The sequence below is a fragment of the Propionimicrobium sp. BV2F7 genome (genome assembly GCF_000510445.1).
In the GTDB taxonomy this organism is placed as follows: domain Bacteria; phylum Actinomycetota; class Actinomycetes; order Propionibacteriales; family Propionibacteriaceae; genus Propionimicrobium; species Propionimicrobium lymphophilum.
On sequence record NZ_AZIS01000005.1, the window covers coordinates 230,687 to 288,239 of the forward strand.

General features: G+C 57.9%; 50 protein-coding genes and 1 riboswitch (2 of these 51 cut by a window edge). Of the genes, 39 read left to right on the top strand and 11 right to left on the bottom strand.

Features of this window, described 5'->3' with window-relative positions; translation table 11 throughout:
- From HMPREF1255_RS07480 to HMPREF1255_RS07500, 5 genes are all read left to right on the top strand, one after another.
- Nucleotides 1-854 carry the 3' portion of a DNA polymerase III subunit delta' gene (locus HMPREF1255_RS07480; protein ID WP_024111594.1) on the top strand. It extends 319 nt beyond the left edge of the window, so only the last 854 of its 1,173 coding nucleotides appear in the window; the start codon falls outside the window, past its left edge; the stop codon is at nucleotides 852-854.
- Between the two features lie 97 nt (nucleotides 855-951).
- Nucleotides 952-1,641: a DoxX family protein gene (locus tag HMPREF1255_RS07485; protein ID WP_016456738.1), complete on the top strand. Its 690-nt coding sequence runs from the start codon at nucleotides 952-954 to the stop codon at nucleotides 1,639-1,641.
- Between the two features lie 109 nt (nucleotides 1,642-1,750).
- On the top strand, nucleotides 1,751-2,422 hold the full coding sequence (locus HMPREF1255_RS07490) for a regulatory iron-sulfur-containing complex subunit RicT (RefSeq protein WP_024111465.1): 672 nt from the start codon (nucleotides 1,751-1,753) through the stop codon (nucleotides 2,420-2,422).
- Nucleotides 2,423-4,018, top strand: a complete 1,596-nt coding sequence (locus HMPREF1255_RS07495; RefSeq protein ID WP_024111562.1) for an alpha/beta fold hydrolase — start codon at nucleotides 2,423-2,425, stop codon at nucleotides 4,016-4,018.
- Nucleotides 4,019-4,080: 62 nt separating this feature from the next.
- On the top strand, nucleotides 4,081-5,436 hold the full coding sequence (locus HMPREF1255_RS07500; RefSeq protein WP_024111387.1) for an NAD(P)/FAD-dependent oxidoreductase: 1,356 nt from the start codon (nucleotides 4,081-4,083) through the stop codon (nucleotides 5,434-5,436).
- Here the strand turns inward: HMPREF1255_RS07500 and HMPREF1255_RS07505 are convergent.
- The gene (locus tag HMPREF1255_RS07505) at nucleotides 5,433-6,407 is read right to left on the bottom strand and encodes a hypothetical protein (RefSeq protein ID WP_024111344.1); all 975 of its coding nucleotides are present in this window, start codon (nucleotides 6,405-6,407) and stop codon (nucleotides 5,433-5,435) included. The genes HMPREF1255_RS07500 and HMPREF1255_RS07505 overlap by 4 nt on opposite strands.
- A gap of 115 nt (nucleotides 6,408-6,522) precedes the next feature.
- Between HMPREF1255_RS07505 and HMPREF1255_RS07510 the strand changes: the two genes are divergently transcribed.
- Nucleotides 6,523-7,539, top strand: coding sequence for a hypothetical protein (locus HMPREF1255_RS07510; RefSeq protein ID WP_024111327.1), 1,017 nt, complete (start codon nucleotides 6,523-6,525; stop codon nucleotides 7,537-7,539).
- A 51-nt stretch (nucleotides 7,540-7,590) separates the two neighbouring features.
- On the opposite strand, the gene HMPREF1255_RS07515 is transcribed toward HMPREF1255_RS07510, so the two are convergent.
- A complete protein-coding gene (locus HMPREF1255_RS07515) occupies nucleotides 7,591-8,139 on the bottom strand; it encodes an inorganic diphosphatase (protein WP_016456732.1) in 549 nt (182 codons plus the stop codon).
- Between the two features lie 91 nt (nucleotides 8,140-8,230).
- On the opposite strand from HMPREF1255_RS07515, the gene dacB reads away from it, so the two are divergent.
- The 12 genes from dacB to HMPREF1255_RS07575 all read left to right on the top strand — a co-directional run bounded on the left by dacB (nucleotide 8,231) and on the right by HMPREF1255_RS07575 (nucleotide 20,385).
- Nucleotides 8,231-9,655 (top strand): D-alanyl-D-alanine carboxypeptidase/D-alanyl-D-alanine-endopeptidase, encoded by a 1,425-nt coding sequence (dacB, locus tag HMPREF1255_RS07520; protein ID WP_081717353.1) that lies wholly within the window; start codon nucleotides 8,231-8,233, stop codon nucleotides 9,653-9,655.
- 10 nt (nucleotides 9,656-9,665) lie between these two features.
- Entirely contained in the window at nucleotides 9,666-10,667 is a 1,002-nt protein-coding gene (locus tag HMPREF1255_RS07525; protein WP_024111485.1) for a zinc-dependent metalloprotease, read from the top strand.
- Between the two features lie 2 nt (nucleotides 10,668-10,669).
- The gene (gene tilS, locus HMPREF1255_RS07530; RefSeq protein WP_024111413.1) at nucleotides 10,670-11,644 is read left to right on the top strand and encodes a tRNA lysidine(34) synthetase TilS; all 975 of its coding nucleotides are present in this window, start codon (nucleotides 10,670-10,672) and stop codon (nucleotides 11,642-11,644) included.
- Between the two features lie 5 nt (nucleotides 11,645-11,649).
- Nucleotides 11,650-12,201: a hypoxanthine phosphoribosyltransferase gene (gene hpt / locus HMPREF1255_RS07535; RefSeq protein ID WP_016456728.1), complete on the top strand. Its 552-nt coding sequence runs from the start codon at nucleotides 11,650-11,652 to the stop codon at nucleotides 12,199-12,201.
- Complete coding sequence (locus HMPREF1255_RS07540; protein WP_024111607.1) at nucleotides 12,201-12,794, top strand: hypothetical protein; 594 nt, start codon at nucleotides 12,201-12,203, stop codon at nucleotides 12,792-12,794. Before hpt ends, HMPREF1255_RS07540 begins: the two co-directional genes overlap by 1 nt.
- Nucleotides 12,795-12,863: 69 nt before the next feature.
- Nucleotides 12,864-14,831: an ATP-dependent zinc metalloprotease FtsH gene (gene ftsH / locus HMPREF1255_RS07545; RefSeq protein ID WP_024111337.1), complete on the top strand. Its 1,968-nt coding sequence runs from the start codon at nucleotides 12,864-12,866 to the stop codon at nucleotides 14,829-14,831.
- A gap of 36 nt (nucleotides 14,832-14,867) precedes the next feature.
- Entirely contained in the window at nucleotides 14,868-15,482 is a 615-nt protein-coding gene (gene folE / locus HMPREF1255_RS07550) for a GTP cyclohydrolase I FolE (protein WP_016456725.1), read from the top strand.
- Nucleotides 15,483-15,494: 12 nt separating this feature from the next.
- Nucleotides 15,495-16,316 carry a dihydropteroate synthase gene (gene folP, locus HMPREF1255_RS07555; RefSeq protein WP_024111374.1) on the top strand — a complete coding sequence of 274 codons (822 nt, stop codon included), beginning with the start codon at nucleotides 15,495-15,497 and terminating at the stop codon, nucleotides 16,314-16,316.
- A complete protein-coding gene (gene folB / locus HMPREF1255_RS07560) occupies nucleotides 16,297-16,650 on the top strand; it encodes a dihydroneopterin aldolase (protein ID WP_024111482.1) in 354 nt (117 codons plus the stop codon). The genes folP and folB overlap by 20 nt, the downstream gene beginning before the upstream one ends.
- A gap of 14 nt (nucleotides 16,651-16,664) precedes the next feature.
- Nucleotides 16,665-17,243: a 2-amino-4-hydroxy-6-hydroxymethyldihydropteridine diphosphokinase gene (folK, locus tag HMPREF1255_RS07565; protein ID WP_231477457.1), complete on the top strand. Its 579-nt coding sequence runs from the start codon at nucleotides 16,665-16,667 to the stop codon at nucleotides 17,241-17,243.
- 104 nt (nucleotides 17,244-17,347) lie between these two features.
- Complete coding sequence (locus HMPREF1255_RS07570; protein WP_016456721.1) at nucleotides 17,348-17,683, top strand: Lsr2 family protein; 336 nt, start codon at nucleotides 17,348-17,350, stop codon at nucleotides 17,681-17,683.
- Nucleotides 17,684-17,874: 191 nt separating this feature from the next.
- Complete coding sequence (locus tag HMPREF1255_RS07575; RefSeq protein WP_016456720.1) at nucleotides 17,875-20,385, top strand: ATP-dependent Clp protease ATP-binding subunit; 2,511 nt, start codon at nucleotides 17,875-17,877, stop codon at nucleotides 20,383-20,385.
- Nucleotides 20,386-20,699: 314 nt separating this feature from the next.
- Here the strand turns inward: HMPREF1255_RS07575 and manA are convergent, their stop codons facing one another.
- Entirely contained in the window at nucleotides 20,700-21,890 is a 1,191-nt protein-coding gene (gene manA, locus HMPREF1255_RS07580) for a mannose-6-phosphate isomerase, class I (RefSeq protein ID WP_024111466.1), read from the bottom strand.
- Between the two features lie 236 nt (nucleotides 21,891-22,126).
- Here manA and HMPREF1255_RS07585 point away from each other — a divergent pair, with 236 nt between their 5' ends.
- The 7 genes from HMPREF1255_RS07585 (at nucleotide 22,127) to HMPREF1255_RS07615 (ending at nucleotide 30,210) form a co-directional block, all read left to right on the top strand.
- Nucleotides 22,127-22,414 carry a DUF3263 domain-containing protein gene (locus HMPREF1255_RS07585; RefSeq protein WP_016456718.1) on the top strand — a complete coding sequence of 96 codons (288 nt, stop codon included), beginning with the start codon at nucleotides 22,127-22,129 and terminating at the stop codon, nucleotides 22,412-22,414.
- A 223-nt stretch (nucleotides 22,415-22,637) separates the two neighbouring features.
- A complete protein-coding gene (gene groL / locus HMPREF1255_RS07590) occupies nucleotides 22,638-24,257 on the top strand; it encodes a chaperonin GroEL (protein WP_016456717.1) in 1,620 nt (539 codons plus the stop codon).
- Between the two features lie 369 nt (nucleotides 24,258-24,626).
- Complete coding sequence (locus tag HMPREF1255_RS07595; protein ID WP_024111370.1) at nucleotides 24,627-26,015, top strand: MFS transporter; 1,389 nt, start codon at nucleotides 24,627-24,629, stop codon at nucleotides 26,013-26,015.
- 20 nt (nucleotides 26,016-26,035) lie between these two features.
- Entirely contained in the window at nucleotides 26,036-27,115 is a 1,080-nt protein-coding gene (locus HMPREF1255_RS07600; protein WP_024111290.1) for a LacI family DNA-binding transcriptional regulator, read from the top strand.
- A 27-nt stretch (nucleotides 27,116-27,142) separates the two neighbouring features.
- The gene (locus tag HMPREF1255_RS07605; protein ID WP_024111585.1) at nucleotides 27,143-27,784 is read left to right on the top strand and encodes a hypothetical protein; all 642 of its coding nucleotides are present in this window, start codon (nucleotides 27,143-27,145) and stop codon (nucleotides 27,782-27,784) included.
- Entirely contained in the window at nucleotides 27,781-28,485 is a 705-nt protein-coding gene (locus tag HMPREF1255_RS07610; RefSeq protein ID WP_024111415.1) for an MgtC/SapB family protein, read from the top strand. Before HMPREF1255_RS07605 ends, HMPREF1255_RS07610 begins: the two co-directional genes overlap by 4 nt.
- Nucleotides 28,486-28,566: 81 nt before the next feature.
- On the top strand, nucleotides 28,567-30,210 hold the full coding sequence (locus HMPREF1255_RS07615; RefSeq protein WP_024111608.1) for a phospho-sugar mutase: 1,644 nt from the start codon (nucleotides 28,567-28,569) through the stop codon (nucleotides 30,208-30,210).
- A gap of 67 nt (nucleotides 30,211-30,277) precedes the next feature.
- Here HMPREF1255_RS07615 and HMPREF1255_RS07620 read toward each other — a convergent pair whose 3' ends face one another.
- From HMPREF1255_RS07620 to cysS, 3 genes are all read right to left on the bottom strand, one after another.
- On the bottom strand, nucleotides 30,278-31,717 hold the full coding sequence (locus tag HMPREF1255_RS07620) for a glycine hydroxymethyltransferase (RefSeq protein ID WP_024111407.1): 1,440 nt from the start codon (nucleotides 31,715-31,717) through the stop codon (nucleotides 30,278-30,280).
- Nucleotides 31,718-31,809: 92 nt separating this feature from the next.
- Nucleotides 31,810-32,718, bottom strand: a complete 909-nt coding sequence (gene rlmB, locus HMPREF1255_RS07625; protein ID WP_024111439.1) for a 23S rRNA (guanosine(2251)-2'-O)-methyltransferase RlmB — start codon at nucleotides 32,716-32,718, stop codon at nucleotides 31,810-31,812.
- Between the two features lie 2 nt (nucleotides 32,719-32,720).
- Nucleotides 32,721-34,124 carry a cysteine--tRNA ligase gene (gene cysS / locus HMPREF1255_RS07630; RefSeq protein ID WP_024111381.1) on the bottom strand — a complete coding sequence of 468 codons (1,404 nt, stop codon included), beginning with the start codon at nucleotides 34,122-34,124 and terminating at the stop codon, nucleotides 32,721-32,723.
- A 203-nt stretch (nucleotides 34,125-34,327) separates the two neighbouring features.
- Between cysS and HMPREF1255_RS07635 the strand changes: the two genes are divergently transcribed.
- Nucleotides 34,328-35,803: an NAD-dependent succinate-semialdehyde dehydrogenase gene (locus HMPREF1255_RS07635; RefSeq protein WP_036917512.1), complete on the top strand. Its 1,476-nt coding sequence runs from the start codon at nucleotides 34,328-34,330 to the stop codon at nucleotides 35,801-35,803.
- Between the two features lie 70 nt (nucleotides 35,804-35,873).
- Here HMPREF1255_RS07635 and aroD read toward each other — a convergent pair whose 3' ends face one another.
- Together aroD and HMPREF1255_RS07645 are read right to left on the bottom strand one after the other, a co-directional pair.
- Nucleotides 35,874-36,596 carry a type I 3-dehydroquinate dehydratase gene (aroD, locus tag HMPREF1255_RS07640; RefSeq protein ID WP_024111567.1) on the bottom strand — a complete coding sequence of 241 codons (723 nt, stop codon included), beginning with the start codon at nucleotides 36,594-36,596 and terminating at the stop codon, nucleotides 35,874-35,876.
- A gap of 16 nt (nucleotides 36,597-36,612) precedes the next feature.
- Entirely contained in the window at nucleotides 36,613-37,167 is a 555-nt protein-coding gene (locus HMPREF1255_RS07645) for a hypothetical protein (RefSeq protein ID WP_051395019.1), read from the bottom strand.
- A gap of 82 nt (nucleotides 37,168-37,249) precedes the next feature.
- Here HMPREF1255_RS07645 and HMPREF1255_RS07650 point away from each other — a divergent pair, with 82 nt between their 5' ends.
- Genes HMPREF1255_RS07650 through HMPREF1255_RS07660 form a run of 3 tightly spaced genes read left to right on the top strand, consistent with a single transcriptional unit; the run spans nucleotide 37,250 to nucleotide 42,192 of the window.
- Nucleotides 37,250-38,950, top strand: coding sequence for a phospholipase D-like domain-containing protein (locus tag HMPREF1255_RS07650; protein ID WP_016456709.1), 1,701 nt, complete (start codon nucleotides 37,250-37,252; stop codon nucleotides 38,948-38,950).
- A gap of 60 nt (nucleotides 38,951-39,010) precedes the next feature.
- Nucleotides 39,011-39,697, top strand: coding sequence for an HAD family phosphatase (locus HMPREF1255_RS07655; RefSeq protein ID WP_024111478.1), 687 nt, complete (start codon nucleotides 39,011-39,013; stop codon nucleotides 39,695-39,697).
- Nucleotides 39,694-42,192 (top strand): glycoside hydrolase family 65 protein, encoded by a 2,499-nt coding sequence (locus HMPREF1255_RS07660; RefSeq protein WP_024111554.1) that lies wholly within the window; start codon nucleotides 39,694-39,696, stop codon nucleotides 42,190-42,192. The genes HMPREF1255_RS07655 and HMPREF1255_RS07660 overlap by 4 nt, the downstream gene beginning before the upstream one ends.
- Nucleotides 42,193-42,198: 6 nt before the next feature.
- Here the strand turns inward: HMPREF1255_RS07660 and disA are convergent, their stop codons facing one another.
- The 3 genes from disA to HMPREF1255_RS07675 all read right to left on the bottom strand — a co-directional run bounded on the left by disA (nucleotide 42,199) and on the right by HMPREF1255_RS07675 (nucleotide 45,395).
- Nucleotides 42,199-43,260 carry a DNA integrity scanning diadenylate cyclase DisA gene (disA, locus tag HMPREF1255_RS07665; protein ID WP_024111595.1) on the bottom strand — a complete coding sequence of 354 codons (1,062 nt, stop codon included), beginning with the start codon at nucleotides 43,258-43,260 and terminating at the stop codon, nucleotides 42,199-42,201.
- Nucleotides 43,261-43,309: 49 nt separating this feature from the next.
- Nucleotides 43,310-44,689 (bottom strand): DNA repair protein RadA, encoded by a 1,380-nt coding sequence (radA, locus tag HMPREF1255_RS07670; RefSeq protein WP_024111588.1) that lies wholly within the window; start codon nucleotides 44,687-44,689, stop codon nucleotides 43,310-43,312.
- 67 nt (nucleotides 44,690-44,756) lie between these two features.
- Nucleotides 44,757-45,395, bottom strand: a complete 639-nt coding sequence (locus HMPREF1255_RS07675) for a VOC family protein (RefSeq protein WP_024111347.1) — start codon at nucleotides 45,393-45,395, stop codon at nucleotides 44,757-44,759.
- A 116-nt stretch (nucleotides 45,396-45,511) separates the two neighbouring features.
- Here HMPREF1255_RS07675 and HMPREF1255_RS07680 point away from each other — a divergent pair, with 116 nt between their 5' ends.
- From HMPREF1255_RS07680 to nrdG, 10 genes are all read left to right on the top strand, one after another.
- Entirely contained in the window at nucleotides 45,512-46,312 is an 801-nt protein-coding gene (locus HMPREF1255_RS07680) for a sugar phosphate isomerase/epimerase (RefSeq protein ID WP_024111463.1), read from the top strand.
- Nucleotides 46,309-47,223 carry a proline dehydrogenase family protein gene (locus tag HMPREF1255_RS07685; RefSeq protein WP_024111541.1) on the top strand — a complete coding sequence of 305 codons (915 nt, stop codon included), beginning with the start codon at nucleotides 46,309-46,311 and terminating at the stop codon, nucleotides 47,221-47,223. The genes HMPREF1255_RS07680 and HMPREF1255_RS07685 overlap by 4 nt, the downstream gene beginning before the upstream one ends.
- Before the next feature lie 51 nt (nucleotides 47,224-47,274).
- A complete protein-coding gene (locus HMPREF1255_RS07690) occupies nucleotides 47,275-48,309 on the top strand; it encodes an aspartate-semialdehyde dehydrogenase (protein WP_016456701.1) in 1,035 nt (344 codons plus the stop codon).
- A gap of 122 nt (nucleotides 48,310-48,431) precedes the next feature.
- Nucleotides 48,432-48,533 (top strand): 30S ribosomal protein bS22, encoded by a 102-nt coding sequence (locus HMPREF1255_RS09675; RefSeq protein ID WP_081636672.1) that lies wholly within the window; start codon nucleotides 48,432-48,434, stop codon nucleotides 48,531-48,533.
- 13 nt (nucleotides 48,534-48,546) lie between these two features.
- Nucleotides 48,547-50,133: a uroporphyrinogen-III synthase gene (locus tag HMPREF1255_RS09465; protein ID WP_016456700.1), complete on the top strand. Its 1,587-nt coding sequence runs from the start codon at nucleotides 48,547-48,549 to the stop codon at nucleotides 50,131-50,133.
- A gap of 12 nt (nucleotides 50,134-50,145) precedes the next feature.
- Complete coding sequence (locus HMPREF1255_RS07700; RefSeq protein WP_024111491.1) at nucleotides 50,146-50,796, top strand: histidine phosphatase family protein; 651 nt, start codon at nucleotides 50,146-50,148, stop codon at nucleotides 50,794-50,796.
- A 64-nt stretch (nucleotides 50,797-50,860) separates the two neighbouring features.
- The gene (locus tag HMPREF1255_RS07705) at nucleotides 50,861-52,306 is read left to right on the top strand and encodes an FAD-dependent oxidoreductase (protein ID WP_024111586.1); all 1,446 of its coding nucleotides are present in this window, start codon (nucleotides 50,861-50,863) and stop codon (nucleotides 52,304-52,306) included.
- Between the two features lie 111 nt (nucleotides 52,307-52,417).
- A complete protein-coding gene (typA, locus tag HMPREF1255_RS07710; protein WP_024111507.1) occupies nucleotides 52,418-54,277 on the top strand; it encodes a translational GTPase TypA in 1,860 nt (619 codons plus the stop codon).
- A gap of 173 nt (nucleotides 54,278-54,450) precedes the next feature.
- Nucleotides 54,451-54,664: riboswitch (cobalamin riboswitch) on the top strand.
- A 33-nt stretch (nucleotides 54,665-54,697) separates the two neighbouring features.
- The gene (locus tag HMPREF1255_RS07715; protein WP_024111613.1) at nucleotides 54,698-57,040 is read left to right on the top strand and encodes an anaerobic ribonucleoside triphosphate reductase; all 2,343 of its coding nucleotides are present in this window, start codon (nucleotides 54,698-54,700) and stop codon (nucleotides 57,038-57,040) included.
- 8 nt (nucleotides 57,041-57,048) lie between these two features.
- A protein-coding gene (gene nrdG, locus HMPREF1255_RS07720; protein ID WP_036917693.1) for an anaerobic ribonucleoside-triphosphate reductase activating protein crosses the window boundary here: on the top strand, nucleotides 57,049-57,553 show its 5' portion. Its footprint extends 20 nt past the window's final position; the window shows 505 of its 525 coding nt (coding positions 1-505); it begins with the start codon at nucleotides 57,049-57,051; its stop codon lies off the right edge, out of view.

The following is a 57,553-nucleotide window of genomic DNA, read 5'->3' on the forward strand; positions in this document are numbered from 1 at the left end:
TGTCTCCGACGCTTGGCGCCTACCAGATCATCATTGTCGAGGATGCCGACCGTGTCACCGATAGGGGAGCGGATGCGCTGCTGAAGTCGTTGGAGGAGCCGCCGCCGCGCACTGTCTGGATGCTGTGCGCGCCCACCCCCGACGATGTCATCGTCACGATTCGTTCGCGCTGCCGTCAGGTTCATCTGCGCACGCCGTCGAATTCGGACGTCACGAATCTGTTGATCAGCCGCGACGGTATCGATCCGGAGACCGCGGGCCACGCAGCCAGGGCTGCGCAAGGGCACATCGGGCGCGCCCGTGGGCTGGCAAGGAACGAGAAATCTCGCGAGTCGCGTCGGCGCTGGCTGCAGGTGCCAGCACGCCTCAAAGGGGTCTCCGATTGTCTACAGATAGCCCAGAGCCTGGTCGACGAGGCCACGAAGAACGCCAGCGAGGCCACCGTCAAATTGGACGAGGCAGAAACAGCTGAGCTGCGTCAGGCGCTCGGATTCGGCACCAAGGGCACGCGCCCGAAGAATGCCCAGGCCGCGCTGAAGGATCTGGAGAAGCAACAGAAGATGCGGGCAAAGCGCTTCCAGCGCGATTCTTTGGATAGGGTGCTGACCGAACTTTCGACTTGGTATCGCGATGTCTTATCCATGCAGATCGGCGCCGTCGACATCGACGAGTCCACCGACGGGCTGATCAACAGTTCGATCGCGGATCAGATCAGGGCTGCCGCAGACGCAACCAACCCGAGCTCGACGATTAAAGCTATGTCGGCGATCATCGAGACCAGGCAGGCTCTCGACTTCAACGTCGCCCCGCTTCTCGCTTTCGAGTCGTTAATGTTAAAGCTTTATGAAGGTTGATCGGCGCTCCATTCTCGAATTTGGTGCGATGACTATAGACTTTTACATGAAAGATGAATGACTTCGAGTCGTTTCCCTCAATCCTCTAGGAGCAACCGTGAGCGAGAATGTGAATAGCGGGCTGTCCGGCGCTAGCCCGGCCAAGCCGAGAGATCCCGATGAGCTCCAAACGCCGGTGTCTGAACCCGAACCGATGCCGGAAAACGCCGCACTGGGTAATCCTGCCGCCGCTGCCTCCGACGAGCAGCTGGTCCGTGAGCTTGAAGATCGCGACAAGCTTCTGGGCAACGTCCGCCAGGATCCGGAGCCCGAGGTTGTCGTCGTAGAAAAGGAAGGGAAGAAGGTCACCGATAAGTTCTTCGGCTCGCTCGGTTTATTCCTGCTTCGTATCGTCATGGCCGCGTTGCTGGCCGTCATCGGTTGGCAGGTGCTGGTCGACCAGGGTGGTTACGCTGACGCTTTGACCGGCGCTGGCGTTCCCGCGAACGTTTCTGGATGGCTCGCGCTCGCCGCTGGCATCGGTATGCTGCTGGCCTGCGTCCTGCTGCTGATTGGCTGGGGCACTCGAATCGTCGGTTTGCTGCTGACCGTTGCTGGAGTCGCGGTTTTGGCATTCTTCCGCTTCGGCCCATTCAACCCGATCATGGAGGGCCACACCGGTTTCTACGGAGACCGCGACCTGCTGTTCACCGTCTGCGCGTTCCTGATGTTCATGCTGGGCGCCGGCGGCTGGTCGGTCGATGCCGCTTACCGCAGGTCTCGCGATAAGCGTAAGAACCAGGACTAACGTCTAGGATTATGTAGCCGTCCGCCGCTGGCGGGCGGCTACTTTTATTTAGGGGAGGCTAAAGGTCTTAGCCCTTAAGCGCTTCGGGGTTAGGGCTAGTCTTGAATCCATGAAGATTTTGGGCGTCGAGTTTGAGCGTTACGGTGAGTTGCACTACCTCTCCGTGGCGGGCGACGCCGACGATTTTAGGGTAGGTGACGACGTCCTCTACCCGACTTCGGGAGGGCCGGAGGTGGCCCGCGTGGTTTGGCGGGGCGAATCCGCGGCTGAGGGGTTTCCGGAGTGCCTGGGGCACGCCAGCGCCGAGGACCTGGCAAGGGACGTTCGTAACCGCGAGGACCGCGAGCGCGCCAAGGCCACGGCTATCGATTTGATCGAGCGTCATGGTCTGCCGATGAAGGTGCTGGGCGTCGATCTGATCGATCGCTCCGAGGATTTCGACAGGATGTACGCGATCTACTACACGGCTCCGCGCAGGGTGGATTTTCGCGCGCTCGTCCCGGATCTTGCATACACATTAAACGCGCGCATTGATCTGCGTCAGGTCGGGTCTCGTGACGCAGCTCAGCTGACTGGCGGCGTTGGCCGTTGTGGGCGTCAGCTTTGCTGCGTCTCTTTCCTTCCCGTGCTTGAACCGATCAGCCTGCGCACGCTCGATTCCCGTTCCGCTGCGATGCCGGCAACCGGCGTCTGTGGCCGGCTGCTCTGCTGCCTGCGCTACGAGGATTCCCCGATGTGCGATGCTAGCTCCTGCCCGGTTGCGGAGAACCTGAAGAGTTAGATGCGAAAGCAAATCGCGCTGTTGGCCGCAGGGTTGCTGCTTGCCGGTTGCTCGGCTGCCCCGAAAACTCAAGCCGATGCTACGCCCTCTCCTTCAGTTGCTTTCGATGTCGAGCCGGTCGCTCTCGACGGAAGCGGCCATAAGATGCCCTGGCCGAAGCGGGCTTGGGTAGTGGGCGAGAGTTCGGATCGGATGAAATATGTAGAGTCTCAGGCGCGTCCGCCGGGCGTCGTGGATCCGCCAGCGGGGCAGGGCTATGGCCGCTATTACGTGCAGCGCCTCGATTGGGCGCAGTGCGGCGAGTTCGAGTGCGCGAAGATGCTTGCCCCATTGGATTGGGAGAACCCGGACGGTTTGGCCGTCACGATCGCCTTGAAGCGTTCTGCCATTGACGATCCGCATGGCGTGCTTTTCGTCAATCCCGGCGGGCCGGGCGGCAGCGCGCTGGATTATGTGGACCAGTTCGGCGAGGAGCTGAGGTACGACATAGTCGGCATGGATCCGCGCGGCTCCGGCAAATCGACTCCCGTCGTCTGCTCGACGGGAGAGGAGCTGGACCGCTACCTGGACGTCGATGTCTCGCCCGATGATTCTGGCGAGGTGGCCGCGCTGCTCGACGCGGAGCGGTGGTTCGCCACCGACTGCAGGAAGAACTCCGGTGCGCTGCTGGACCACGTCAGCACCATCGACACTGCCTACGATTTCGACCTGGCCAGGAGGCTTCTCGGCCAGGAAAAATTCAACTTCCTCGGGGTCAGTTACGGCACTTTGTTGGGCGCCACATACGCAGAGCTTTTCCCGGATAGCACCGGAAAGGTCGTGCTGGATTCGGCCGTCAGCCTTGGACCGAGCGAGGAGGTTTCGCAGGCAGTCGGTTTCGAGAGGAACCTAAGCGAATTTGCGCGCTGGTGTGCGTCTAAAACGTCGTGCGAGCTTGGTTCGGACGAGCAGTCCGTGACGAAGAGCATTAAGGGTTTCCTTGATTCGTTGGACTCAAATTCTCTCAGTTCACCGGATGGTCGAACGCTGACCCAGTCGCGGGCCGTCGCTGGGCTGTTGCTTTTCTTCTACACCGGAGAATCGTTCTACGACGCAGCTGGAGAGGCCATTTCGAAGGCGATCGCAGGTGATCCCACGATGATTTTCCAGGCTTCGGACGCCATGACCGGCCGCGAACCTGGCGGCTACTCGTCGCTGATCGCCGCCGCCTCCGGGATTGGCTGCCTAGACCAGCCCGATTCCGGCTTGAAGGGTGCTTTTGCCCAGTGGAGCAAGCAAAAGGCCCAGGCCCCGGTCCTGGGGCACTTGATCGGCCCGGACACGCTCTGTCCGGTTTGGACGAGTGCGCCGCGGCCAAGGATCGCGTTCAGCGGGGATACCGAAACCCCGGTGCTCGTGTTGGCAAACACCGAAGATTCTGCGACTCCCTACGAGCAGTCGGTGCTCGCAAACCGGATATTCAAAGACTCGATTCTGGTGACGAGAAAAGCACCCGGGCACGGGGTTTTCGGTAGCAGCAGGTGTGCAGACCGAATTGTCGCCGACTATTTCAACGAGTCGAAAATTCCTGAAACTAACCTTGAATGTGCTTCCTGAGGGCTATCTGGTGCCGTAAAGCTGGACTCCGTGCCGCCCCCTCCAGATGGTTAGGTAAACTTATGAAGGTGGTTGATTGCATAATTATCGGGGCAGGAATCGCCGGGCTCTTCGCCGCTCGCAAGCTGAAGGAAGCCGGTCGCAGCGTCGTCGTGCTCGAGGCTCGCGAACGCACAGGTGGCCGTATCCAGACCGTGATGGTCAAAGACCACGTCATCGAACATGGCGGTCAGTGGTTGGCGGGCGGTTTCGACATGATGGAGGAACTCGTCGCCGAGTTCGGCTTCGAGGAGATTCCGGCCGATACCGACAACGCAGTTATTCGCGCTGGTGGGCACCAATTCGTCTCAACCAAGGACGACAATCGCACTAAGGCACTCTCACCATTCGAGATCTCCGATCTGGGGCGCGGACTTGTCAGATTTAGCCGACTCGCTGAGTTGCTTGACAAGGACCATGCCTGGGCGCAATCAAACCACAGGTGGCTCGACCAGAGCCTGAAGCGCTGGACCCAGACCAATCTGCGTACTCCCGGCGCCAAGAAGGAATTCCTCTCGCTGGTTAGCCTCGCGATGCGAGAAAAGATCGAGGATCCTAACCTGCGTGATGCCCTCGGCTACTCTCCCGAGAGTATCGACATGGAGTCGATCTTCGCAGTCAACGGTGGCATCAGGCAGGTTCGTTTGCGCGGCGGCATGCAGCAGCTAACAGACAAGCTCGCAGACGAGCTGTCCGATGACGAGCTGTATCTGAACGCCGAGGTGACCAAGGTCGAGTGGAAAAACAATTCGGTGACCTGCTTCCTAGCCGACGGTCGTCAGTTCTCGGCACGCAAACTTTTGAACACCCTGCCGCCGTGGCTGGCGCAGCGGCTGGAATACTCTCCCAGGCTGCCGGCCTGGCGCGACGAGGTTGTGCAGAACACGCTGCCGGGCAACGTCATCAAGGCCCACATCATCTACGACAAGCCTTGGTGGCGCGAGAAGGGCCTTTCTGGCCAGGCTAGTTCCGACAGCGGCGCGGTTCGCGTCACGTTCGACACAACCGATGAGGGGCACGGCGTTGGCGTGATCATGGGATTCTTCACGGGGTCTGAGGCGGACACGTTGTGTAACCGCTCTGTCACTCTCCGCGATCGAATCTTCACGAAGGCACTCTCCGCGATGCTCGGCGAAGAAGCTAAGCAGCAGCACGATTACATCGATCTGCCTTGGGGCAAGGAGAAGTACAGCGAGGGCTGCCACGGCGCCCACTTCTCTCCCGGCATCTGGACTGCCGACGGCGTTCAGCTTGCCGAGCCGGTTGGTCCGATCCACTTCGCAGGCTGTGAGTACGCAGAGAAGTTCAACGGCTACATGGAGGGCGCGGTTCGCTCGGCCCTGGGCGAGGTCGAGAAGATCGATTCGGAACTGGCTTAGCAGCTCGGCCTAACGAATCCCTTAGCCTGGCTCGCAACCGTTTTGGCCAGCGTGGTCAGGGCGTCGCGGGTGGCTTCCTTGTCGCCGGTTTTGTTGTTGACCATTATCGTCACGGCGACGGGTGTGCCGTCTGAAAGATCGATCAGGCCGGTCTGGCGAAGCGAGAAGACGCCGTCTTTAGTGCCGTCGCCGCTCTTACTGAATGACCTGGGGATGGTCTGCAATCCGATCGGGGAATTCGTCGGCTCGTCCATTTTTGCCATGACTGGCACCGTGTGCACCCAATCGCATTGCACTTCGGCCATGAACTCCGATTGATTTTTTAGCGGCCAGAGGACCTGCCTATAGGGATGGCTTTCGGCCCCTTCCTCGGAGGGGATGGCTGTGCCCCAGTCGCCGTAGCGGTGCAGAATTCGCAGGGTTTTGGAGACCGCCTGATCGTGGGTGCCCAGGTAGGCCCACAACGCGTCGTCGCCCGCTGGGGAGCCCTCCACGAAAGATTTCTCGAACATGTACTTTCGATCTTCGGGCTGTTTGGCCTCGTCGAGGATGGCGATTGCGGCGGGTATCGTCGCGGTGGCCCAGGCGGGGCCGCTGACTATGGTGCCTCCGCTCCACGTGTCCTGTGGACGGGTCTCGACGGTGCCGATGGCCGAGATTGCGACGCCGACCTCCATCTCTCCGGATTCCTCGATGGCCGCTATTGCCTTGAGAATTTCGGGTTGGTCGGGGGCTTCGACCATGTTCGGGTTGGGTTCGGGTTCGGCCTCATAGATCTGCGACGGCGTGGTGGTGGGGGACGGCTCTGGGCCGTCACCGGATTTGGATGCGCCGTAGACGGTTGCGAGTAGCAGCATGAGTGCCATGACGAAAACGAGCAGCCAAAGCGGCGCGTTCTTAAACCAGGCGGGCACGCGTAGTTTGCCGAGCCTGGTTTTGCGTGCGTTGTCGAATTTTTTTGCTCTGCTCATCTGTCTCGTAGCCGGTCGGTGGTTCAATGATTATTAATTAAGGTAATCTCAAGTTTCACAGATTATAGAACGAAAAGAGGCCGTAAGGATGTTCTGCTCTCGCTGCGGAAGTCATGTGGGGATCAGCGACGTCGAATGCGCTGTGTGCTCGGCCTCCTTGAACTCTCCTGGCGCGATACGTCTCATCGACCCTAAATTGGACCCGGATTTCGTCCCGCAAATCCTAGATCAGGACGAAGGCTCCGAGGGTGAGCAAGCCGATGAGGGCGACGATTCGGTAGAGGGCTCCTATTCGCCCGCCGATGACGCTGAAGATTCCGCAGTGGAAGCCACTGGCCTTGGCGAGGAAACCCCGCCTGGCGAAGGGGATTCAGACGACGAGGCCGAGACAGAGCCCTCCGAGGAAGATTCAGTAGAGCCCGACCAAAACCAGCAAGAAGATGCCGCAGATGAGGGAGAGCCCGATGAAGGCACAGCAGATAGCGAATCTGTAGCTGGCGAAGATTCGGAAAGCGACAATGAGGCCGTCGACGTTGAGGAAGATGAGGAAGAGCCGGAGGATAAGGAGTCTCGATTCGCCTCAACCCGCGAGAATGCTAAGGCGAAGTTCGCGGTGGTTAACGACAGGTTTCAGGCCACCTTTGACGAAGTGCGCAACCCCAGCACCGAGAACATTCGCGCGGTCGAACGCAGTTTGGGGCTGGAGCCCGAGCGGGTCCCGAGGCAGAAGGTCACGGCGGCGCTGATCATCTTGTTCTTGGCGATAGCTTTTTCCGGCGTCCTGATGGCCCAGTTAATCAACCTGGATAAGACGCTGCTCGGCAACAGGCCGCTGCCGGAAAGCACGCTGTCGGTTGCCCCTGAGCCGTCGAGCACGGCGAATCGTCCTGACATGGACATGGACGAGGGCGCCAAGGAATGCGATGGCGGCGTATGGGCGGGAGAACACACCTCATGCGAGCTGGCGAAGGCCGCCGCCGATCAAGTCAAAGAAATCACGAAGCCCAAGACGATCAAGGTGACCATCGGCGAGGAGAAGCAGGAGTTCGAGCTCAGCTGTGCCGTCGATAAGGCAGTCACCTGCAAAGGAACTGACGATAGTCAGGAAATCGCCGTTTGGGTGACCAGATAGCAGGATAAAAAATAGCCCCAGGCGATCGCCTGGGGCTTAATTTTTTAAAAGTTAAATGCTCATGTGTTCGTACGGGGTGCCCTTCGCGCGTTCGAGCGAGGCGAGCACCTCCTTTTCAGCTTCGGCGCGGCCAACCCAGGTTGCGCCCTCGACCGACTTACCGGGCTCTAGGTCTTTATAGACGGTGAAGAAGTGTTCAATCTCCAGCAGCATGAACTCGGGGATGTCGTCCAGGTCGTCCATGTAGTCGCGGCGGGAGTCGGCTGTGGGGATGCACAGCACCTTATCGTCGCCACCCATCTCGTCTTGCATCTGGAACATCGCGATTGCGCGGCATTCAACCAGGCAGCCCGGGAAGGTGGATTCGGGAAGGATGACCATGGCGTCTAGAGGGTCACCGTCTTCGCCGAGGGTGCCTTCAATGAAGCCATAATCGTAGGGGTACTGAGTGGACGTGAAGAGAGTCCGGTCCAGCCTGATGCGCCCCGAATTGTGGTCCATCTCGTACTTGTTTTTGGTGCCCCTTGGGATTTCGACGGTCATGTCGAAAGTAAGGGCCGAAAGGGGTTTTGTCTCCACCTTGCGGAAATCGTCGGTCACAACGGCCATCCTTCGCTTTGAGGTTTCCCTGTTGCCTTTAAAAAAGTATTCTGATCCTTAACGTACCTTTTTTTCGGGAGTGATACGAAAAATGCGACGACTCTCTACCGATTCCAGCCAAAAATCTTCTCGTAAGTTGAGTCCTGGGTGGGTTGCTTGGCTGGTTACGGTGGGGTTGTTGGCAACCGCGGCGATCGGCACATTGCCTCTGGCTAGCGCTAAAGATTGGCTGATTTCGAACGGCGAACCCACGATTACGAATCTGCCTATAGACGAGCTGCAGCCTGGCGCAGGCAAGGCTGGGCTGATCGGTCCCGATATTTTTGACGAATCGAAGCCGGCCTCCGCCGATGCCATCAAGGCGGCCATCGAGGCCGTCGGGCCTGGTGAGGGTACGATCAGCGCTGCCGCCGGCGATCTGAACGGCGATGGACTTAGCTATTCAAACAATTCCGAACGTGCGCTGACCCCGGCTTCAACGATGAAACTGATGACGAGCATCGGCTCGCTCTATAAATACTCCGCAGATGCCAGGTTCACGACGAGCGTTATTTTCGACGGCGCCACCGTGACGCTGAAGGGTGGCGGAGATCCACTTCTCGCGTCCAGCCCGGATTCGCATCCGTACGCGAAGGAGATCGACTTGCCGAATCTGGCGCATCTGGCAGCTGACACCGCTGCAGGGCTGAAGCAGCGAGACGCGACGCGCGTGAAGCTTGCCTTCGACGACTCGCTTTTCTCCGGGCCGAGCTGGCAGCCATCCTGGGACGATAGCTACCACCAGTGGGTTTCACAGGTGAGCGCCTTGGCCGTAGATTTGGGCAAGCCAAAGGAACATTCGGATCAGGCTGATCCGGCCATGTCTGCGGCGCTTATCTTCGCGGATCAGTTGCGGGCCAACGGCATCGATGTCGGCGACGACGTCTCCCGCGCCGAGCAGCCGACTGGAGAGGCCGTCGCAAGCGTGCAGAGCGTCCCGCTGTTCAACATCCTGGAGCGCATGAACGTGCATTCGGACAACTACCTCGCCGAAGTGCTGTTCCGGCAGATCGCGCTCGCGTCGGGGCAGCCGGGCAGCTTCGAGGGTGGGGCTAGCGCCCAAACCACCAATTTGAACGAGCTGGGCTTGTGGAGCGACGGGCAGGCCATCCACGACGGTTCTGGATTATCGGAAGACAACAAGATCGCCACCGGTAACCTGGTAAAAGGCCTGCAGATCGCCCAGCATAACCCTAAAATTCGTCCGCTTTTAGAGGTGCTGCCTGCGGCCGCCTCCACCGGGACGATGGCAATCAGGTTCGCCGACGAGGCAAGCACCGCGGGACGAGGCGTGGTACGAGCTAAAACTGGAAGCCTGGATCGGGTTTCCGCGCTGGCCGGCTACGCCCCGACCCGCGACGGTTCGCTGGTGGCGTTTGCGCTGATCGGCAACGATTTGCCGGAAGACCAGGACCCGAGGGGCTGGTTCGACCACGTTGCCTCGTCGTTGGCCGCATGCAATTGCGCCGCTGGCTAATCTTGTAAACATGATTAATTGGCAGCTAGCAGCGGACTTCGGCAAGGCCATCGTCCCTATCGGCAAACCCGGCGACCCGATGATGAACAACAAGGCAGTCGGGGAGATCCGCGCTGCGGCCCGCAAGGCGCTGCCGATCATCACAGAGGTGACGCAGCTGCCCGAGACCGGCGATGTCCTCGAGCTCGTGGTCGACCGTAAGGCCATGGTCGAGGCCAACGTGGCGACGGCTAAGAACATCATGGGCGACGCCGAAAGCGGTCTGCTGGGAAAGCTCAGCGAGGCCAGCAGGGCAGTCACGCTGGGCGGAGCTCTAGCGCTGCTCGCCCCAAGGATCCTCGGCCAGTACGTGCCATATGCCGATCGCCCGATGCTGCTGCTCAACGCCCCGACCATCGTCCAGGTGGAGGAAGAACTGAAGGTTAATCCGCAAGACTTCAGGCTTTGGGTGGCGCTGCACGAGCAGACCCACCGTGTTCAATTCGCAAACGCCCCTTGGCTGCGCGAGTATCTGGTGGCGCTCATCAACGAGGTGCTCGAGGACGACGAAAAGTTGAACTTCGACGTCGCCAAGCTGCGCGAGGTGCAAAAGCAGAAGGCTAACAGTCTGGATGCCATCAAGGCCGCGCTCAGCCCGCAGCTTGCGAAAAAGCTGGACTCCATCAACGCCATCATGGGGCTACTTGAGGGACACGCCGACTTCATGATGGACGCCGTCGGCGCCCAGACCGTGCCGTCGGTGCGCACAATCAGGCGACGTTTTCAGAATCGTCGAAAATCCGCGATGCACTCCAAGAACATCTTTAAGGCGCTGCTGAACCGCCTGCTCGGCATGGACGCTAAACTCGCCCAGTATCAAGACGGCGCTAGGTTCTGCCGCGCGGCAATCGACGAGGTTGGCGTCGAGGGCCTAAACCTGGTTTGGGAAAAGCCCGAAAATCTGCCAACTGCCGACGAACTGAAAGCGCCCATGCGCTGGCTAACCAGGGTTGCCTACCCGCAGGTCGACTAACAATGGCATTTCGTAATCTGAGCCCGTCCTGCTTGGCGGTTGTGCAAGCCGTGCGAGCTTGGTTAGAGGCAGCATGCGAATATCCTGTTGCGCCGGTGCGCATCGGGGTTTCGGGCGGGGTGGACTCGATGAGCCTGGCCGCTGCTTGCGCGCACGTCAAGCAGCGTAGCCTGCCGGAGGCCAAGGTGGAGGCGATGATCGTCGATCACCAGCTCCAAGAGAGCTCCGGAAAGGTCGCCGAATACGCCGCTCAACAACTGCGAAACATCGGCCTGCCCGCCAGAGTCGAGCGTGTCAACGTCGTCGACGATGGCGTTGGCATGGAGGCCGCCGCCCGCGATGCCAGATACGCGGCGCTCACCGACCACTTCAAAGGGATGCTGCTTCTGGCCCACAGCATGGACGACCAGGCCGAGACGGTTCTGCTCGGGCTGTCAAGGGGGTCTGGAACCAGGTCAATGGCAGGTATGGCCGTCGAATCTATGCGCGGCGAAACCAGAGTGGTTAGGCCGCTGTTGGGGCTGCGCGCCCAGACGCTGCGTCAGGCTGCGGTGGACTGGGGGATCGACTTTTGGGACGATCCGCAGAATGCTCAGGATCGTTTTGCCCGAGTACGGGCCCGGAAATCTTCCCTGCCGACCCTCGAGAAGGATCTCGGGCCGGGCTTCACCCAGGCGCTTGCCAGGACGGCGACCATGGCCGGACGCGACGCGGACTATCTGGATGCAGTGGCGGAAAGGGAACTTCCTAACCCTGGCGACGAGATATCCGTCGAACAGCTAGCTGGTCTACACCCCGCCATCGCGACGCGCGTGCTCAGGCGTTGGCTGAATCATCTGGGCATCGAAGAGGTTGGTTTCGACCACGTTGAGGCGGTTTTTCGCCTTGTCAGCGCCTGGAAGGGGCAGCGCGGGGTGGATTTGCCGGGTTCAGTTCGAATTCGGCGTGCACAAGGCAGGTTGCAGGCGGTAAGGTAAGCGAAGTGGAAGCAACAGACATTAGCCAAGATCTTGATCACGTTCTTTACACTCAGCAGCAGCTAGAAGACCGCATCGAAGAAGTCGCAGCGCAGATTGACGCCGATTACCAGGGGCGCGAACCCCTCATCGTTGGCGTTTTGAACGGCGCCATGATCACCGTTTCCGATCTGACCAGGGCCATGAAGAGCCACTGCAGCGTCGACTGGATGGCAATCTCGTCATACGGCGCAGGCACTCAGAGCTCCGGTGTGGTCCGGATCCTGAAGGACCTATCCACCGATATCCACGGCAGGGACGTGCTTATCGTGGAAGACATCATCGACACCGGTCTGACCCTCAGCTACCTCGTGCAAAACCTGCTTTCCCGCGAGCCCGCGAGCCTGGAAATCATGACCATGTTCCGCAAGCCGGAAGCCATCGATTGCGAAGTAGACGTCAAGTACATCGGTTACGACGTCCCCAACGAGTTCGTCGTCGGCTACGGCTTGGATTACGACGGACGCTACCGCAACCTGCGCGACCTGGCGACTCTCGCTCCGCACGTTTATAGCTAATGAATCGTTCAGGCAAGCAGCCGCGTGGTGTACTCACGAAAGCGCTCTTCGGCGTTCTGATCGGGCTCGTTCTGATTGCGGTCTGCGGCCTCGGCGTTCTGCTCTCCGCGCAAAGTGGAATGGTGGAAATCGGCCCCGAGGAACAACTCGAGAAGACACAGTTCTCGCGGCTGCAGCCTGGCGATTGCATGGTTTTCGCGGCAAAACCAGACCAGAATCCGGCTCCCGAGGGTCCTTCTGAAGTTGCCCACCTGAAGGTGGATTGCCAATCTGGGGGCTTCAAATTCAAGGTGGCGTCCGAGGGCGGCGACAACCTCACCTGTCCGAGCGACTGGTATTGGCAGTATTACAGCCCGAAGCTGTTTGGCGACGGGGTGCGCCGCTCCCTGTGCCTTGCGCCGCAGTTCGAAAAGGGCGCCTGCTACGTTTCAGACAAACTTTCCGTCTGGAAACAAACCGACTGTCGTTCCGAACATTATCTGAAGGTGCAGAAGTTGGCGTCGTCGGCGCAAGAATGTCCACGCCCCGATGGTGCAATCGAGTTGCCGCTACCCGAGCCGAGTGTTGTCTGTGCGGTGTCCGGGCGCCAATAACCTCTCGGTTAAGTTTCAAAAGGGAATACGCTGAAGCAATTTCGCCGTCATTGTGGAAAACTGTAGGACATGCCTAAAGCCCAACGAAACGAGGCCCCCAACAACTCTCCGGAGAATGACAAGCGCGTTCTCCGGCGATCGATAATCGCGGTCGCGATCGTCGTCGTGCTCGCTTTCCTGATCGTTCCAAAGGTGATCGTGAGCGCCAACTACGAGAAGGTGCCGACGTCCAAGGCGGTTCAGGTGATCGACGGCACGGATCCCATCCGGCAAGTGACGATGACTGCCGGCGACCAGACCATCCGTATCGACATGCTTAACGGCAAGAAGTACCAGTCGACATACCTGGAGGGGCAGGCAGAGGGCCTATCCAAGCGGCTAGATTCGCGAGTTCGTGCGGGCTCCCTTAAAACTTGGGAGGGCATCACTTCGGGTGATTCCTTCGGCATCATTCTGCTCTACATGGGTTTGCCTATTCTGCTATTGATTTTCCTGGTCTTTTACCTGTCGCGCTCGTCGGCTGCGGGCGGTATGGGCAACCCGCTTAGCTTCGGTAAATCCAAGGCGCAGCTGATAGATCCGGACATGCCCCAGAATAAGTTTTCCGACGTCGCAGGTTGCGAGGAGGCAATCAGCGAGTTGACGGAGATTCGCGACTTCCTATCCAACCCGGATAAGTTCCGTCGTGTCGGAGCCCGCGTGCCCGCCGGCGTGCTGCTATACGGGCCTCCCGGAACTGGTAAAACTCTTTTGGCCAGGGCCGTCGCTGGTGAAGCAGGTGTGCCGTTCTACTCGATTTCCGGTTCTGATTTCGTCGAGATGTTTGTCGGTGTCGGCGCCAGCCGAGTGCGCGATCTGTTCGCCAAGGCGAAGGAGAACTCTCCCGCCATCATCTTCGTCGACGAGATCGACGCGGTCGGCCGCCACCGTGGTGCCGGCATGGGCGGCGGTCACGACGAGCGAGAGCAGACGCTGAATCAGCTGCTGGTTGAGATGGACGGCTTCAACGCCAAGACGAACGTGATCTTGATCGCTGCCACCAACCGTCCCGATGTTCTCGATCCTGCTCTGCTGCGTCCTGGTCGTTTCGATCGGCAGATCGCCGTCGAGGCACCGGACCTGAACGGGCGCCTGCAGATTCTGAAGGTGCACGCCGTGGGCAAGCCACTGGCCGAATCGGTGGATTTGAGTGGCGTCGCCCAACGCACGCCCGGGTTCACGGGCGCGGATCTGGCGAATGTTCTGAACGAGGCGGCCCTGTTGACCGCTCGCTACGACCTTTCACTGATCACCGATACCGAGATCGACGAGGCGATCGACCGGGTCATCGGAGGTCCGCAGCGCAGCACCAGGCTGCTCGACGATCGCGAGCGCCTGATCACTGCCTATCACGAGGGCGGTCACGCGCTGGTTGCAGCCGCCATGCCAGGCACTGATCCCGTGCAGAAGATCACGATTCTTCCTCGCGGTCGGGCACTCGGCTACACTATGGTGCTACCGGACAACGACAAGTACTCGCAGACCCGCGGGGAGCTGCTTGATCAGCTCGCCTACATGATGGGCGGTCGAGCGGCCGAGGAGCTGGTGTTCTACGATCCGACGACGGGCGCCGCGAACGACATCGATAAGGCAACCACGCTGGCCCGAAAAATGGTCACGCAGTTCGGCATGACGGAGAAACTCGGCGCCGTCAAACTCGGCGGCGATGAAACTTCCGAACCGTTCATGGGCATGTCCGCGACGCAGAATTCGCGTCCCTATTCCGATCAGACGGCGGCAGCCATCGACGATCAGGTTGCCGAAATCCTGGAGAACGCCCATCAGGAGGCCTTCGACACGCTCGTCGCCAACCGGCACATTCTCGACGAACTTGTGCGTCAGCTGCTGGAAAGGGAGACGCTCACCAAGGCCGAGGTGGCCGAGATCTTCAAGGACCTGCAGCGTCACCCGAAGCGAGGCGCCTTTACCGGTTCCAGCAGGCGGGTTCCGTCGACGGTTCCTCCCGTCGCGCCAAGCCTGCCTAGCCGCGCCGAGTAGTGTTAGTATTCATGTGGGGGACGTCTGGAGTGGAAAATGAGTAGTAACGCTAAGGCGCGCCGAGCGGTCAAGCGGGTCGAGGGCGGCTTCGATTATTCGCTGATCGAGCACGGAGTAAAAGAGATCCTGCAGGGCATCGGTGAGGATCCGAACCGCGATGGTCTTAAGGAAACTCCGGCACGCATCGCCAGGGCATGTGCGGAGCTTTTTGCTGGGCTAAGCCAAGACCCCAAAGAGTTGTTGGAGACCACCTTCGACGCCAGTCACGACGAGATGGTGCTAGTCAAAGACATCGACGTGCATTCGATGTGCGAACATCACCTGCTGCCGTTCCACGGTTTCGCCCACGTCGCATACATCCCACCCGCCAGCGGGCGGGTCGTTGGCCTGTCCAAGCTGGCTAGGCTGGTCGAGGTGTTCGCACGTCGCCCACAGGTTCAGGAGCGGCTCACCACTCAGATCGCCGACGAACTCGAGCACACGCTCGGGGCAAAGGGCGTGTTGGTCGTCCTCGAATGTGAACACAACTGCATGACAATGCGCGGTGTGCGCAAGCCTGGTTCCAAGACCGTGACGTCCGCTGTCAGGGGACAGCTGCGTAACGCCGCCACTAGGGCGGAGGCGATGAGCCTCGTGCTCGGCCACAACTAGAAGAAAGCCAAGATGTCTTATCAGCGCACCCTGGTTCAGGGCATTCTTAACGTCACGCCCGATTCGTTTTCCGACGGTGGCCGCTGGGCCTCCACGGACACCGCGATCACTCACGGCATGGAGATGATCGCAGACGGCGTCGACATCATCGACGTCGGCGGCGAATCGACCCGTCCGGGGGCAACCAGACCCAGCGAGGACGAGGAATTAAAGCGGGTTGTTCCGGTGGTTCGAGAACTTGCCAAGCACGTTCCGATCAGCGTCGACACCATGCGCGCGAAGGTGGCGGAAGCGACGCTCGAGGCGGGGGCCACCATCATCAACGATGTCTCTGGCGGTCTTTCCGACGAAAGAATGCATCAGGTTGTCGCGGATGCCGGCTGCGAATACATCTGCCAGCACTGGCGCGGATACGGCGACCAGATGAATGAGCATGCCGTCTACGTCGATGTCGTCCGTGAGGTTTACGACGAGCTGGCCAGGCGCATCGACGTTTGCGAGCAGGCGGGCATCGCCTCCGAGAAAATCATCGCCGATCCCGGCCTAGGCTTCGCCAAGACCGGAGATCAAGATTGGCTGCTCATGGGCAACCTGGGTCTTTTCAACTCGATGGGTTACCGGCTGCTGATCGGCGCCAGCCGGAAGCGGTTCCTGGCAGGTGCTATCGGCCAGCGTCCCGCCGAACAGCGAGACGCAGCCACCGCTGCGATAACCACCATCTGCGCCCAGGCTGGCGTGTGGGCCGTCCGCACCCACGAGGTCAAGGCGCAACGGGATGCCGTGGATGTCGTGGCACATTTAAGAATGGTTAACGATGCAACACACAATAATTAAACTTTTAGGCCTAAAAACCACCGGTTATCACGGGGTATATGAATACGAACGCAGGGAAGGGCAGGAATTCATAGTCGACGCGGAATTGAAAATTAAGACTCCCGAAGACGACGACCTGACTCAAACTGTGGATTATGGGCAGATAGCTAGAAAACTTTTGGGCGTAGTGGAAGGCGAGCCCGTAGATCTTATCGAAACGCTTGCCAAGAAATTGCTGGATCAGATTATGGTCGATCCGAAAGTGTTGGCTGCTAATGTCACCGTTCATAAGCCGAATGCGCCGATGAAATTAGAATTCGATGACGTGCAGGTTTCTATAGGTGCGCAGCGGTAATAGCTAATAATAAGGTGATTAATTTGCCCCAAAAGTGCATATTTTCAATCGGATCAAATCAGGGCGATAGTTTAGCTACCATTGCTGCCGCAATTAAAGAACTCGAGCAAACCCCTGGTTTGGACGTCGATGCCGTTTCTTCGTTTTATCGCACGAAGCCCGTCGGAGACGAAAATCAGCCGGATTTCCTCAACGCGGCGGTTCGCGTTCAATCCACACTCACACCCCTGACTCTCCTGCGCAGGACGCAGGCGATAGAAAAGAAGCATGGGCGGCTTAGGGACCCTAGTCGTCCCAAGGGGCCGCGGACTTTGGATATCGATTTAATTGTCATTGATGATTTAGAAAGTCACTCTGCAGAATTAACTCTGCCCCATCCTGCGGCTCATTTACGAGGGTTTGTTCTAGTGCCTTGGGCCGAGATCGATCCAGAGGCCCTATTGCCGCAGGGGCGAATTATTGATTTGATAAATCAACTAGACGTTAGTGGAATTGAAAAATTCCCCGTTAATTCGCCCCGTCGGACGCTTACTAAAGCATTAATGTCTAAGCCGATGGATGTAAATATGTATAATCCTGTCAGGGGACTGTGAAAATTAGATATCTGGGTGTAAATTGTTTTATTGTTGACCCGTAGGGTTATCAAAGGTGAGAGATCGCCTTTATGCAAAAGCTTAGATTTTAATAAAGGACAATAATGGCTAGGAAGACACAAGTTCTTTTGATTGACGACCTGGATGGGGTTACTGAAGCTGACGAGACCGTAAGTTTCAGTCTCGACGGAGTTAATTACGAAATCGATTTGGTCAAGGAAAACGCCGATCGTCTTCGCGAAGGCCTAAACGAGTGGGTCGCTAAGGCTCGTCGAGTTGGTGGCCGACGCAGCACCGGCCGTCGCAGTGTTCAGGACGGCCCTGCCGCAAGCGACATTCGTAAGTGGGCGACGGAGAACGGCTACGACGTTTCCCCGCGTGGCCGAGTCCCTAGCGAGGTTCGCGAAGCCTACGAGAAGGCTAACGGCGGCGCCGAGTAAATCGGATCCGATCTTTTTCGATGCACACCGCTTAGGGCGGTGTGCATCTGTTTTCCTCCGGGAACAAATGAGCTATCCCGTGCCTTATAAAAAGGTGTAATTCTCCTTCTAGGTGTCACCTAATACACTGGGAGTAACTGGACTTTTCCTGGAAAGTTCCAGGCGAAGTCGACTATTCAAGGAGTCATAAATTGTTTGAGCGATTTACCGATCGTGCACGTCGCGTGGTCGTTTTGGCCCAAGATGAGGCCAAGATGCTCAATCACAACTACATCGGCACTGAGCATTTGCTGCTCGGCCTGATCCACGAGGGTGAGGGCGTTGCGGCGAAGGCGCTGGAGCAGCTCGGCATATCGCTGGAGGCCGTTCGTGAGCAGGTCGAAGAGATGATTGGGCACGGTCAGACCGAACCCGCTGGTCATATTCCGTTTACCCCGCGCGCTAAGAAGGTTCTGGAACTTTCGTTGCGCGAGGCGCTGCAGATGAACCACAGCTACATCGGCACCGAGCACATCTTGCTCGGCCTGATCCGCGAGGGTGAGGGCGTCGCCGCCACAGTTCTTATTAAGCTCGGCGCGGACCTCAACCGCGTCCGCAGCACAGTGCTGCAGTTGCTGAGCGGTTACCAAGGCGGTGCCGAGGGAGACCTGGCTACCTCTGGGGCTCCGCAGGACACCCCGCGCAGTGGTTCGAGTATTCTCGACCAATTCGGCCGTAACCTGACTCAGGCTGCTCGGGAGAATCGCCTCGATCCGGTCATTGGCCGTAAGAAGGAAATCGAGCGTGTGATGACGGTGCTCAGCCGTCGCACCAAGAACAATCCGGTTCTGATCGGCGAGCCCGGCGTCGGTAAGACCGCCGTCGTTGAGGGCCTTTCGCAGCAGATCGTTCGCGGCGATGTTCCCGAGACGCTGCGCAATAAGCAGATCTACACGCTGGACCTCGGCTCGTTGGTGGCGGGTTCCCGATATCGCGGCGATTTTGAGGAGCGCCTGAAGAAGGTGCTCAAGGAGATTCAGCGCCGTGGTGACGTCATGCTTTTCATCGACGAGATTCACACTTTGGTTGGCGCTGGCGCTGCCGAGGGCGCAATTGACGCGGCCAGCATCCTGAAGCCGATGCTTGCCCGTGGCGAACTGCAGACAATCGGCGCCACCACTCTCGAGGAGTACCGCAAGTACATCGAGAAGGACGCCGCTCTGGAGCGTCGTTTCCAGCCTATCCAGGTCGACGAACCGAGCGTCGAGCTGACTGTTGACATACTTAAAGGGCTGCGTGACCGCTACGAAGCTCACCACCGCATCACCATCACTGACGACGCCCTGGAGGCCGCGGCTCGTCTTGCCGCCCGTTATATCCAGGATCGCTTTCTGCCAGATAAGGCCATCGACCTTATTGACGAGGCCGGCGCGCGCATGCGGATTCAGCGCATGACCGCTCCGCCGGATTTGCGCGAGTTCGACGAGAAAATCTCCAAGGTTCGTTTGGAGAAGGAAGCCGCGATCGACCAGCAGGACTTCGAGCGTGCAGCTGGCCTGCGCGATCAGGAAAAGAACCTGATCGCCGAGCGCAATGAGCGCGAGTCGGCCTGGCGCGAAGGTGATTCCGATACTCCGGCCGTCATCGGCGAGGAGCAGATTGCCGAGGTGCTTTCCACCACCACGGGCGTTCCGGTCAGCCAGATCACCGAGGAGGAGTCCACCAGGCTGCTCCACATGGAGGAAGAGATTCACAAGCGCTACGTCGGCCAGGACGAGGCCGTCAAGGCACTGTCGCGTTCCATCCGTCGCGCCCGCGCCGGCCTGAAGGACCCGAACCGTCCCTCCGGCTCGTTCATCTTCGCTGGCCCGTCCGGTGTTGGTAAGACCGAGCTGACCAAGGCACTAGCCGAGTTCCTGTTTGGCGACGAAGACGCACTCATCACTCTGGACATGAGCGAGTACTCCGAGAAGCACACTGCTTCCCGCATGTTTGGTTCGCCGCCAGGCTACGTCGGCTACGACGAAGGCGGTCAGCTCACCGAGAAGGTGCGTCGCAAGCCGTTCAGCGTCATCTTGTTCGACGAGATAGAGAAGGCTCACCCGGACATCTTCAACTCTCTGTTGCAGATTCTGGACGAGGGTCGCCTGACCGACGCCCAGGGCAGGGTAGTGGACTTCAAGAACACCGTCATTGTAATGACCACTAACCTTGGCACGAAGGACATTAGCCGTTCGGTTAGCCTCGGATTCTCGAACTCGGGTAAGGCCGGAAACGACTACGAGACCATGAAGAGCAAGGTCAACGAGGAACTGAAACAGCACTTCCGCCCCGAGTTCCTGAACCGCGTCGACGAGGTCGTCGTATTCCACCAGCTGACCGAGGAAGAGATCGCTAATATCGTCTCCTTGATGGTTGGGCAGGTGGAGAAGCGCCTCGCCGAGCGGGACATGGGTATCGAACTGACCCCGGCGGCAAGCAAGTTGATCGCCGAGATCGGGTACGATCCGCTGCTGGGCGCTCGTCCGTTGCGTCGAGCAATTCAGAGCAAGATCGAGGACCCGATCGCCGAGCAGATTTTGTTCGGCGAGGTGAAGGCCGGCTCTATCGTCGTGGTGGACGTCGCAGAGGGTGCCGACAAGGATTCGGCGGAGCCGTTCGTGTTCCGCACGGCACCGAAGCTCGAGGAAATCGATCACCTGCCTGAGAACACCGAAAACTAGGCACAAGCCAAAAGCGCCCGGCAATTAGCCGGGCGCTTTTTGTTAGGTGCTTCGTCCGCGAAGCGGTCGCCTGACGAGCGAAGCCAAGTGCCGTTAACCATGGCGATAAGATCGCGAAACAATTTCTGAACCTTTGTTTGGGACCTTGGGTGTGACCGATTCAACTCAAGGAAGAAGAAAATGTCTGGCCGCTCATCCCGCTATCTCTCGGGCCGGCGCTCCTGTTTGTTGCCGGTCTTTGCTGCAAGGAAGCGTGACTAACAATTAAAAAATAGATCTCGCCTCCAGGTGGGGAGGCGAGATCTAATATGTCTTTATTTTCCGATCGAGGTCAGGAACGCGCAGCCTTCACCGACCGCTTTCACTTCCTCGTTGGCTGCAATGAATACCGCCTGTCCCTTGTCCAGACGGGTCTGGTCCTCGCCGCTGGTCAGCAACATGCTGCCGTCTATGGCAAGTAGGATGCGGGCGCTGGAGATCGCCGGCAGCTCTATCGCAAGCCCATTCGGGTTAATCCTCCAAACGCAGTAGGAGGAGTCCGGGTAGTCGTAGGTTTCGACGCCTTCGCGCACGTAGGAAGGCGCCAGCACCTTCGCCGGATCAGACTTGAAAGTAACCACTTGCACCAGCGCGTCGACGTCGATGTGCTTGTGGGTAAGGCCGCCACGCAGCACATTGTCCGAGCTTGCCATGACCTCAACGCCCGAGCCGTTCAGATATGCGTGCATGGTTCCGGGGGAGACATGCAGCGCCTCGCCCGGCTTCAGGTGTCTGCGGTTTAGCAGCAGGGCAGCCAGCAGGCTCGGGTCGCCGGGGAAGTGCTCGTCGAGCATGACTGTGGTGCGGGCGAATTCGCCAACCTTGCCCGCATCGGCCACGTGCTTGATGGCCGCCGAGACAACCTCGTTTACGATCCATTTGCGCTTTTCGTCGATGCTCAGTGCGTCCAGGAAAACCTCTTCTAGGGCTGCGCTGCCCCTGCGGTGTTCCAGCGGCCCGATGACGGAATCAAGCTCAGGGATACGGCAAATCTCGTTGAACAACCGATAGCTTTCGGCGGGGTCGCGAAAGCCCACTAGAGCGTCGAATGGGGTCAGCGCGACGATCAGCTCCGGCTTGGGTCGGGGGTCTTTGAAGGTGCGTCGGGGGTCGTCGATGGGTATGCCGGAGGCATTCTCGCGCTCGAACCCAGCCTTGGCGTCATCGGCGTTGGGGTGTGCCTGAAGGCTTAGCGGTACGGAGGCGGAGAGGATTTTGACTAGGTAGGGCAGCTCGTTGCCGAACTCGTCGCGGATCTTATTCCCGAGAAGGCCTGGGTTATTAGCCAGGTAAGTGCGCAGGTCGCTGGTTTTGCCGTCGACGGTAATCTGGGTTGGCGACGACGGGTGCGTCCCCAGCCAGTATTCTGCGTCGGGCTGATCAGTGACTGGATTGCCAAGAAGGTTGGCGATGAAGTCGGTCGAGCCCCAATCGTAGTGCCGGATAGTTCCGACAATTCGCTGCATCGGTGCGCTGCCTCCTCGACGTTATTTTTAGATTAGCAATCAATGAGTATTGCACGCTTAGTTGTGTTGTCACCAAAAGCGTCGGTTTAAAGTTCCATAAAAATCAAAAATCTATTGAGTTTTCCGCGTGACTTCTGCGGCACCCGAACCTGTGTAGATAAACAAGGTAACACCAAACGGCGCGTATTGCTTGTTGGTGGGGCCTGGAATTACACCATTGTTATTAACTGGCTACAATGGGGGCTATGAGTACGCAGGTATATGAAGAGGTGACGGCCGAGCTGAGCGCTAGGGACGCCGCAATCCTCGATTTCGAGGGTTCTTGGTGGACGTCTAAGCTGCCTAAAGATCAGGCCATCCGCGATAAATTCGACATGTCTACGACTCGCTATTACCAGATTCTTAACTCGCTGATCGACAAACCGGCCGCGCTGGTGCACGACCCGATGTTGGTCAAGAGGCTGCGCAGGCTTCGTGAGAGCAGGCAGCGTAATCGTTCGGCTTCTAGGTTGCGCACCCGATAACCTATGGTTCAACTGTGAAATCCCGGCTTCCGAGCCGGGTTTTTTGCACTCTAGGGGTTAGAGTGCTAAAAATGAATTAGCACTCTAAAGGATAGAGTGCCACCTAAGTTCTTGAGATAGCTGAGGCCGAAGGGCCGTCCGTCGCGGGCAGCTTTCAAGGGCGCGATGAAAGACATTTACAACTTGCAGGGCAATCCTGTGAACCGGAGGAATGCCGGATACTATGGCAAAGCTAATTGAATTTGATAGCGAGGCGCGCAAGGGCCTTGAAAAGGGCATGAACACCCTTGCAGACGCCGTTAAGGTAACGCTTGGCCCGAAGGGTCGCAACGTCGTCCTGGAGAAGTCGTGGGGTGCCCCCACCATTACCAACGACGGTGTTTCGATCGCTAAGGAGATCGAGCTGGCCGATCCGTTCGAGAAGATCGGCGCTGAACTGGTCAAGGAGGTCGCCAAGAAGACCGACGACGTCGCTGGCGACGGCACCACGACCGCAACTGTTATCGCCCAGGCGATGGTCCGCGAGGGCCTGCGCAATGTTACTGCTGGCGCGAACCCGATTGAGCTGAAGCGCGGCATCGAGAAGGCTGTTGCTGCTGTCTCCGAGAAGCTCGAGGCTATGGCCACCGAGATCGACTCCAAGGACCAGATCGCTCAGACCGCATCCATTTCGGCTGGCGACCCTGACGTTGGCGAGAAAATCGCCGAGGCCATGGACAAGGTTGGCAAGGAAGGCGTCATCACCGTTGACGAGTCCAACACCTTCGGCCTCGACCTTGAATTCACCGAGGGCATGAACTTCGATAAGGGCTACATTTCGGGCTACTTCGTAACCGACGCTGAGCGTCAGGAAGCAGTTCTGGACGACCCGTACGTCCTGCTGGTTGACGGCAAGGTTTCTTCTCTGAAGGATCTGCTGCCGATCCTCGAGAAGGTTCAGCAGTCCGGCCGTTCGCTGCTGGTTATCGCTGAGGACGTCGACGGTGAGGCGCTGGCTGGCCTGGTGGTTAACAAGCTGCGTGGCACCCTGAAGTCTGTCGCCGTTAAGGCTCCTGGCTTCGGCGACCGCCGCAAGGCAATCCTGGCTGACATCGCCGTTCTGACCGGTGGCCAGGTCATCAGTGAGACCGTTGGCCTCAGCCTCGAGACCGCCGACCTGAGCCTGCTCGGCACCGCCAAGTCGGTGACCGTCACCAAGGACGCCACCACCATCGTTGATGGCGCTGGCGACAAGGAGCAGATCGAGGGCCGCGTAAAGCAGATCCAGGCCGAGATCGAGAACACCGATTCCGATTACGACCGCGAGAAGCTGCAGGAGCGTCTGTCCAAGCTGGCCGGTGGCGTTGCCGTCATCAAGGTTGGCGCTGCTACTGAGGTCGAGATGAAGGAGCGCAAGCACCGCATCGAGGACGCCGTCCGCAACGCTAAGGCTGCTGTTGAAGAGGGTGTTCTGCCTGGCGGCGGTGTTGCTCTGGTTCAGGCGACCAAGGACATCAAGCTCGACGGTCTGACTGACGACGAGCAGATTGGTGCACAGATTGTTCTGTCTGCAGCAGCTGCTCCGCTGAAGCAGATCGCGGTTAACGCTGGCTATGAGGGTGGCGTCATCGCTGAGAAGGTACGCAACCTTCCTGCTGGCGAGGGCCTGAACGCCGCTACTGGCGAGTACGTCAACATGACCAAGGCCGGCATCCTGGATCCGACGAAGGTCACCCGCTCGGCTCTGCAGAACGCCGCCTCGATTGCTGGTCTGTTCCTGACTACCGAGGCCGTTATTGCCGACAAGCCTGAGAAGGTAACCATGGATCCTGCTGCTGCAGGCGACATGGGCGGCATGTACTAAACCTGCTGCTAAAAGCTATTGGAAGAGCCGCGGGGCAGCTGCCCCGCGGCTCTTATGTTTCCTGGCGTGAATTTTAGGCGACTATATCGGGAACCAAAAGGCTCGTAGTTGAGCTTTTTGGTTCCCGTTGATCATGAATCTGTTACTAAAAAAATTTATCGTTTCGCATCCAGCGAATTGGATTCGAGATCGAGTTATTGAGCTGAATGTTTGACTTCGAAATGCTGGGGTAATACCCAAAATGCTTCTTTTAAAGGCTCCTCGAAATGGGCAATTACGTTTTTATCTTGAAACAAGCCGCCTGAAGTACTATCTTTATCTACGCGCGTAGACAATGCGTGTGGAAATATTCTCGATGAGGAGATAACTATGAGCTCATTGACTCAGTCTGAGCAGAAAAAAGCTGGTCTGCACTTTCAAAGACAGGTTGCGGTTTTATCTGGAGCCGGAATGTTCCTTGACGGTTTTGACGTATCGGTTATTGCGGTAGCGCTTCCTGGTCTCAAGAAGCAATGGGAAATTTCTGGCGCTGTAGAGGGCATCGTCGCGGCATCTGCAATCGTCGGTATGTTTCTTGGCATGCTCTTTGGCGGAAAACTAGCTGATGCGTTTGGGCGCCGAAAGATGTACATGATTGACCTGTCAGGCTTTGTTATTTTTGCTTTGCTGGCGGCTTTAACTCAGAACGCTTGGCAACTCGTCGCATCCCGTTTCCTGCTTGGGCTTTTTATCGGTGCTGATTATCCTATTTCCTCTTCGATCACTGCTGAATTTACTGCTCCCAAGCGGCGTGGTCGGTTCATCATTCTGATGTCGCTGTTTTGGCAAGTGGGTGCTTTCTTCGCCTACGTAACTGGAATCGTTATGCATCCGATCGGTCCATCTGCGTGGAGGTGGATGCTCGGTCTTGGTGCCTTCTTGGCGGCTGTAACTCTCGTACTTCGTCACAAGGTTCCGGAATCTCCGAGGTGGCTACGCCAGCACGGAAAGATTGAAGAAGCCAACAAGGTTATGGAAGCTATCACAGCGATCCAGGGTGATTACTTTGGTGAGCACGAAACCAAACACGTTGAGAACGAGTCGGAGGCCAAGAAATCTCGCTTGTATGGCACCTGGTGGGAACTGTTTAGCCCGAACATGATTCGCTCTACGATTTTCTGCTGCACTTTCTGGTTCGCGTTCGCGGTATCCTTCTACGGAATTCAGATGTACACGCCTTCGATTTTGGAGCCGTTCACTAAGGGCAATACGATCTTGGCTTATGTTGGTTCCTCAATTATCGCCCTTCTGGGCGTTGCTGGTGCAGCTATCGGCATGTACACGGTTGAGAAGATCGGACGTCGCCCCCAGATCATATGGTGTTTCGTTGGCATGATCGTAGTTCTAAGTGCTTTAGCGCTGATGCCTAACCCATCTATAGGTGTTCTGATTTTCTTGCTGTCTGCTGCTATCTTGCTAGCGAATTTGGGGCCCGGTGTTCTAGATATGGTCTATCCAAATGAGCTGTTTCCGACTCGTCTACGTGCTTCGGGCACGGGATTCGCTGGTTCTATTAGCCGAATCGGAGCCATCCTCGGCGTGAGTATTTTCCCGATGATGGTTGAGAATTGGGGCATGGCTAGCTCTACCTGGCTATTTGCCGGTGTAGCCGTTATTGGATTGGTGGTTTCTCTGTTCCTCGCGCCGGAGACAAAAGGTAAGTCGTTAGAGGAACTTGAGGTTTTGGCAAATAATGGTTGGAAGAAGCCTGCTAAATAACCACTAATTTTGGAGTAGAGATGAAGGGCAAAAGGCCGACCCGTGAAGATGTAGCTCGAGAAGCTGGTACATCTGTTGCGGTAGTCACGTACTCGCTTAACAACGGGCCTAGACCAGTCGCCCCAAAAACTAAAGAAAGAGTTTTAGCTGCTGTTAAGAAGTTGGGATATCAGCCGAATCGTGCGGCGAGAGTCTTAGCCTCTGGAAAGAGCAATGTTTATGGGTTGGTTCTTCCGAATATTACTAACCCGTTCATTGCTGAAATAGCTCATGCTTTTCAGGCGAGGGTAATGGCCAGGGGTAAGACGATAATGCTTGGCGATTCGGCTGATGACCCGACGCGGGAGCGGGAGCTACTCAAGCTGATGATTTCTCATCAGGTTGATGGCGTCGTTTACATGGGCACAGTTGAAAACTTGGCTCTGGATCTGTTCGAAGACAGTGACATACCTGTTGTGGTCTTAACCTATGCAGACTCGGATTTCAGGTGCCCATCGGTCCGTATAGATGAGACTCAGGCTGTGTATGCACTTACTAGGCATCTAGTGCTCCATGGGTATAAAAAAATAGCCATGCTGACTGGCCCGAAAGGAATGAAAAATTCATTCGTGAGGGCAAAAGGCTGGTGCCAAGCGATGAATAGCGACTTGGAATCAGAAAACATATCTTGGCGCGCGTATTCAAGGGCAGCAGGTTATTCGTGGCTGAAGACGGCCTACGAGGCGGGAACAATACCGGATGCGGTCGTTACAGGAAACGAGCGTCAGGCGATAGGCATCCTAGCTGCTTGTGCCGATATTAACCTTAAAGTCCCACAAGACTTGGCGTTGGTTGCGCTAAATGGCTCATCATCTTCAGGCTTTACCACGCCATCGCTGACGTCGATTCGTCAACCATGGGGAGAAATGGCGGATTGTGCTTTTAGCATATTGAGTAGCCCAGAGCTATCCAAACTCACCAGAGCTACCATGAGTGGTTTTGATCTTGTCATTGGCTCATCTTGCGGTTGTGATCATAAACAGACTAATGACCGTCGTTTGATTGCTTCCTGGTCTACGCCTTCATCAGAAACGTTGGATTCAGCAGCTGGGCTTTCGTAGCAAAACTCGGATATCAAGAAGTGAAAAATGCTTAATTTTTTTAAATATGCTCAAGAAAACTGGGACAATCCGGCAGGGCAATTGCATACCTATCTCTTGCCCGGGACAAACTTTGCCGAGTTGGCTCAGCCGTATTTAGGAATCCTTCAGGAAAGCAGCGTTTGTGCTGCGCAACCTAACGATTCGTTTCACGCGACTATCCAACGGCTTCCATTCTTTGCAGACGACAAAGAAATTTGCGATCGAATTCCTGCTTTTGGGAAAGAATTGCGTAAGCACTTTGCTAAGTGGCCGATTCCAGAAATCAACTTTAGCTACCCCGAAGTAACTAAAGATTCTGTCCTCTGTTTTGCAACTAAAGATAGTGGATGGACTGAGTTCGTTGATGGGGTCCGTAAGTGTTCTGTGAATATTTTCGGTGAAGAGGCTTCCCATTTTGAAGGAGTCCCTAGGGCCCACTTGACTCTCGGCTACGGAGTGAAAGATGGCTCCTCCGAGGATTTGGCTAAAGCCATTGAGGCTCAGAACGTTGAGGAAAAAAGGCACAGGTCCGGAGCAGCCTCCTTCTACACCGCGAGTCTTGATCATGTAGCGCTCGTAACAGTCCATCAACGTCCGGAAGAGGGCGCGTATGTATTTAGCTCAATAGCAGAGTTTTATTTGAAATGATCATTTTCGAAAATCAATATTTGAACCAGGTCGTATTGCTGCTAATAGCGCTATTTCTCTCTGCTCTTATCGGATTGGAGAGGCAGATACAAGGTAAAAGCGCAGGGCTACGAACGCAGGCAATCGTTGGGATGACCGCAGCTCTGATGATGATCATCTCAAAGTACGGCTTCATGGATGTTCTTGCTGAAGGCGTTGTTCGTTTGGATCCTTCTAGGGTGGCTGCCCAGATTGTTTCTGGCATAGGCTTTTTGGGTGCAGGCATCATCATGACCCGTCACGGAGCCATACATGGGCTGACTACTGCAGCGACAATTTGGGAAACTGCAGCAATCGGTATGGCATGTGGTGCAGGCATGTGGTGGCTAGGACTTGCCGGAACCTGTTTTCATTTCATAGTCGTATGGGTAGTTGCTCCAATAGTGAACATGTGTATCCGGTCCAGAGTGAGTCCCGAAGCTACCTTAAGAGTTGCTTATCCGCAGGGTAAAGGCGCTCTGAGGGTCGTCTTATCTAAAGTAACCAAGGCAGGTTGGAGTGTGAACGCTATTCAATCGTCAATTTCTGAGAAAGACAACGATGTTATAGCTCACATCAGCGTTAAAGCCCACAAACGTAAACAACCTTCTGAACTCGTAGCAGCTCTATCCGAGACTCCTAATGTTCATGCCGTGCGGCTAATTGAAGATTTTTTGGATTGATTCGAATACTAAGTCACAAAAAATTTGGCATTCCGTAAATGAATCATTTTGGTAAATTGTTTATACCTAAAAAGGAAAATCGTGAACATTCGCGAAAAAGCTGAAAAATGGATTCGGCACGATCCCGACGCAGAAACACGAAAGGCTCTTGTTAATGTCTTAGAAGATGAAGAAGAGTTGGAAAAGGCATTCTCCGGCCCTCTTGAATTTGGTACTGCGGGTTTGCGCGGTGAAATTGGTTTTGGCGAATCGCGCATGAACCAGGCTGTTGTGATGCGAGCCACAAGCGGGTTGATGAGTTGGCTTAATTCTCAAGTAGATCGTCCAAGGGTGGTGATTGGCTGCGATGCAAGGCACGGGTCAGTTAAGTTCGCTAAGGCCGTCGCAAAAGTGGTTTCAGGAGCTGGTGGCCAGGCGCTGTTGTTGCCATTCTCACAGCCGACGCCGCTCACCGCGTTCAGCGTTAAAGAACTAAACGCCGATGCCGGCATCATGGTAACGGCATCCCACAACCCTAAAAAGGACAACGGCTACAAGGTCTATCTAGGCGGACGTGTGGCCACGGGGGAAGCTTCGGGCGTTCAGATTGTGCCGCCCGCTGATAAGGAAATTTTCGAATGTATCAATGCGGCGCCACCCGCTGACGAGATTCCGCTTTCCGGTGAGGTCAGCGATGTCGATACTCGAGATGCTTATCAGAAGGCTGTAAGTGCTCTGGGGCGCGCAAAAAAGTTGAAGATAGTTCTGACTCCAATGCATGGAGTTGGTGGGGAAATCGCCCTTTCTGTATTTAAAGCCGCAGGGTTTAATGACGTCGTTAAGGTCGATAGCCAGTGGGAGCCGGATCCCGAGTTCCCCACGGTTGCTTTCCCCAACCCCGAAGAAGACGGTGCTTTGGATCTTGCAGTGGGGAAAGCCAATGAGGTCAATGCCGATCTGATCATTGCAATTGATCCCGACGCCGATCGCTGTGCTGTAGCTGTTCCTGCCCGGCAGACCCCTAGCGCTGGTATGCCGTTGGCTAACGGTTGGGTGAAACTTTCCGGAGACGAGACGGGTGCTTTGATCGGGAAGTACGTCGCGGAACGCGTCGAAACTGGCACGCTGGCGTCGTCTATCGTCTCTAGCAGGTTGCTGGGTAAGATCGCTGAAGCGCATGGCCTCAGGCACGTCACCACGTTGACTGGTTTCAAGTGGATCGCACGCGTACCTGACTTAGCCTACGGATATGAGGAAGCAATCGGGCATTGTGTAGACCCTGATCACGTTAGAGACAAGGATGGGATTTCTGCCGCGGTAGTTATAGCCACCATCGTTTCAAGTTTAATAGACAGTGGCCTAGACGTTTTAGAGTTTTTTGATGCTTTGGCAGAACGGTACGGGATTCACAAAACCCTCCCACTCACTTTTAGAGTCAGCGATCAATCACTTATTACTAAAGCAATGCAACGTCTCCATCAGTTGGAGCCTAGCGAATTAGCAGATAATCCGATTACCGAATACGTAGACCTTAATGGTGGATACGGAGAGACTCCTGGAACCGACGGTGTTCTAATACGCACCGAAAACGATTCCCGAGTTGTTATAAGGCCGAGCGGAACTGAACCGAAGCTCAAATGCTATTTAGAAGTTGTTTTAGATCCTGCAGATGGAGCTGACTGGGATAAAGCCAACGCAAGACTGAAGAAGCTCTCTGACGCGACTAAAAAACTTTGCGGCATGTGACACAAAGAATTATTGACACAGTAAGGGCGGCGTTCAAACGAATTTGAACGCCGCCCTCCTTTTCGGTTTAAAGCTCCAGGCCGGGGTAAAGCGGGTTGGCCGCCATCAGCTCGGCTGCGCCGTCACGGACGCGCTCCGCAACGCCGTCGGCCATCTTGTACTTGGCCCTGCTTGGGTTTCCGTTGCTGGTGGTGGTCGGCTCGGTGGCTTTGAGTGCCTCGACGATCAGCTCGGCGACTCGGTCCATGTCGTCCTCGTCACAACCGCGAGAGGTCAGCGCAGGGGTGCCGATGCGGATGCCGGAGGTGTACCAGGCGCCGTTCGGGTCGCGCGGAATCGAGTTGCGGTTGGTGACGATCCCAGATTCAAGCAGCGCGGACTCTGCCTGGCGGCCGGTGATGCCGAAGCTCTTAGAAACGTTGAGCAGGCAGATGTGGTTGTCGGTGCCGCCAGTGACCAGCTTGACCCCGCGGCTCATCAAGCTCTCTGCCAGCGCCTTCGCGTTCGCGCAAACCTGCGCGGCGTAGGTGCGGAAGGACTCCTGCCTTGCCTCAGCCAGCGCGATGGCCTTGGCAGCCATCACGTGAGCCAGCGGGCCGCCCAGAACCATCGGGCAGCCGCGATCGACGTCCTCGGCGTATTCTTCCTTGGCCAGCACTAGGCCACCACGCGGGCCGCGCAGCGACTTGTGAGTGGTGGTGGTGACGACGTCGGCGTACGGAACAGGGTTTTCCTCGCCGGTGAACGCCTTGCCAGCAACCAGGCCAGCGAAATGCGCCATATCTACCATCAGGACTGCGCCAACCTCGTCGGCGATCTCGCGCATCTTCGCGAAGTTAACGCGACGTGGGTAGGCCGAGTAGCCTGCGACGATGATCAGCGGCTTGAATTCGCGCGCCTGCTTGGCCAGCGCGTCGTAGTCGAGGAGCCCTGTCTTCGGGTCGGTGCCGTAGCTGCGCTGGTCGAACATCTTTCCTGAGATGTTGTTGCGGAAACCGTGGGTGAGGTGGCCGCCGGCGTCCAGGCTCATGCCCATCAGACGCTGGTTGCCGAGGTCGGAGCGCAGCTTAGCCCAGTCCTCGTTGGAAAGATCGTTTACGTTGCGCACGCCGACCTTCTCCAGCGCCGGGGTCTCGATCTTGTGCGAAAGAATCGACCAGTAGGCCACCAGGTTCGCGTCGATGCCGGAGTGCGGCTGCGCGTATGCGTATTCTGCGCCGAACAGCTCGCGGGCGTGCTCAGCGGCAACAGCCTCGACGGTGTCGACGTTGCGGCAGCCTGCGTAGAAGCGGTGACCGACGGTGCCTTCGGCGTACTTATCGGACATCCACGTTCCCATGGTCAACAGGGTGGTTAGGGATGCGTAGTTTTCCGAGGCGATCAGCTTGAGGGATTCGCGCTGGTCTCCGAGCTCTTGTGCGATTGCCGCACCTACGCGGGGCTCCGTCTTGTTAATGAGAGACAAGATTGCCTGATAAGCAGTGCTCGCGGTGGCGACGTCTGACATTTTGCTCCTAAAAGTAGTTAAAAAGCGGTTTAGTTAGGCGCTACGCTGAATTATTGCCCATCGCAGCGCGCTGGTCGATTCTTGTTTCCGTGCTAACCGCGAACGCGAGAAACTTCGTATAGTGCAATTGCTGCGGCGACGGATGCGTTCAGGCTCTCGACGGAATTGCTGATGGGGATGGAGGCCAGCGCGTCGCACTTTTCTTGGGTGAGACGAGAGATTCCGGCGCCTTCAGAACCGACAACGATAACGAGCGGACCGTCTAGTCCGGGGGTCGCCGCGATATCCGCGTCGCCGCCACCGGCAAGGCCGACGACGGTGTATCCGGCCTTCTTGTATTGGTCGATTGCCCGGTTGATGTTGGTGGTTTTAGCCACGGGGATGCGCGCTGCGGCACCCGCAGATGACTTCCACGCAACTGCCGTCATGGAAGCCGAGCGGCGTTCCGGAATTACGACGCCGTGGGCGTTGAAAGCCGCTGCGGAACGGACGATCGCGCCGAGGTTGTGCGGGTCGGTGATGCCGTCGAGCATCACAACCAGCGCCTGCTTGTCGTCGTCGTATAGCGCATCTGCCATCAGATCTTGGGCATCGGCGTATTCGTAGCTCGGCAACTGCATGGCGACGCCCTGGTGCACGGAGCCGCCTGTTAGGCGGTCGAGTTCGCCACGGGTGGTCTGAAGCAGGGTGATGGAGTTTTCGGCTGCATACTTGAAGATGTCAGCGAGCCTGTTATCGCGGTCGCTACCTTCGGCGACGTATGCCGCCTTAACCGGCAGACCCGCCTTCATGGCCTCCAGCACCGGGTTGCGACCTACGACCCAATCGGCGCCGGCGCCGCGTCCCGTGCTGGATGGTTTGCGGTTCTGCTGCGGCTTGCCTTGGCCGTTCTTCCTGCCCTTGTATGCCTTGTGGTAGACACGGTCTTCAGCCTTCGGCGTGTTTCCGCGTCCGCGCAGGGCGCGCTTGTGCTTTCCGCCGGAACCTACTTTGCGTGCCATGCTTAACCTCCGATCTGCCAGCGGGCGCCGGAGGGGGTGTCTTCAACCTTGATGCCGAGCTGCGTCAGGGTGTCGCGAATCGCGTCGGCGTTTGCCCAGTCCTTACGTTCACGGGCCGCTGTGCGCTGGTCTAAAACCAGCTTCACCAGGCCGTCGATGATCTCGGTGTGGTCTGGGCCGGATGCGCTGTTCTCCCATTCTGGGGCTAGCGGGTCGAGGCCGAGAATGTGCAGCATCGCGCGGAGCGCCTTCAACTGCTCGCTTGCATCATGCCCCGAGTCAAGGGCCTTGTTCCCTGCCTTTACTGTCTCGTAGATGACGGCGACCGCGGCAGGCGTGCTGAGATCGTCGTCCATAGCCTTGACGAATTCTTCTGGCAGGTCCTCGAACCTGAACTGTGGAGCCCCGGAGATGCCCGCGCGCTCCAGGAACCCGTCGATGCGGGACAGGCGTGCCGTGGCCTCTTCCAAAGACGTGTCGGAGAACTCGATGACCGAGCGGTAGTGGGTCTGAGCCAGGTAGAGGCGAACCGCGCGGGCGGGGTACTGCTTGGTGACCTCGGTGACGCGAGCGTAGTTGCCTAGTGACTTGCTCATCTTCTCGCCGGCTGCGGTGACGAATGCGTTGTGCATCCAGTACTTTGCGAAGCCGAAGCCCGCCGCTCGCGACTGCGCGAGCTCGTTCTCGTGGTGGGGGAACTTAAGATCCATGCCGCCGCCGTGAATGTCGAACTCGGCTCCCAGGTATTTCAGGCTCATCGCGGAGCACTCGAGGTGCCATCCGGGACGGCCGCGACCCCAGGGGCTCGGCCAGGAGGCGGTTTCTGGTTCGTCCTCCTTGTGGCCTTTCCAAAGCGCGAAGTCACGGGCGTCTCTCTTGCCCTTGTTGTCGGCGCCTTCGTCGTTGACCATCTCAGAAATCTTCTGGTGGGACAGTTCGCCGTATTGCGGCCAGCTGCGCACGTCGAAGTAAACGTTTGCCGAGCCGTCGTCGGCTACATAGGCGTGTCCGCGCTCGAGTAGGCGCTGGATTAGCTCGATCTGCTCGGGGATGTGGCCGGTTGCGCGCGGCTCGTAGTCCGGCGGACGGCAGCCGAGTGCGGTGTATGCGCGGTGTAGCTCTAGCTCCATCGCGTAGCTGAGCTCGTACCATTCGATGCCCTGTTCGGCGGACTTGGCGATGATCTTGTCGTCGATGTCGGTGACGTTGGCCACCACTTTCACCTTCAGTCCACAGCCTTCGAGCCACCGCCGAAGCACGTCGAAGACGATCTCCTTGCGAATGTGGCCCAGGTGGGGCGGTGCTTGTACGGTCAGCCCACAGTGGTAAATCGAAACCTGGCCGGGGATGATTGGCTCGAATTCGACAACCTTGCCAAGCTGCTCGTCGTAAAGGTGAAATGTCATGGGGTAAGTCTAGCGCGAGAAAGGAGAACGTTTAGAAGCTCGATTCGGGCTGCGCTGGCCACTCCTTAATACTTTCTAGTGAGTTTCAATTAAAGAAGAGCGTCTGCAAATAGGTGTTTTTATAAAAATTACAGATACTCAAAGCTTAATATTGTAATAACAAATGCGCGGTGCTGCGCAGGTTTATTTATTGGGAGGGACGCATGGCAAACGCTAATTACCTACTTTCGGATTCCGAGCTGGAGCTTCTTCCGGACCTTTCTAAGGCGCTCTACATCGATGGGGTTTGGCGTGCCTCAGAATCTGGCGAGACCTTTAAGGTCGAAAATCCGGCTACCGGCAAGGTGCTTGCTGATGTCTCCTCGGCAAGCGCTAAAGATGCAAAAACCGCCCTCGATGCCGCAGTTAAGGCCCAGGATTCCTGGGGAGCCACCACCCCCAACGAGCGCTGGCAGATCCTCTCCGATGCATACGCAATCATGCTTGAGAACAAGGAAACTATCGCGCGCGTCATGACCCTCGAAATGGGCAAGCCGCTGTCCGACGCCAGGGGAGAGGTGGACTACTGCGCCAACTTTCTGCGCTGGTTCGCCGCCGAAGCGCTACGCGGCCATGGACGTCAGTTCACCCTGCCCAACGTCAAGGAGGGCGTGGTCAGCTACGAGCCGGTCGGCCCCTGCTACCTGATCAGCCCCTGGAACTTCCCGGTTGCCATGTTCGGCCGCAAGGTGGGGCCAGCACTCGCGGCCGGCTGCACAAGCATCCTCAAACCTTCGGAAAACACGCCCCTAACCGCCCTGCTGTTCGTGCGGGTTCTTGAGAAGGCTGGGTTGCCCGCTGGCGTGGTCAATATTCTGCCGACGCACGGCTCGAAAGCCATCAGCGATCAGCTCCTGCCTGATCCGCGCCTGGCAAAAATCTCCTTCACTGGTTCGACGGGCGTCGGCTCTAGCTTGCTGGCAGACAGCGCGCCTAACATCTTGCACACCTCCATGGAGCTAGGCGGAAACGCGCCGCTGGTTGTGCTCGAGGGCGCAAACATGGACACAGCCATCGAAACCGCCATGGCAGCTAAATACCGTGGTGGCGGCCAGGTCTGCATCGCGGCCAACCGGTTTATCGTCGAAGAAAGCCTCGCTGACGAATTCGCCGAACGCATGGTTGAAGAAACAGAGGCTCTTAAGGTGGGCAACGGCATGGACGAGGGCGTCAAGATCGGCCCGATGATCGATCAGAAGGCCGTGGCGAGGATGACCGAGCTGGTGGACGACGCGGTTAAGCGCGGCGCGGAGGTGCTGACCGGTGGTAAGCCGCTCGACGAGGAGGGCCGTTTCATGGCTCCGACCGTCCTAGACCATGTGCCCACCGACGCAGAGATCTTCAAGAACGAGATCTTCGGGCCGATCGTCGCTATCTACCGCGTGAATGGCGAGGAGGAGGCGCTCAAGCTGGCAAATGACACCGAGTTTGGGCTTGCGGGTTACGTCGTAACCGACGATTACGCGGCCGCCATGCGCGCCCGACGTGCCATTCGCGCCGGAATGATTGGCGTGAACACGGGCGCGGTCTCCGACCCGGTTTCGCCATTCGGTGGCATGAAGCAATCCGGCCTTGGCGCGGAGGGCGGTAGCGAAGGCATTTTTGAATACCTGGACATGAAGGTAAGCGTCTTCGGCTAAACCAAATGTGCAAATAAAAACTAAATTTTTCTGCTGGCACGCGCCAAGCACCTAGAAGATGAAAATTAGTTCAATAATCGAATCTATCGAGGCCTGCTTGGGTATCTTCCAGACTTAGCTGACCGGGGGCTGAGGAGTCGCGGATCGTTGCGAAGGTAGCCACGGAACCGAAGGCTTGGCCGCAGATCCGGCTTACCGCACCGTCCTTTCCCATGGCGATCGTCAGCACGCAAAAATCTTTCGCGCAGCGGGCGGTAACCTCTAGCAGCCTGGCGACGTCCACTGGGCTATTAGTGGTGACGGCGATTTTCGCTATCTGGGCGCCGGCCTCTTTCATCTTGCGTAGCTTGGCCTCCATCTCTTTGTTGGACGGAGTGGCGGAAAAGTCGTGGAACGACGCCACAACCGGCTTGGACCCGGCAATCTTCATTGCCTCTTCGAAGACGGGGGAGGCTAGTTCGATGTCAATTGCGTCAACGCAGTCATGGCCGGCTGCAGTCTGGATCAGCGAGAGGTAACGCTCAGGGGTAACCTCTGCGCCTCCCTCGGCTGCGGTCCTGAACGTGAACAGCAGCGGCTTGCCGGCTAGCGCGTTTCGGATCTCGTCCAAAAGTGCGAGCAGGTCGGTTTCGGATAGCACGTCGACGCGCAGCTCGGCCATGTCGGCTGACGAAGCCCCTATCGCCCTGGCCGCGTCCACTGCCTCTTCTGGCGAGGCGCAGGCGATGGGGACGATAATCTTCGGTCGCTGGCCGGGGGCGAGACTCAGGTTTCCAATTCGCGTCGAATTCACAAGCGAAAGCCTAGCCTTAACTAAACGTGACTTTGACGTCGGCCAATTGCGACGGAGGATTTTTCTCGCGTAGCTTACGTTCGTTGGCAGCCCAGTGATCCCACCAAGGTGCGAATGTGTCGCCGTCGCGCGCTAGCGCAAGCCGCTTGCGGTCCTCTTCGGGACGCTCGAGCCAGATGCTCAAATCTGCCAGTTCAACGCTTCGCCGAGTGATCGCCCCGCAACCCTCCACGAGCAGCGGGACGCCTGGGCGCAGCGAAACCCATTCGCCGGGTTCGCTCTCATGCCAATCCCAGGTACGATACCCCGGATTTGGGCTGGTCAAAATTCCGTCGACGAGGTGACGTGCTGCCTCGAAGACCCCGTCCCAGCCCTGATAGAAGCTGTCCAAGGCTAGAAGTTCGATGCCCGGGAACCGCTCCTTTAGCCTCGGCATGAGCAGCCCCGAAAGCCTTGATTTCCCAGCTCCGGAACCGCCGTCGAGCAGGAAAACAGGGCGTGGCGAATCCACCGAGCGCATCATGGTCACAAGCGTCTCGAAATCTGTTGGCAGCACTAATTCGGGTGGCATTTTCACCTTGCGTATCGCTCCGAAGACTGGTCAATAGTGGGGGACAATGTGAAAAGCATAACTTCTGTTAGATAATTTGAATGTGTCTGTAGATCTTCAAGGCAAGCGCGCTGTCTCGCGTAACCAGAACAAGCACCCCAGGGGGCAGCGGTTCGCCGCAACCTGGCTGAGGTTTGGCTTAACCGCCCTAGCTCTGCTGGCGCAGCTGGTTCTATTCGTGATGCTCATCTTCGTCGGCGCGTCCTACATGCGTTGGGTCGCCGCCCTTGGAGTCCTGGTCAGCGCATTGGTGGTCGCCTACATCCTCAACTCGCGCATGCAGATCGAATACAAGCTGGCGTGGTCGATCGTCATTTTGCTCGTGCCGCTGGCTGGCGGTGTTTTCTACCTGCTATTCGGTGCTCGAAGCGGAGCAGGTAAACAGATGCGTCGCTACATGGAGATCCAAGAGGACATTCGACGCCATCAGGTGAACTCTCCCAAGGCGATAACCGCCGGTCCGGCTGCCGTCCACGAGTCTTGGGCGGAAGGCAATAAGAAAGACGCCGAGTTCCCCGACAGCAAGGCTGAGCTGGAACAGATCAAGTCGGAAAGTTCCATGATCCCGGTGGGCCCAGACGTCGACCCGAGAGCCCGACGTCAGCTGGCATATTTCGAGGCCGCAGGCCCGTTCATCGGCTACGCGGGCACGAAGACCACCTATTACCCGGTGGGCGACGACGCCTTCGTCCAGATGCTCGAAGACCTTGAGAAAGCAAAGCGCTGGATCGGACTGGAATTCTTCATCGTCGCCGAGGGCTCGATGCTCAACGAGCTGCTCGAGGTGTTGGAGCGCAAAATCGCCGAGGGCGTCAAGATCTTCTTCATGTACGACGACTTCGGCTCCATGCTGAAGGTGGCCTCCGGCTTTGAGAAACGGCTTCGCAAGATGGGAATCAAGGCGCAGCCGATCAATAAGTTCGGCCCCGGCCTGACCCTTCGCTACAACAACCGCGATCACCGCAAACTGCTCGTCATCGACGGCGAAATCGGCTACACGGGCGGCATCAACATCGCCGACGAATACGTCAACCGCATCGAGCGCTTCGGCCACTGGCGAGACACCGTCCTGCGCATGGAGGGGCCGGGCGTGTGGGGCCTAGCTACCCTCTACTTCTCGTTCTGGGACCTGAACACAGGCGAGGTAACCGAACTCGACGCCTACAAACCCGATCGGCAGTGGGACGGGGACGAGCCCGGCGCCACATTGGCTTTCGACGACACACCGTTCGATAACACATCGACAGGCTGGGCCGGATACCGCCAGCTCATCATGCGCGCCCAGAACTACGTAGATTTGACGACGCCTTATCTGGTGCCGTCGCAGGAGCAGACCGATGTGCTGGTCGCTGCGGCAAAATCTGGCGTAAGGATCCGCATCTTCGTGCCGGGGATACCCGACAAGAAGGTCGTCTACGAGGTGACCAGATCCAACTATGCGCCGCTGCTGGAAGCAGGCATCAAAATCTTCGAATACTCCCCAGGGTTCCTGCACGCCAAGCAGATGGTTGCAGACGACGAATTCGCCATCATCGGAACCATCAACTTTGATTTCCGTAGCTTTTACCTGCACCAGGAGAACGCGGTGTGGATGTTCAAAACCACCGCAATCGCGGACATGGCGGCCGATTTTGATGAGCTTGAGCGCCTCAGCAAACCCGTCACTTTGGAGGAAGCGCGGTCGGTCAGCGTGCCACGCAGGGTGATGCGCGCGATCCTTCGAACCTTCTCGCCGATGATGTAGGCATTGCACGCGTGGGTGCAGCACTTTGGTGAGCATGTGCGGCTGGCTTAGGGTAGAGCCATGGATTGGAGTCAATTTCGGGTCATACTTTTTGATCTTGATGGCGTGCTAACCCCCACAACTCAGATTCACCGCAAGGCGTGGTCGAAGATGTTCAACGACTACCTGCGCGAAATCGGCGACGACCGCACCTACACCGACGACGACTACTACAAGTTTGTCGACGGCAAACCCCGATACGCGGGAGTGAGAAACTACCTCGAGAGCCTGGGGCTGAACGTCAGCGAGGAAGAGGTGGTTCGTCTCGGTGACCTGAAGAATGACGACTTTTCAGCAGTGCTTGAACGCGACGGAATTGAGGCATACCCGGGATCGAAGAGGCTGATTGACCAGCTTCACGATGCGGGCGTGAAGATGTGCGTAGTCAGCTCTTCGAGAAACGCGCTGGCGGTGCTCGATGCCGCAGGCATTCGCGATTACTTCGAGCACGTTGTCGACGGCAACATCGCTCGCGAACAGGGGCTGGCCGGAAAGCCGGCACCCGACACATACTCTTACGCAGCACATCTTTGCGGCGAGCAGAATTCGGCTGCGGTCGTGGTCGAGGATGCCATCTCAGGCGTCCAGGCCGGAGCGGCAGGAAACTTCGGTCTTGTTATCGGCGTTGATAGGGGAGCGGGCGTCGAGGCTCTGGAGGCGTCCGGAGCGCAACTGGTGGTATCCGACCTTGAGGAGCTTACGAAATGATCGTTCCCGAACCTCGCGAAGATCCGATGGATGCCGAGCGCTTCCCGATCGATCCTTGGCGGCTGGTGGAAAAATATCCCAGCAACGATGACCTGGGAATAACCGAGACGCTTTTTGCAACCGCGAACGGCTATCTCGGCATCCGCGCCACCCCGGAAGAGACCCGTCCTAGCTATAAAAACGGCACGTTCATCAACGGGTTCCACGAGACCTGGGAGATCAAACACGCTGAGAACGCATTCGGATTCGCAAAGACCGGACAGACGCTGGTCAACGCGCCAAGTTCGCACATCATAAAGCTCTACGTCGACGACGAACCGCTGATCATCTCTATGGCCGACCTAGTAGATTATGAGCGTTCCCTAGATTTTCGCGACGGCGTGCTGAGGCGCAATCTGATCTGGCGCACCCCCTCGGGTAAGCGCGTCCAGGTGCGCAGCCGACGAATGGTCAGCCTCGCCGACAGGCACCTGGCCCTAATGACCTTCGAGGTGACCATGCTGGAGGGCGACGCGCCGATCGTCATCAGCTCGCAGATCGTCAACCAGGAAGACTTCGACAGCCTCGCCCAGCAGCCCATCACCGCTGAAAGCCAGCAGGTGGGCATCAAGGATCCGCGCAAGAACCATGGCTTCGGCCACCGGGTGCTACTTGGCGAACTCAACTGGTGCAGCCCTCGACGCATGGTCCTTGGCTACAAAGTGGCAAACTCCGGCATGACGCTCGGGGTGGGCGCTGATCACCAGATAATCACCAACAACGAGTTCGAAGAGATCGACGACACCACCGCTGACATGGGTCGCAAGATCTACCGCATCGGTGCCAAACAGGGCGAGCCGATACTGATCTCCAAAGCCATCGCCTACCACACCTCCAGGTCCGTTCCCGTTCGGGAACTAAGCGACCGGGTTCGTCGTACGCTCGACCGCGTGCGCAATAGCGGATTCGAGCAGATGGTTGCCTCCCACAAAGAGGTGCTCGACGGGTTTTGGCGCCGAAGCGACGTCCAGGTTGGTGGCGACGAGCGCATCCAGCAGGCGGTTCGCTGGTGCCTATTCGAGCTGGCGCAGGCAGGTGGCCGCTCCGACGGTTTGGGCATCCCGGCGAAGGGCGTCACCGGCGATGGCTACGAGGGCCACTACTTCTGGGACTCCGAGGTTTACGTCATCCCGTTCCTTTCCTACACCAGCCCGATTTGGGCTAGGAACGCGCTTCGTTTCAGGTACACGTCGCTGCAGCAGGCCCGCGAGAGGGCGCGCGAGATGTCCGTTGGCGGTGCGCTTTTCCCGTGGCGAACCATCAACGGCGAGGAAGCGTCCGCCTACTACGCTGCAGGCACCGCGCAATACCACATAGACGCAGCCATTGCCTACTCGATTGGGCGCTACTGGGACGTCACGGGCGACACGGAGTTCATCTACGGCGAGGGTGCAGAGTTGCTGATCGAAACGGCCAGAATGTGGGCCGACCTCGGGTTCTGGCGCGGTGACACCTTCGAGATCCACGGCGTCACCGGCCCCGACGAATACACCACGGTCGTGAATAACAACATGTACACGAACGTGATGGCCAAAAATAACCTGGAACTGGCTTGCAAGGTCGTCGAGACGATGCACGAAGAAGCCCCCGAGGAACTCTCCAGGCTGCGGAAAAACCTTAATCTTCGCGCAGATGAAAACGAGGAATGGGCACACTGCGCGGAAGGCATGAAAATTCCCTACGACGAGCAGCTGGGCATCCATCTGCAAGACGACGTCTTCATCCACAAGGAACTCTGGGACATCGAAAACACCCCGAAGGAGCGCTTCCCGCTGCTACTGCACTACCACCCGCTGGTGATTTATCGCTTCCAGGTGCTAAAACAGGCAGACGTCGTGCTCGCGAATTTCCTGCTCGGCAACCGCTACACCCGCGAGCAGAAGCGCGCAGATTTCGAGTACTACGACCCGATCACCACGGGTGATTCTTCGCTTTCCGTCGTCGTGCAGTCGATTGTTGCGGCCGAGGTCGGCCATCAAGATATGGCATACGAATACTTCCTGGCGGGCCTCTACGTCGACCTGGCAGATCTGCATCACAACGCATCCGATGGCGTCCACATTGCATCTGCTGGCGGTGTCTGGCACTCGCTCGCCTGCGGCTTCGCTGGTATGCGCCAGTGGGGTCCGGTTATGGAATTCGACCCGCGTTTGCCGAGGCAGTGGGATCATCTGCAGCTGCGGCTCACGCAGGAAGACACGCTATTCGAGGTTCGAGTTGAGCGGAAGAAGATTCGCTTCGAGATCCTCGAGGGCACCGAGAAACCGGTTCGCGTGCGTGACAAGGAATACCTAGTGATGCCCGGCATGCCTCTCGAGGTTGAGCTTAAAGGACAGGGCGTGAGACTGCCGAATCTGGCGACGACCCACCCGATCATCGGTGGGACGCGTCCCGATGGCAGCCGCATCACCGCCGAGGTGCCTGACGCTACGGAGTCGATTCCAAGGGTCGAGTGACCTCAACTAGCCGTGCTGACGCTCAAGGCGGGCCGCGAGGCGGGTCAGCCCGTCTCGAATGGCTCTTGCCTGTGCCTCGGAGACGCCCTTAACCTCTCGCAACTCCTTAGGAGTGGCGGTGAAAAGCGCCTGTAGGCCGCCGAAGTGCTCCAGAAGATACCCGGCGATCTTCGTCGACATTTGGGCTGCCTGTGTCACCTGGCGGAAGCCGCGGCTGGTCATGTGCGCAGTTAGGTCTGCGGGCAACCCTAGCGTCTCGGCGACTGTGACGCCGTCCAGGAGGTCGCCGGTGGGCAGGTTGGAGAGGTCGTCGAGGTGGAAATTCTCCGCGCCCTCGGGCTTGTAGTCGAGCTCGAGCATCGAACTGAATTGGTCGATGTCGCTGGTCAGCTCATAGAGCTGAAGCTGCAGCAAGCGCCCGTCGACGCCGAGCGCCTCGACGTAGGTCTCAAGTTCTTGGTTGAGCCGACGCATCATAGCAACCGGCTGAATCGTCTTGATGAAGTCTGCGACCGTCACGCGGTCGTCCACCTCGAGCATGGAGAGGTTGGCAGATTGTTCGTCTAGCCTCTCGTGGAACCTGGTTAGGGTGTCAAGGGCTTGGTTGGCCCTCATCAAAATCTGTTCGGAGGATTCGATTGGGTAACGCAGCCCGGACATGAAGAGCGTGATAGTGGACATTGCGGCTGAAACCGTAACTGCAGGAATCTCGGCCTGCTGGGCGATTCGGTCTGCCGTGCGGTGTCTGGTGCCGGTTTCGATGGTGGGCAAGGAGCCGTCCGGCACGAAGTGCACTGCAGCCTTGACAATGACATCGAGGTCGTCGCTAAGGACGATTCCGCCGTCCATCTTGGACAGCTCGCGAAGCGCGGTGGGGGTGAACGGTGTGTTTACCTCGAAGCCGCCAGTGCTGATTTCCTTGACGACAGCGTTGTTCCCGAGCACGATCAGGCCCCCCGTATGGCCTTGTGAAATGCGGTTTAGGCCACTACGCAGCGGTGTGCCGGGCGCCAATAAAGCCCGGTAGTGACGATATCTTTCCTCGTCGTGCCCCAAAAGTTTCCCCATGTTGGTAATCCTAGCTACAGCCATCTAACCCGTGTGCCTGCCCCTGTGTTTAACGCGCTCTTCGTAGGTCTAGCGTGGCGAGGGCCTGCGCGAGCGAGTCGACCTCGACGACTTTTAGCCCACCTAGATTCGGTATGTGTTGATTCTTGTCCCTGTTATTTGCGGGCACCAGCGCAAGGTCAAAACCTAGCCTCGAGGCCTCGCCGACGCGCTTTTCCAGGCCGGGAACCCTGCGGAGATCGCCCGCCAACCCGATTTCTCCGAACGCGACCACTCTTTGCGGAAAGTTTCTGTCCAATGCTGCAGAAGCCACCGCGCACGCAACTGAAAGATCTGCGGCCGGATCGTAGATGCGAGCCCCGCCGACCGTAGATACGTACACGTCCTGACGCGAGAGCGGGAAGTGTGCCTTTCGCTGTAGAACCGCCAGGATCATTGCCACCCGCGAATTGTCCATGCCGTGAGTAACTCGCCTGGCGGGCGCTTCCGCTGGAATCGGCGCGACGAGCGCCTGCACCTCGATCAGCAACGGGCGCTTGCCCTCCATCGCCACCGTCACGCACGTGCCGGGCGAGGGCTCGCCCTTCCTCGTCGTGAACATTCCAGACGGGTCCGGCACCTCGAAAATGCCATGGTCGCCCATCTCGAAACAGCCAACCTCGTCTGCTGGACCGAACCGGTTTTTCTGCGCCCTGACCATCCTGAAACCGCTGGATTTGTCGCCCGAAAAGTCGAGGACGACATCAACCAGGTGCTCCAGAGTGCGCGGGCCTGCGATGTTGCCGTCCTTAGTGACGTGCCCGACGATCAGCACAGCCATGTTGCGCTGCTTGGCCACCCGAACCAGCGCGCTGGTGATCTCGCGTACCTGCGTCAAACCACCCGGCACGCCGTTTGATTCGCCCGCAATTATGGTCTGCACCGAGTCGACAACCAAAAGCGATGGACGAACCTGCTCGATCTGGCCAAGAACAGTCGCTAGGCTCGTTTCGGCAGCCAGGTAAAGATTTTCCGAAAGCGAATCGGTTCGACCCGCGCGCAGCCTTACCTGTGCGGCAGACTCCTCGCCGGTTATGTAGAGCGTCTTGTTTGAGTGCTTGGCCCAGCGTGAAGCAACCTCGAGTAGCAGCGTCGACTTACCCACGCCCGGCTCGCCTGCCAGCAAGACGACTGCACCCGGCACCAGCCCGCCGCCCAACACGCGATCCAACTCCCCGATGCCCGTGGGAGAATGCTCGGCGGTTTCGGCGTCCACCGCGGTGATGGGCACCGCTGGAGCAGAAGGGGCAGAGATGGAGGCAGCCTTAACCTCGAAGTCGCTTCGCTCGACTATGCTTCCCCAAGCCTTGCAGCTGGCGCACTGACCGACCCATTTGGCGGTGGTCCAGCCGCATTCGCAGCACTCGTAGGAGTCTTGTTTCTTAGCCATGGATAAAACAATAGAGGCCCGGTCTGACAAAAAATGCCAGGCCGAGCCTCTAACTAAAAAGCGAAAGTTAGATTCGCACCGAACCCTTGCCAGGGACGTCGAACGTCACAGCCAAGATCGCGGGCGCTCCGTGCGGGGCGGTGAAATCGAAGTGAACGCCGTCGAAATTGGCATCCATCGGGGCGCCCAGCCATTCCTCTACGCGCTGCTTCGAGCCGGCGATATCGATGCTCGCAAGAGTCACATCGCCGGGAAGCGCGGACGGCAGCACCTCTGCATCGGATTTCCAGTGCACAAAGTAAGGCAACTGCGCGTCGGTCATCAGGCCCTTAACGCCGATCTGCTCCCACTCCAGCAGCCTGCCGTCTGGGAAGCGACGAGAACCCTTCACCGACTTGCGGTCGAGACGCTTCTCGTATGGGCTCAGATCGTCGACGGAGACAACCCAGCCCAACCAGCCGCCGCCAGTCTCTTGGCGCTGACGAACCGCCTGCCCATAAACAGCCTTATCTGCTGCCGGATGGTTCAAAACCTCAACCACCTCTAAATATCGGCCATCAGTTAGCGGCATGATGTTATTTCGAGTTCCGAAACTCGGGTGAACGCCACCGTCTTTGAACCTGTCACCAAAAATGTGGCTTAGTTGCTCGACGGTATCGGCTAATCCCTCCGGCCCTGCAACAAAAGTTAGGTGATCGACATGCATGACACCATTTTGACCGTTTCTTTTCTCAATAGCGAATCAGATTTGCAGTTAGCCGGCCGATCAGCGCTTGTTGAAATGCAATTTTTGAATCTTCCACAGTGGGCTAGCGTGTAACTGTGCACGAGAAAATAAAAGTTGGATTGGGCACCTCAACTGTTCACCCAGAAACCACCGCTGGCGCCTTCGAGACAGCTGCCGAATTGGGCTATGACGGCGTCGAACTTATGGTCGGTGTGGACCGCTCGAGCACTGACATCAACTACGTGGAGAGCCTCAGGGATAAGTATCAGGTGCCGGTGCTCAGCGTGCATTCGCCGTGCCTGATCATCACCCAAAACACCTGGAGTTCCGAACCTTGGGAGAAGTTGGAGGTCTCCACCAAGGCCGCCAAGAGGCTGGGTGCCGATGTGGTCGTCGTGCATCCGCCGTTTCGTTGGCAACACGATTACGCGGCCAACTTCGTCACCGGGGTGCGGGAGGTCGCAGAGAAGTCCGGGGTGACTATCGCCGTCGAAAACATGTATCCCTGGCGAGTGCTCGGCAGAGAAATTTTGGCCTACCACCCGCACTGGGACCCGACAAATTTCAATTATGATGCGCTCACATTCGATCTGTCTCACGCAGCCATTGGCCGTGCTGATCCGTTTCAGATGGTCGATGAGTGGGGCTCGCGGCTTCGTCACCTACACCTAACCGACGGACACGATTCGATGATGGACGAACACCTCTTTCCAGGCGAGGGCGACATGCGCTCTTGGGAGGTGCTCGAACACATAGTGCGCAGCGGCTATGCCGGGCATGTGATCCACGAAATTAGCACCCGAAAAATGCCGTCGGTTCAGGCTAGGCGGGAAAAGCTGCGAGAATGTCTGGAAACCACAAGGATGCACATCGAAAATGCGAGGCGAACTGCATGAAGAAGCTCATCGATAAGCTAGCCGGCGACGAGCGGGTACGCGAAGCCGTCGAGAAAAGCCCAGCCACTCGAGAGCTCATCAGCAGATACATCGCTGGACGTGACCTCGACGAACTGATGCCCGTCGTGGACAATCACGTTTGGAAGGGCCTTGATGTCTCGATTAATTTCCTGCCTAAGCAGTTGGGGCGGGTGCAAAATTTGCGTTACGTGGTGGACGACTATAAGCAGATTCTGCAGCGCATCTCAGACGGCGGCTTCTCGCATAAGGCGGAGCTTTCTTTGCGTCTTTCGACGGTGGGGATGGGGCAGGTATTTCCGGAGATCACGCTTGAGCTTGCCAGGGAGATCACCCGCACGGCGACAAATCTTGATATCGATGTTTGCCTGGACATGGAAGATTTCGAGCACATCCACACTGTGCTAGTCGTTCACGATCAACTCCACCAAGACTTCCCGAGGATCGGTGTGACCGTGCAGGCAAACTTGAAGCGCAGCCTGAAGGACGTTGAGCGGCTGGCAGAAAAGAACGCCCGAATAAGAATCGTGAAGGGCAGCTATGCGGCGCCGGACGCCGACAGTTTCGATAGCCGCCTGAAGGTCGACCAGTCTTACGTGCACTGCTTGCGTAAGGCGTTCGAGGGCGGGGGAGTGCCGCTGGTCGCGACCCACGATCCGCGCCTGATCGAGATCAGCGAGGCTCTGGTCAAGAAGCACGGCTACAACGATTACGAGTACCAGATGTTCTACGGGGTGAGGACGTTCGAGCAGCGTCGGCTCGTGGACACCGGTAGGACCTGCCGCACCCAGTTGCCGTTCGGCCCCGATTGGATCGGCTACTACCTGCGCAGGGCTGAGGATCGGCCCTCGAACCTGCTCCTGTTCATGCGTTCACTCATTGGCAAGCGCTGACGATATCTGGACGAATATTCTCAATATCTTGATAACGGGTAGGCTTGCCCCATGCGAGTTGGAGTATTTGGAGCAACCGGCCAAGTTGGCGGCGTCATGCGTCAACTTCTTGCCGAACGTAATTTCCCTGCCGATGACATCCGTTTCTTTGCGTCTTCGCGTTCCGCGGGCAAGACGCTGGACTGGAAGGGTAAGCCCGTCGTCGTTGAGGATATGGCCAAGGCAGACTTCGCCGGCCTGGACATTGCGATCTTTAGCGCAGGGGCAACCGCCTCGCGCGAGTATGCTCCGAAGGCCGCAGCCGCTGGTGCCACCGTCGTCGACAACTCCTCCTGCTGGAGGCGCGACCCCGATGTGCCGCTGGTCGTCAGCGAGGTAAACCCGGAGGACGTCAAGAATCCGCCGAAGGGCATCATCGCCAATCCGAACTGCACCACCATGGCTGCCATGCCGGTGCTTAGCCCGCTGCACAAGGCCAAGAAGCTCGTTCGCCTAACTGTTGCCACCTACCAGGCCACCTCTGGTTCCGGTCTTGCCGGCGTGCAGACCCTGAAGAACCAGACCGAGGCCGCCGTTAAGCAGGACTTCGCCAAGCTGGCTCTCGACGGCCACGCAATCGACGACGTTGACAACGGCCCGTACGTGGCACCCATCGCCTTCAACGCAGTCCCGATCGCCGGCAACCTTGTTGACGACGGCACTCTAGAGACCGACGAAGAGCAGAAGCTGCGCAACGAATCGCGCAAGATTCTGCACATCCCCGAGCTGCTGGTTTCCGGCACCTGTGTCCGCATCCCGGTATTCACCGGTCACGCGCTCGTTGTGCACGCCCAGTTCGAAGATGAGATCACGCCCGAAGAGGCAACGAAGATGCTCGAGAACGCCGACGGGGTTAAACTCCTCGACGCCCCGACTCCTCGCGACGCAGCCGGCGCTGACTTCAGCCTCGTTGGCCGCATCCGACAGGATCTGTCTGTGCCCGACAAGACCGGTCTGACCATGTTCATTGCATGCGACAACCTGCGTAAGGGTGCCGCTCTGAACGCCATTCAGATCGCCGAAATCGTTGCAGCGGATAAAAAGTAACTTTATTTAGAGTTTGCCCTGTGGGTAAACTGGTCAACTGTCTGTCGAGAACTTTCTAGGGACGCAACGCGTCGATTAAGGTTCTGCAGTAAACATTTTCGAAAATCAAGGAAGGCGATCTAGTGGGATCCGTTATTAAGAAGCGTCGCAAGAGGATGTCGAAGAAGAAGCACCGCAAGCTGCTCAAGAAGACTCGTATCCAGCGTCGACGCGCAGGTAAGTAGCTAAGACTTCTGCATGAGCGCCGAGCCAGCTCGGGAGCGCACGAGTAACGCAGCAGCTCGAGTATTTTTCTTGGGCTCTGCCGGCGGGCTACCCGCCTACCTGCCACTATCGAGCACACGAGTGTTGGCTGAGGCGAGTCTGGTTATTATCGAACCGCAATTGCGACACATCCTTCAACAGGAAGAGATGCAGTTGCGGAAAGACCACACCTTAATCGAGGTAAACAATTTCGATGAGGTGTTCGCAGCAGTCAGATCGGTCAGAAGCAACAGTCAATGCGACGAAATCGTTGCGTGGCTGTGTGTTGGCGATCCGCTTTCGGACGGCGAGATCTGTTCCCGTCCTGTCCACGAGGTAATGGCGCTGTGCTCTGCCGCCGGCATGAAGGTCGGCGTCGTTGCGACTCTGACTTATCCCCAAATCGGCTCTATGCGGTTCGGCATGCATTTGCCGAACACGTATGTCCGCGCTCGAATTGGTGCGGAAGAGGAGGTCTCCCTTCCTAAAACGGGAGATTTGCTGTTGCATGTTTTACCGGGGGCACTGGAGGCGGCGAGCAAGTCGCTTCGCAAGGCCGGCTACAAGGCGTCCGAGCCAGTGTTTCTGGTTACATGCGATCAAAACATTCTTCCGCCAGAGCAGACCACCGTCGGTAAGCTAGCGAGAATCAAGGACGAGTACGGCAGTCACCATCTTGTCGCCGTAGGCCCTTATCTGAACAACCCGCGTATTGAGTGGACACAGACCCGCCCATTGAACGGCTGGAAAGTTCTGATTCCCGTGACGAATTCGCTGGATCCGTCGTTGGTGCGCCGGCTGCAGATTTATGGCGCCACGCACACGGCGGTTCCGACCATGTCGATCGAGCCGCCGCGCAGCAAGACCGCTTTGGAACGCTGCGTCCACGGCATCGTCGAGGGCAACTATCAGTGGGTGGTTTTTACTAGCGTCCATTCTGTTCGCATCATCATCAAGCAGATGCAGGAGTACGGGTTGGACGCTCGTTGCTTCGCTGGTATCAGGGTGGCTGTCACGGATGAACAGGCCGAGAACGAATTGAAGAATTGGGGTATCAACCCTGATTTCGTTCCCGACGAGCGCACTGCTTCTGGGCTTGCGGAAGAATTTCCGTTCCACGATGATCTGCTCGACCCTATCGACTGCGTCTTGGTTCCTAAGGCGGAGGTTGCGACCGATCCTATGGTGGCTGGCCTCGAAGAGCTTGGATGGCAGGTCGAAGAAGTTACGGTTTATCGGGCAGTTCGCGCGGCTCCACCGTCCCCCGAGATTCGAGATTCGATCAAGGGTGGCGACTTCGATGCGGTGCTGTTCACCAGCTCGAGCGCTGTGCGCAACCTGATCGGTATCGCGGGCAAGCCGCACGCCAGCATGGTGGTCGTCGCTATCGGCGATGCCACGGCGAAGACGTGCGAGGAGATGGGGCTAGAGGTTGCTGCTATCGCGCCCGAGCCTAATCCTTCTTGCCTGGTAGAGGTGCTGGCCAATTTTGTGGAGGAGCGCAGAGCACTTCAGATTGCCGACGGCAAACTTCCGCTTCGCCCGTCGCAGCGGCGTAGGCGCCGTAAGAAACGCAGTTAAGGCTATATTTATATGACTCTGACCAAGGTTCACCTGATCAGGCACGGAGAAGTGCACAACCCCGAGGGCATTCTTTATGGACGGCTGCCCGGTTTCTACCTTTCAAGTAATGGGCGGCAGATGGCGGACGCGCTTGCCGAGCATTTCTCCGACTACGAGTTGGGCGCGTTCATCTCTAGCCCCCTAGAGCGCGCGAGGGAGACTATTGCCCCCATCGTCTCCAGCCACGACGGCGAGTTGGAGATCGACGAGCGCCTGATCGAGGCTGGTAACAAGCTGGCAGGTCAGGTGTTCGGAAAGAACAACAAAGCGATTTTCGATCCGCGCAACCTGCGCTACTACTACAACCCGTTCAAGCCGAGCTGGGGAGAGCCCTATGCCGAGATTGCCGAGCGGATGCAGGCTGCTGTTCGTGACGCAGCTAAGAAGGTCGGCCCGGGTGGTCAGGCTGTGATGGTCAGCCATCAGCTGCCGATCTGGGTTTGCCGGCTGGCTTTCGAGGGCAAGAAGCTCTACCACGACCCCCGCAAGCGCACCTGCCGGGTTGGTAGCGTCACGACGTTTGCGTTCCGTGACGATGAGCTGCTGGGTATTGGATACCTGGAGCCGGCGAAGCACCTGTTAGGGGCCGATGCGAACCGGGCATTTTCTTCCGGGAAATAACGGTTTGGCGTGGCGTTGGAACACGCGCTCATTTTTTGTCGGTGGCATCTGTCATGATTGAACCATGAGTGAGCACTTCGATCTTTGTGTAATTGGTTCGGGATCCGGGCTTGCGGTGATGCCGCCCGAGGTTACCGAGCGCTGGCAGACGGCTCTGATCGATCCGGGCACGGGCCCTACCCAAGCTTTCGGCGGCACATGTTTGAATGCCGGTTGCATCCCTTCGAAGATGCTCTCCATTCCTGCGTCTAGCGTCGCTCAGGTGCCGGACGCGGAACGAATGAATGTCTCCTTAACCTCGCAAGGCATCGATTTCGATGCTCTTCGCAAGCGCACTTTCAACCGCACGGATGCCATCTCTGATGGCGGTCTTGAGTGGCAGCTGAGCCGCGAAAACGTGCAGGTTTTCCGCGACTACGCGCATTTCCTCGACGAGCACACGCTCCAGGTTGGCGACGAAATCATAACTGCCGATAGGTTCGTAATCGCTGCGGGCTCTCGTCCTAGGCAGACGGATAAGCCGGGCTTCAACGAGCGTGATCTGCAGCCGTTCGTCCACACCAGTGAATCCGTCATGCGCATTGAGGAGGTGCCGGAGCGCTTGGTGATTCTGGGCGGCGGTACCGAGGCCGTCGAGTTTGCCCACATCTTCTCCGCATTGGGTTCGACGGTCACGGTGATTAACCGCAGCGGCACTCTTCTTCGCAAGATGGATGAGGATATTGCCAAGGCCGTCACCGATGCGCTGAGCGAGCGCGTTGCCGTTAGGCTGAATCAGAGCTATCAGAGCGTGGATGCGGCTCCCGAGGGCGGGGTGGTGGTCACGGCCAAGGACTCTTCTGGCATCGAGTACACCTATCAGGCGGACATCGTGCTTTCGGTCATCGGTCGCGTGCCCAACGCAGATGTTTTGGACGTGGAGAAAGCTGGCGTGGAGCTGGACGATTCCGGTCTGATTATTACCGACGAGTTGCAGCGCACCAGCGCAGACCATATTTGGGCAATAGGCGATATCTGCAACACGCACATGCTCAAGCACCTCGCTAACGTGCAGGCTCGAGTCGTTCTCGCAGACATCAAGGCTAAGCTCGCTGGCGACGAGCTGAAGGTTGAGGATAGGCCCGGCCCGCGCAATCAAGACGTTGTGCCGATGGGCATCTACATCACTCCGGAGGTCGGCAGCATTGGCCTTACAGAGCAAGAGGCCAAGGAAATCGGTCCCTACGCGGTATTCACTCAGAAGTTCTCCGACACGGCTTGGGGCTGGGCAATGAATGACGAGGGTCACTTCGCCAAGATCCTGGCCAAGCCGGATGGCACGTTGCTCGGCGCGCACATCGTCGGCCCGCAGGCGACTTCTCTGCTGCAGCCGATTATTTCCGCAATGGTGGCCGGTCTTAGCGCCAGGGAGGCAGCGGACAGGCAGTTCTGGCCGCACCCGGCGCCCGTCGAGGTCGTGGAAAATGCGCTGCTCGGCGTCGCAGAAGAAGCCGAAAAACTAAACGCCTAGGCAGGACTATTGCGTCCTTTAGGGCGAGTTATGAAAGTGGTGGTGTCAACCGTATTTAGCGAGCGGGCCTGCGGGGCGTACACTTTTTGAGGTTTAACTTAAAGGAGACTGATGCCAGTACGTGAAGATCTACGTAACATCGCTATCGTCGCACACGTCGACCATGGCAAAACTACGCTCGTTGACGCCATGCTTTGGCAGTCTGGTGTTTTCCGAGAGGGCGCGGATGTTGCCACACGGGTGATGGATTCGATGGATCTTGAGCGCGAAAAGGGCATCACCATTCTCGCTAAGAACACCGCAATACGTCACAACGTTGGCGGCGCCGAGGCGGTCATCAACATCATCGATACCCCCGGTCACGCTGACTTCGGCGGCGAGGTTGAGCGCGGCCTAGAGATGGTTGACGGCGTTCTGCTACTCGTCGACGCATCGGAGGGCCCGCTGCCGCAGACTCGCTTCGTGCTCAGCAAGGCACTGGAAAAGAAGCTGCCGATCATCGTTGTTATCAACAAGGTGGATCGTCCTGACGCCCGCATCGAGGCCGTTGAGGAGGAAACCTACGAGCTGTTCCTAGACCTAATCGCTGACGACGACGAGACGGGTCTCGACTTCCCGGTCGTCTACGCCTCCGCCAAGGCCGGTAAGGCATCTTTGAACCGTCCCGCAGACGGTGAACTGCCCGACAGTAACACGCTCGAGCCGCTGTTCAAGGTGATCATGGACACCATCCCTGCTCCGACCTACGAGGAAGGCGCGAGCCTGCAGGCCCACGTAACAAACCTCGATTCCTCGCCGTACCTTGGCCGCCTAGCGCTTTGCCGCATCGTCGCAGGTGAAATCACCCGAGGCCAGACGGTCGCCTGGATCCGTCGTGACGGCTCGGTCAAGAACGTTAAACTTTCCGAGCTCCTGATGACCGATGGTCTGGAGCGCGTCTCCGTAGAGAAGGCAGGCCCTGGCGACATCATCGCAGTCGCTGGCATCGACGAGATCACCATCGGTGAAACTCTCGCCGACCCGGAGAACCCGGTTGCTTTGCCGCTTATCCACGTCGACGAGCCTTCGATTTCAATGACCATCGGTATCAACACCTCGCCGCTTGCCGGGCGTTCCGGTACTCAGCTGACGGCTCGTCTGGTTAAGAACAGGCTCGACGCCGAGCTCATCGGTAACGTATCCATCCGTGTTCTGCTCACCGAGCGCCCAGACACCTGGGAGGTTCAGGGCCGTGGTGAGCTGCAGCTCGCCGTCTTGGTGGAGATGATGAGGCGCGAAGGCTTCGAGCTTACCGTCGGTAAGCCGCAGGTCGTCACCCAGGAGATTGACGGAGTAACTCAGGAGCCGACCGAGCGCCTGACCATCGACATCCCCGAAGAGCACCTTGGAGCAGTCACCGAGCTGCTTGGTCAGCGCAAGGGGCAGCTCGAGAAGATGTCGAACAACGGTTCCGGCTGGGTTCGCCTGGAATACGTAGTGCCTAGCCGTGGCATGCTCGGTTTCCGCACTGAGTTCCTGACTAACACTCGAGGCACCGGCATTATGAACCACGTCTTCGAGGGCTACACGCCTTGGGTTGGCACGCTGCGCACCCGTCAGACCGGGTCGCTGGTTGCTGACAGGCAGGGCACCGTCAATAGCTATGCATTGTTCAACCTGCAAGAGCGCGGCACTCTGTTTGTTGCTCCGGGCGACGACACCTACGAGGGCATGGTTGTCGGCGAGAACTCTCGTCCCGACGACATGGATGTCAACCCCACCAAGGAAAAGCATTTGACCAACATGCGTTCGGCCACCGGCGACGAGCTTGAGCGGTTGATTCCGCCACGCAGGATGAGCCTGGAGCAGTCGCTGGAGTATTGTGCTGCCGACGAGTGCCTAGAGGTCACCCCGGACGTTGTTCGCGTCCGCAAGGTTCTGCTGGACGCTCGCGACCGCGCGAAGGCCCGCAACCGAGCTAAGAACTCTTAATCGAATAAACTCTAAACGTGTGGGTCATGCTTTCGGGCGTGGCCCACATCTTTATTAATTTGCCCACTCCGCACGAACGCGCATCGACTATTTTGGCCCATTCGGCGGACGCAAGAATCTTTTCGTTTAACCGGTTCGATGGTGTGTCCGGGTGGATATGGCACAAGATCAGGAGTACCTTATCTAGTGCTGGTTCACCACAGTGGCCACTAGATGCAGTGGTTTTGGGGTGACGCAAGAGGGAATCCGGTGAGAATCCGGAGCTGTCCCGCAGCGGTAATAGGGAACGAACGGCGAACAGAAGCACTGGCTGAAAAAGGCTGGGAAGCGCGCTAAGTAGGTTTTAGCCCTTAAGTCCGAATACCTGCCGGCATATCGCAAAGAGGTTTTGCGATTTAATCCGAGCTTCGAGGAGAAAGCATGTCGGTTGAAACGCGCGCGCACACGCACGTCATTACCCCAATTTCTATTCACAAGCGCGATGGCAGGGTCGTCGATTTCGATCTAGGCAAGGTCATCGACGCGCTGACCAAGGCATTCGCCGCCACGGATCAAGACAACCCCAAGCAGCACGCACATCAGGTTTCGTTCGGAGTGCTCGCAGAGTTGCAGCGTCGCGAGCTGAGCACCCCGAGCGTCGAGGATGTGCAGAACATCGTCGAGGACACCCTGATGCGCTACGGCTATCCTCACACCGCGAAGGCCTACATTCTTTACCGCAACGAGCGCACTCGCGCCCGGGAGGCGCAAAACCGCCTGATGCAGTCGTTCGACAAAATCACCTTCGGCGCCGAGATATCGGATGCTCAGCGCGAGAATGCCAACGTCGACGCAAATTCCGCAATGGGCACCATGCTCCAGTATGGTTCCGAATCGGCCAAGCAGTTCAACATCCTTCGGGTGCTTAACCCTGATCACGCCGCGGCTCATGTCGCAGGCGATATTCACATTCACGACCTAGACTTCCTGACGCTGACCATGACCTGCTGCCAGATCAGCCTTCGCGATCTGTTCAAGGGTGGCTTCTCAACTGGCCACGGCGTCATCCGTGAGCCCAAGTCGATCACCTCTTACGCCTCGCTGGCCTGTATTGCGATCCAGTCCAACCAGAACGATCAGCATGGCGGCCAGGCGGTGCCGAACTTCGACTACGACATGGCCGATGGCGTGCGCATGACCTTCAATTCCATCTACCGCTCGAACCTCGCGAAGGCGTTCAGGCTTTTCGGTGCCGAAGAAGCCGCCGAAAAACTAGGTGATGTCGAGCTGCGCGCAAGGCTTTCTGCCACCGACGACGTTTTGAAGCAAGAGGCCGAAGAGCTCTCGGAGGCACTCGGAATCGAGTTAAAGACCGTTGTCAAGGTGCAGAAATTCGCTCTTAAAGAGGCCGAAACCGAGACTCGTCGTGCCACCTATCAGGCCATGGAAGCCTTCCTGCACAACCTGAACACTATGAATTCCCGTGCGGGGGCGCAGACTCCGTTCTCTTCAATCAACTTCGGAACGGACGTCAGCGCGGAGGGCAGGCTCGTCATGCAGCAGCTGCTGCTGGCGACGGAGGCAGGGCTGGGCCACGGCGAAACCGCGATCTTCCCGATCCAGATTTTCCGTGTCGCAGAGGGCGTAAACCTGAACCCCGGCGACCCGAATTACGACCTCTTCCAGCTGGCCTGCAGGGTCAGCGCCAAGAGGCTGTTCCCGAACTTCTCGTTCCTGGACTCGCCCTTCAACCGGCAGTACTACAAGCTCGGCCACCCGGAAACCGAGGTCGCATACATGGGCTGCCGTACGCGCGTCATGGGCAACGTCGCCGACCCCACACGCGAGATCACTCACGGACGTGGCAACTTGTCCTTCACGTCGATCAACCTGCCGAGACTGGCGATCGAAGCTAGGGGATCTATCTCCGAGTTCTTCAAGAGCCTAGATTCCGAAATCGATCTGGTCATCGACCAGCTACTCGAGCGACTAGCCATCCAAAGCAAGCGTCGAGTCTGCAACTTCCCGTTCCTGATGGGGCAGGGCGTCTGGATCGACTCTGAGAAGCTCGATTGGAAGGATCAAGTGGCGGAAGTGCTAAAGCACGGCACCTTAGCCATCGGCTTCATCGGCTTGGCCGAGACCCTGATAGCGCTGATCGGCGAGCATCACGGCCAGTCGGAGAAGGCCCAGGCGCTGGGGCTGGAGATCGTCCGCCAGATGCGTCGTCGCACGGACGAAGCCGCAGAGAAATACCGGCTCAATTTCTCGTTGATTGCCACTCCCGCCGAGGGGCTGTCAGGGCGCTTCGTCCGCATGGATAAGGAGCGCTACGGCGACATCGAGGGCGTCACCGACAAGGACTACTACACCAACTCGTTCCACATTCCGGTGGCATTCAACATCAGCGCCTTCGACAAAATCCGCCTCGAGGCTCCCTACCACGAGCTGACCAACGGCGGGCACATCTCCTACATCGAGCTTGACGGCGACCCAACCAAGAACCTCAGTGCATTTGAGGCCGTCGTAAGGCAGATGTATGCGTCTGGAATTGGCTACGGGGCCATCAACCACCCGGTCGACCGCGACCCGGTTTGCGAGTTCACCGGATGCATCGATGATGAGTGTCCGAACTGTGGCCGTCACGAAACTCCCGATAAGCCGTTTGACCGCATCCGCCGTATCACCGGATATCTAGTTGGCACCCTCGACCGCTTCAACGACGCCAAGCGCGCCGAAGAAGCAGACCGCGTCAAGCACGGCTCAAGAAGCCCCCTGATCTAGTGGTCAAGATCAGGGTCGCGGGCACCTTGAGTGATTCCATCGTGGACGGGCCCGGCCTGCGCTACGTGGTGTTCACTCAGGGTTGCCCGCTTGCTTGCAAGGGGTGCCACAACCCGGCGACTTGGGACAACAACGGTGGCAAAGAGTTAGACGTTGAGCAGATTTGCGCGGATATGTTCGCAAATCCGATGCTGACCGGTCTGACGCTCTCAGGTGGAGAACCCAGCCTGCAGGCCGGTGCTTGCGCACTGCTAGCTAAAGCCGCAAAGTCTAGGGGCATGAGCGTGTGGTCTTACTCGGGATACCGAATCGAGCGGCTGCTCGAACGCTCACGCACACAACCCGATATCCTCGCATGGCTGAATGCTCTCGACGTGTTGGTGGATGGCCCTTTCGTTCTAGCTAAGAGAACGTTGAGCCTTCCTTGGCGCGGCTCCACCAATCAGCGACTGATTGATGTGCCAGCAACACTATTGGCCGGCGTGGCAGTGGAATGCGCTAAAACGAATATCG

Excerpts from the sequence above, each read along its gene's own strand:
- disA (WP_024111595.1), bottom strand. The coding sequence starts at position 43,260 with ATGGGGAAACTTTTGGGGCACGACGAGGAAAGATATCGTCACTACCGG.
- HMPREF1255_RS07600 (WP_024111290.1), top strand. The coding sequence starts at position 26,036 with ATGAAGGGCAAAAGGCCGACCCGTGAAGATGTAGCTCGAGAAGCTGGT.
- cysS (WP_024111381.1), bottom strand. The coding sequence starts at position 34,124 with ATGACATTTCACCTTTACGACGAGCAGCTTGGCAAGGTTGTCGAATTC.
- HMPREF1255_RS07690 (WP_016456701.1), top strand. The coding sequence starts at position 47,275 with ATGCGAGTTGGAGTATTTGGAGCAACCGGCCAAGTTGGCGGCGTCATG.
- HMPREF1255_RS07675 (WP_024111347.1), bottom strand. The coding sequence starts at position 45,395 with ATGCATGTCGATCACCTAACTTTTGTTGCAGGGCCGGAGGGATTAGCC.
- ftsH (WP_024111337.1), top strand. The coding sequence starts at position 12,864 with ATGCCTAAAGCCCAACGAAACGAGGCCCCCAACAACTCTCCGGAGAAT.
- HMPREF1255_RS07715 (WP_024111613.1), top strand. The coding sequence starts at position 54,698 with ATGTCGGTTGAAACGCGCGCGCACACGCACGTCATTACCCCAATTTCT.
- dacB (WP_081717353.1), top strand. The coding sequence starts at position 8,231 with ATGCGACGACTCTCTACCGATTCCAGCCAAAAATCTTCTCGTAAGTTG.
- radA (WP_024111588.1), bottom strand. The coding sequence starts at position 44,689 with ATGGCTAAGAAACAAGACTCCTACGAGTGCTGCGAATGCGGCTGGACC.
- HMPREF1255_RS07645 (WP_051395019.1), bottom strand. The coding sequence starts at position 37,167 with ATGCCACCCGAATTAGTGCTGCCAACAGATTTCGAGACGCTTGTGACC.
- HMPREF1255_RS07620 (WP_024111407.1), bottom strand. The coding sequence starts at position 31,717 with ATGTCAGACGTCGCCACCGCGAGCACTGCTTATCAGGCAATCTTGTCT.
- HMPREF1255_RS07660 (WP_024111554.1), top strand. The coding sequence starts at position 39,694 with ATGATCGTTCCCGAACCTCGCGAAGATCCGATGGATGCCGAGCGCTTC.
- HMPREF1255_RS07705 (WP_024111586.1), top strand. The coding sequence starts at position 50,861 with ATGAGTGAGCACTTCGATCTTTGTGTAATTGGTTCGGGATCCGGGCTT.
- folE (WP_016456725.1), top strand. The coding sequence starts at position 14,868 with ATGAGTAGTAACGCTAAGGCGCGCCGAGCGGTCAAGCGGGTCGAGGGC.
- HMPREF1255_RS07700 (WP_024111491.1), top strand. The coding sequence starts at position 50,146 with ATGACTCTGACCAAGGTTCACCTGATCAGGCACGGAGAAGTGCACAAC.
- HMPREF1255_RS07685 (WP_024111541.1), top strand. The coding sequence starts at position 46,309 with ATGAAGAAGCTCATCGATAAGCTAGCCGGCGACGAGCGGGTACGCGAA.
- HMPREF1255_RS07595 (WP_024111370.1), top strand. The coding sequence starts at position 24,627 with ATGAGCTCATTGACTCAGTCTGAGCAGAAAAAAGCTGGTCTGCACTTT.
- HMPREF1255_RS07500 (WP_024111387.1), top strand. The coding sequence starts at position 4,081 with ATGAAGGTGGTTGATTGCATAATTATCGGGGCAGGAATCGCCGGGCTC.
- HMPREF1255_RS07505 (WP_024111344.1), bottom strand. The coding sequence starts at position 6,407 with ATGAGCAGAGCAAAAAAATTCGACAACGCACGCAAAACCAGGCTCGGC.
- folP (WP_024111374.1), top strand. The coding sequence starts at position 15,495 with ATGTCTTATCAGCGCACCCTGGTTCAGGGCATTCTTAACGTCACGCCC.
- HMPREF1255_RS07655 (WP_024111478.1), top strand. The coding sequence starts at position 39,011 with ATGGATTGGAGTCAATTTCGGGTCATACTTTTTGATCTTGATGGCGTG.
- HMPREF1255_RS07495 (WP_024111562.1), top strand. The coding sequence starts at position 2,423 with ATGCGAAAGCAAATCGCGCTGTTGGCCGCAGGGTTGCTGCTTGCCGGT.
- HMPREF1255_RS07490 (WP_024111465.1), top strand. The coding sequence starts at position 1,751 with ATGAAGATTTTGGGCGTCGAGTTTGAGCGTTACGGTGAGTTGCACTAC.
- groL (WP_016456717.1), top strand. The coding sequence starts at position 22,638 with ATGGCAAAGCTAATTGAATTTGATAGCGAGGCGCGCAAGGGCCTTGAA.
- typA (WP_024111507.1), top strand. The coding sequence starts at position 52,418 with ATGCCAGTACGTGAAGATCTACGTAACATCGCTATCGTCGCACACGTC.
- HMPREF1255_RS07605 (WP_024111585.1), top strand. The coding sequence starts at position 27,143 with ATGCTTAATTTTTTTAAATATGCTCAAGAAAACTGGGACAATCCGGCA.
- HMPREF1255_RS07610 (WP_024111415.1), top strand. The coding sequence starts at position 27,781 with ATGATCATTTTCGAAAATCAATATTTGAACCAGGTCGTATTGCTGCTA.
- folB (WP_024111482.1), top strand. The coding sequence starts at position 16,297 with ATGCAACACACAATAATTAAACTTTTAGGCCTAAAAACCACCGGTTAT.
- tilS (WP_024111413.1), top strand. The coding sequence starts at position 10,670 with ATGGCATTTCGTAATCTGAGCCCGTCCTGCTTGGCGGTTGTGCAAGCC.
- HMPREF1255_RS09465 (WP_016456700.1), top strand. The coding sequence starts at position 48,547 with ATGAGCGCCGAGCCAGCTCGGGAGCGCACGAGTAACGCAGCAGCTCGA.
- HMPREF1255_RS07540 (WP_024111607.1), top strand. The coding sequence starts at position 12,201 with ATGAATCGTTCAGGCAAGCAGCCGCGTGGTGTACTCACGAAAGCGCTC.
- manA (WP_024111466.1), bottom strand. The coding sequence starts at position 21,890 with ATGCAGCGAATTGTCGGAACTATCCGGCACTACGATTGGGGCTCGACC.
- HMPREF1255_RS07525 (WP_024111485.1), top strand. The coding sequence starts at position 9,666 with ATGATTAATTGGCAGCTAGCAGCGGACTTCGGCAAGGCCATCGTCCCT.
- rlmB (WP_024111439.1), bottom strand. The coding sequence starts at position 32,718 with ATGGCACGCAAAGTAGGTTCCGGCGGAAAGCACAAGCGCGCCCTGCGC.
- HMPREF1255_RS07570 (WP_016456721.1), top strand. The coding sequence starts at position 17,348 with ATGGCTAGGAAGACACAAGTTCTTTTGATTGACGACCTGGATGGGGTT.
- HMPREF1255_RS07635 (WP_036917512.1), top strand. The coding sequence starts at position 34,328 with ATGGCAAACGCTAATTACCTACTTTCGGATTCCGAGCTGGAGCTTCTT.
- HMPREF1255_RS07585 (WP_016456718.1), top strand. The coding sequence starts at position 22,127 with ATGGGGGCTATGAGTACGCAGGTATATGAAGAGGTGACGGCCGAGCTG.